The sequence below is a fragment of the Microvirga medicaginis genome (assembly GCF_052658925.1).
The window spans coordinates 55,997-111,293 of record NZ_JBQWEL010000004.1; the positions used below are offsets into that span (position 1 = coordinate 55,997).

57 protein-coding genes, 2 tRNA genes and 1 pseudogene (2 of these 60 cut by a window edge) are annotated in these 55,297 nt (G+C 61.7%); 25 read left to right on the plus strand and 35 right to left on the minus strand.

What is annotated here, in order from left to right:
- Both ACUXUR_RS07485 and ACUXUR_RS07490 read right to left on the minus strand, forming a co-directional pair.
- On the minus strand, positions 1-65 hold the start of the coding sequence (locus ACUXUR_RS07485) for a hypothetical protein (protein ID WP_445501722.1). 196 nt of this gene lie to the left of the window's left edge; only the first 65 of its 261 coding nucleotides appear in the window; its start codon is at positions 63-65; its stop codon lies beyond the left edge, outside the window.
- Positions 66-105: 40 nt separating this feature from the next.
- On the minus strand, positions 106-1,344 hold the full coding sequence (locus ACUXUR_RS07490) for a MalY/PatB family protein (protein WP_445501723.1): 1,239 nt from the start codon (positions 1,342-1,344) through the stop codon (positions 106-108).
- A gap of 125 nt (positions 1,345-1,469) precedes the next feature.
- Here ACUXUR_RS07490 and ACUXUR_RS07495 point away from each other — a divergent pair, with 125 nt between their 5' ends.
- From ACUXUR_RS07495 to acuR, 4 genes are all read left to right on the plus strand, one after another.
- The gene (locus ACUXUR_RS07495) at positions 1,470-2,384 is read left to right on the plus strand and encodes a LysR family transcriptional regulator (protein ID WP_445501724.1); all 915 of its coding nucleotides are present in this window, start codon (positions 1,470-1,472) and stop codon (positions 2,382-2,384) included.
- 466 nt (positions 2,385-2,850) lie between these two features.
- On the plus strand, positions 2,851-3,840 hold the full coding sequence (acuI, locus tag ACUXUR_RS07500; protein WP_445501725.1) for an acrylyl-CoA reductase (NADPH): 990 nt from the start codon (positions 2,851-2,853) through the stop codon (positions 3,838-3,840).
- Between the two features lie 82 nt (positions 3,841-3,922).
- Positions 3,923-4,501, plus strand: coding sequence for a peroxidase-related enzyme (locus tag ACUXUR_RS07505; RefSeq protein ID WP_445501726.1), 579 nt, complete (start codon positions 3,923-3,925; stop codon positions 4,499-4,501).
- Positions 4,502-4,540: 39 nt separating this feature from the next.
- A complete protein-coding gene (acuR, locus tag ACUXUR_RS07510) occupies positions 4,541-5,197 on the plus strand; it encodes an acrylate utilization transcriptional regulator AcuR (RefSeq protein WP_445501727.1) in 657 nt (218 codons plus the stop codon).
- 570 nt (positions 5,198-5,767) lie between these two features.
- Here the strand turns inward: acuR and ACUXUR_RS07515 are convergent.
- A tRNA-Ser gene (locus ACUXUR_RS07515) sits at positions 5,768-5,858 on the minus strand.
- Between the two features lie 177 nt (positions 5,859-6,035).
- On the opposite strand from ACUXUR_RS07515, the gene ACUXUR_RS07520 reads away from it, so the two are divergent.
- A complete protein-coding gene (locus ACUXUR_RS07520) occupies positions 6,036-6,389 on the plus strand; it encodes a RidA family protein (RefSeq protein WP_445501728.1) in 354 nt (117 codons plus the stop codon).
- A 16-nt stretch (positions 6,390-6,405) separates the two neighbouring features.
- Here the strand turns inward: ACUXUR_RS07520 and ACUXUR_RS07525 are convergent, their stop codons facing one another.
- The 3 genes from ACUXUR_RS07525 to ACUXUR_RS07535 form a co-directional block, all read right to left on the minus strand.
- On the minus strand, positions 6,406-7,206 hold the full coding sequence (locus ACUXUR_RS07525) for a glycosyltransferase family 2 protein (protein ID WP_445501925.1): 801 nt from the start codon (positions 7,204-7,206) through the stop codon (positions 6,406-6,408).
- 208 nt (positions 7,207-7,414) lie between these two features.
- Positions 7,415-8,032: a glutathione transferase GstA gene (gene gstA, locus ACUXUR_RS07530; protein ID WP_445501729.1), complete on the minus strand. Its 618-nt coding sequence runs from the start codon at positions 8,030-8,032 to the stop codon at positions 7,415-7,417.
- 118 nt (positions 8,033-8,150) lie between these two features.
- Positions 8,151-8,993, minus strand: coding sequence for an endonuclease/exonuclease/phosphatase family protein (locus tag ACUXUR_RS07535; RefSeq protein ID WP_445501730.1), 843 nt, complete (start codon positions 8,991-8,993; stop codon positions 8,151-8,153).
- Between the two features lie 221 nt (positions 8,994-9,214).
- Between ACUXUR_RS07535 and ACUXUR_RS07540 the strand changes: the two genes are divergently transcribed.
- Positions 9,215-11,746 carry a heavy metal translocating P-type ATPase gene (locus ACUXUR_RS07540; protein ID WP_445501731.1) on the plus strand — a complete coding sequence of 844 codons (2,532 nt, stop codon included), beginning with the start codon at positions 9,215-9,217 and terminating at the stop codon, positions 11,744-11,746.
- A complete protein-coding gene (cueR, locus tag ACUXUR_RS07545) occupies positions 11,743-12,189 on the plus strand; it encodes a Cu(I)-responsive transcriptional regulator (protein ID WP_445501732.1) in 447 nt (148 codons plus the stop codon). Before ACUXUR_RS07540 ends, cueR begins: the two co-directional genes overlap by 4 nt.
- Before the next feature lie 54 nt (positions 12,190-12,243).
- Here cueR and ACUXUR_RS07550 read toward each other — a convergent pair whose 3' ends face one another.
- Both ACUXUR_RS07550 and ACUXUR_RS07555 read right to left on the minus strand, forming a co-directional pair.
- Positions 12,244-12,666 (minus strand): VOC family protein, encoded by a 423-nt coding sequence (locus tag ACUXUR_RS07550; RefSeq protein WP_445501733.1) that lies wholly within the window; start codon positions 12,664-12,666, stop codon positions 12,244-12,246.
- A 183-nt stretch (positions 12,667-12,849) separates the two neighbouring features.
- Entirely contained in the window at positions 12,850-13,458 is a 609-nt protein-coding gene (locus ACUXUR_RS07555; protein ID WP_445501734.1) for a tyrosine phosphatase family protein, read from the minus strand.
- 225 nt (positions 13,459-13,683) lie between these two features.
- Between ACUXUR_RS07555 and ACUXUR_RS07560 the strand changes: the two genes are divergently transcribed.
- The 5 genes from ACUXUR_RS07560 to ACUXUR_RS07580 all read left to right on the plus strand — a co-directional run bounded on the left by ACUXUR_RS07560 (position 13,684) and on the right by ACUXUR_RS07580 (position 17,581).
- A complete protein-coding gene (locus ACUXUR_RS07560; RefSeq protein WP_445501735.1) occupies positions 13,684-14,418 on the plus strand; it encodes a L,D-transpeptidase in 735 nt (244 codons plus the stop codon).
- A gap of 109 nt (positions 14,419-14,527) precedes the next feature.
- On the plus strand, positions 14,528-14,731 hold the full coding sequence (locus tag ACUXUR_RS07565; protein ID WP_445501736.1) for a YgaP family membrane protein: 204 nt from the start codon (positions 14,528-14,530) through the stop codon (positions 14,729-14,731).
- Between the two features lie 74 nt (positions 14,732-14,805).
- Positions 14,806-15,201 carry a DUF1622 domain-containing protein gene (locus ACUXUR_RS07570; RefSeq protein ID WP_445501737.1) on the plus strand — a complete coding sequence of 132 codons (396 nt, stop codon included), beginning with the start codon at positions 14,806-14,808 and terminating at the stop codon, positions 15,199-15,201.
- An 89-nt stretch (positions 15,202-15,290) separates the two neighbouring features.
- Complete coding sequence (locus tag ACUXUR_RS07575; RefSeq protein ID WP_445501738.1) at positions 15,291-16,418, plus strand: hypothetical protein; 1,128 nt, start codon at positions 15,291-15,293, stop codon at positions 16,416-16,418.
- Positions 16,419-16,768: 350 nt separating this feature from the next.
- Positions 16,769-17,581, plus strand: a complete 813-nt coding sequence (locus ACUXUR_RS07580) for an alpha/beta fold hydrolase (RefSeq protein WP_445501739.1) — start codon at positions 16,769-16,771, stop codon at positions 17,579-17,581.
- Positions 17,582-17,630: 49 nt separating this feature from the next.
- Here the strand turns inward: ACUXUR_RS07580 and ACUXUR_RS07585 are convergent, their stop codons facing one another.
- The 4 genes from ACUXUR_RS07585 to galE form a co-directional block, all read right to left on the minus strand.
- Positions 17,631-18,611: a phosphoribosylaminoimidazolesuccinocarboxamide synthase gene (locus ACUXUR_RS07585; RefSeq protein ID WP_445501740.1), complete on the minus strand. Its 981-nt coding sequence runs from the start codon at positions 18,609-18,611 to the stop codon at positions 17,631-17,633.
- 216 nt (positions 18,612-18,827) lie between these two features.
- Complete coding sequence (locus ACUXUR_RS07590; RefSeq protein ID WP_445501741.1) at positions 18,828-19,907, minus strand: LolA family protein; 1,080 nt, start codon at positions 19,905-19,907, stop codon at positions 18,828-18,830.
- Positions 19,908-20,077: 170 nt separating this feature from the next.
- The gene (locus tag ACUXUR_RS07595; protein ID WP_445501742.1) at positions 20,078-20,608 is read right to left on the minus strand and encodes a DoxX family protein; all 531 of its coding nucleotides are present in this window, start codon (positions 20,606-20,608) and stop codon (positions 20,078-20,080) included.
- A 123-nt stretch (positions 20,609-20,731) separates the two neighbouring features.
- Positions 20,732-21,724 (minus strand): UDP-glucose 4-epimerase GalE, encoded by a 993-nt coding sequence (gene galE / locus ACUXUR_RS07600; protein ID WP_445501743.1) that lies wholly within the window; start codon positions 21,722-21,724, stop codon positions 20,732-20,734.
- 113 nt (positions 21,725-21,837) lie between these two features.
- Here galE and ACUXUR_RS07605 point away from each other — a divergent pair, with 113 nt between their 5' ends.
- From ACUXUR_RS07605 to ACUXUR_RS07635, 7 genes and pseudogenes are all read left to right on the plus strand, one after another.
- On the plus strand, positions 21,838-22,149 hold the full coding sequence (locus tag ACUXUR_RS07605; protein WP_445501744.1) for a hypothetical protein: 312 nt from the start codon (positions 21,838-21,840) through the stop codon (positions 22,147-22,149).
- Positions 22,150-22,274: 125 nt separating this feature from the next.
- Positions 22,275-22,985 (plus strand): fumarylacetoacetate hydrolase family protein, encoded by a 711-nt coding sequence (locus ACUXUR_RS07610; RefSeq protein WP_445501745.1) that lies wholly within the window; start codon positions 22,275-22,277, stop codon positions 22,983-22,985.
- A 191-nt stretch (positions 22,986-23,176) separates the two neighbouring features.
- Positions 23,177-23,299: a hypothetical protein gene (locus tag ACUXUR_RS07615; protein WP_445501746.1), complete on the plus strand. Its 123-nt coding sequence runs from the start codon at positions 23,177-23,179 to the stop codon at positions 23,297-23,299.
- A gap of 285 nt (positions 23,300-23,584) precedes the next feature.
- Entirely contained in the window at positions 23,585-23,839 is a 255-nt protein-coding gene (locus ACUXUR_RS07620) for a helix-turn-helix domain-containing protein (protein ID WP_445501747.1), read from the plus strand.
- A gap of 87 nt (positions 23,840-23,926) precedes the next feature.
- Positions 23,927-25,660, plus strand: a complete 1,734-nt coding sequence (locus tag ACUXUR_RS07625; protein ID WP_445501748.1) for a SulP family inorganic anion transporter — start codon at positions 23,927-23,929, stop codon at positions 25,658-25,660.
- Between the two features lie 466 nt (positions 25,661-26,126).
- Entirely contained in the window at positions 26,127-26,342 is a 216-nt protein-coding gene (locus ACUXUR_RS07630; protein ID WP_445501749.1) for a hypothetical protein, read from the plus strand.
- A 196-nt stretch (positions 26,343-26,538) separates the two neighbouring features.
- Positions 26,539-26,748, plus strand: a pseudogene (locus tag ACUXUR_RS07635) (multicopper oxidase domain-containing protein); the annotation flags it as partial.
- A 51-nt stretch (positions 26,749-26,799) separates the two neighbouring features.
- Here the strand turns inward: ACUXUR_RS07635 and rfbA are convergent.
- From rfbA to ACUXUR_RS07690, 11 genes are all read right to left on the minus strand, one after another.
- Positions 26,800-27,681 carry a glucose-1-phosphate thymidylyltransferase RfbA gene (gene rfbA, locus ACUXUR_RS07640; RefSeq protein WP_445501750.1) on the minus strand — a complete coding sequence of 294 codons (882 nt, stop codon included), beginning with the start codon at positions 27,679-27,681 and terminating at the stop codon, positions 26,800-26,802.
- A gap of 28 nt (positions 27,682-27,709) precedes the next feature.
- Positions 27,710-28,597, minus strand: coding sequence for a dTDP-4-dehydrorhamnose reductase (gene rfbD, locus ACUXUR_RS07645; protein ID WP_445501751.1), 888 nt, complete (start codon positions 28,595-28,597; stop codon positions 27,710-27,712).
- Positions 28,594-29,670 (minus strand): dTDP-glucose 4,6-dehydratase, encoded by a 1,077-nt coding sequence (rfbB, locus tag ACUXUR_RS07650; RefSeq protein WP_445501752.1) that lies wholly within the window; start codon positions 29,668-29,670, stop codon positions 28,594-28,596. The genes rfbD and rfbB overlap by 4 nt, the downstream gene beginning before the upstream one ends.
- Before the next feature lie 30 nt (positions 29,671-29,700).
- A complete protein-coding gene (rfbC, locus tag ACUXUR_RS07655) occupies positions 29,701-30,282 on the minus strand; it encodes a dTDP-4-dehydrorhamnose 3,5-epimerase (RefSeq protein ID WP_445501753.1) in 582 nt (193 codons plus the stop codon).
- Between the two features lie 510 nt (positions 30,283-30,792).
- A tRNA-Phe gene (locus ACUXUR_RS07660) sits at positions 30,793-30,868 on the minus strand.
- 105 nt (positions 30,869-30,973) lie between these two features.
- The gene (yacG, locus tag ACUXUR_RS07665; RefSeq protein ID WP_445501754.1) at positions 30,974-31,174 is read right to left on the minus strand and encodes a DNA gyrase inhibitor YacG; all 201 of its coding nucleotides are present in this window, start codon (positions 31,172-31,174) and stop codon (positions 30,974-30,976) included.
- Between the two features lie 20 nt (positions 31,175-31,194).
- On the minus strand, positions 31,195-31,845 hold the full coding sequence (locus tag ACUXUR_RS07670) for a Maf-like protein (protein WP_445501755.1): 651 nt from the start codon (positions 31,843-31,845) through the stop codon (positions 31,195-31,197).
- A gap of 105 nt (positions 31,846-31,950) precedes the next feature.
- Positions 31,951-32,805: a CDP-alcohol phosphatidyltransferase family protein gene (locus ACUXUR_RS07675; protein ID WP_445501756.1), complete on the minus strand. Its 855-nt coding sequence runs from the start codon at positions 32,803-32,805 to the stop codon at positions 31,951-31,953.
- A 137-nt stretch (positions 32,806-32,942) separates the two neighbouring features.
- On the minus strand, positions 32,943-33,644 hold the full coding sequence (locus tag ACUXUR_RS07680; RefSeq protein WP_445501757.1) for a phosphatidylserine decarboxylase: 702 nt from the start codon (positions 33,642-33,644) through the stop codon (positions 32,943-32,945).
- Positions 33,645-33,696: 52 nt separating this feature from the next.
- Positions 33,697-35,610: an ABCB family ABC transporter ATP-binding protein/permease gene (locus ACUXUR_RS07685; protein ID WP_445501758.1), complete on the minus strand. Its 1,914-nt coding sequence runs from the start codon at positions 35,608-35,610 to the stop codon at positions 33,697-33,699.
- 72 nt (positions 35,611-35,682) lie between these two features.
- Positions 35,683-36,996: a LysM peptidoglycan-binding domain-containing protein gene (locus ACUXUR_RS07690; RefSeq protein ID WP_445501759.1), complete on the minus strand. Its 1,314-nt coding sequence runs from the start codon at positions 36,994-36,996 to the stop codon at positions 35,683-35,685.
- A gap of 128 nt (positions 36,997-37,124) precedes the next feature.
- Between ACUXUR_RS07690 and ACUXUR_RS07695 the strand changes: the two genes are divergently transcribed.
- Positions 37,125-37,733, plus strand: coding sequence for an LOG family protein (locus tag ACUXUR_RS07695; RefSeq protein ID WP_445501760.1), 609 nt, complete (start codon positions 37,125-37,127; stop codon positions 37,731-37,733).
- An 11-nt stretch (positions 37,734-37,744) separates the two neighbouring features.
- On the opposite strand, the gene ACUXUR_RS07700 is transcribed toward ACUXUR_RS07695, so the two are convergent.
- From ACUXUR_RS07700 to cysS, 4 genes are read right to left on the minus strand one after another with little or no spacing between them, the layout of a single operon-like run.
- Complete coding sequence (locus ACUXUR_RS07700; protein WP_445501761.1) at positions 37,745-38,194, minus strand: DMT family transporter; 450 nt, start codon at positions 38,192-38,194, stop codon at positions 37,745-37,747.
- A gap of 20 nt (positions 38,195-38,214) precedes the next feature.
- Positions 38,215-39,810 carry a citramalate synthase gene (cimA, locus tag ACUXUR_RS07705; protein ID WP_445501762.1) on the minus strand — a complete coding sequence of 532 codons (1,596 nt, stop codon included), beginning with the start codon at positions 39,808-39,810 and terminating at the stop codon, positions 38,215-38,217.
- Positions 39,807-40,316, minus strand: coding sequence for a GNAT family N-acetyltransferase (locus ACUXUR_RS07710; protein WP_445501763.1), 510 nt, complete (start codon positions 40,314-40,316; stop codon positions 39,807-39,809). Before ACUXUR_RS07710 ends, cimA begins: the two co-directional genes overlap by 4 nt.
- On the minus strand, positions 40,316-41,785 hold the full coding sequence (gene cysS, locus ACUXUR_RS07715) for a cysteine--tRNA ligase (RefSeq protein ID WP_445501764.1): 1,470 nt from the start codon (positions 41,783-41,785) through the stop codon (positions 40,316-40,318). Before cysS ends, ACUXUR_RS07710 begins: the two co-directional genes overlap by 1 nt.
- Positions 41,786-42,079: 294 nt before the next feature.
- On the opposite strand from cysS, the gene ACUXUR_RS07720 reads away from it, so the two are divergent.
- The gene (locus ACUXUR_RS07720; RefSeq protein WP_445501765.1) at positions 42,080-42,406 is read left to right on the plus strand and encodes a hypothetical protein; all 327 of its coding nucleotides are present in this window, start codon (positions 42,080-42,082) and stop codon (positions 42,404-42,406) included.
- Positions 42,407-42,440: 34 nt separating this feature from the next.
- Here ACUXUR_RS07720 and ACUXUR_RS07725 read toward each other — a convergent pair whose 3' ends face one another.
- On the minus strand, positions 42,441-43,343 hold the full coding sequence (locus ACUXUR_RS07725) for a LysR family transcriptional regulator ArgP (RefSeq protein WP_445501766.1): 903 nt from the start codon (positions 43,341-43,343) through the stop codon (positions 42,441-42,443).
- 93 nt (positions 43,344-43,436) lie between these two features.
- Here ACUXUR_RS07725 and ACUXUR_RS07730 point away from each other — a divergent pair, with 93 nt between their 5' ends.
- On the plus strand, positions 43,437-44,048 hold the full coding sequence (locus ACUXUR_RS07730) for a LysE/ArgO family amino acid transporter (protein ID WP_445501767.1): 612 nt from the start codon (positions 43,437-43,439) through the stop codon (positions 44,046-44,048).
- A gap of 12 nt (positions 44,049-44,060) precedes the next feature.
- Here the strand turns inward: ACUXUR_RS07730 and ACUXUR_RS07735 are convergent, their stop codons facing one another.
- Together ACUXUR_RS07735 and ACUXUR_RS07740 are read right to left on the minus strand one after the other, a co-directional pair.
- On the minus strand, positions 44,061-44,567 hold the full coding sequence (locus tag ACUXUR_RS07735; RefSeq protein ID WP_445501768.1) for a CreA family protein: 507 nt from the start codon (positions 44,565-44,567) through the stop codon (positions 44,061-44,063).
- Positions 44,568-44,626: 59 nt separating this feature from the next.
- Positions 44,627-45,010, minus strand: coding sequence for a VOC family protein (locus ACUXUR_RS07740; protein WP_445501769.1), 384 nt, complete (start codon positions 45,008-45,010; stop codon positions 44,627-44,629).
- Positions 45,011-45,164: 154 nt separating this feature from the next.
- Between ACUXUR_RS07740 and ACUXUR_RS07745 the strand changes: the two genes are divergently transcribed.
- The 3 genes from ACUXUR_RS07745 (at position 45,165) to ACUXUR_RS07755 (ending at position 48,121) form a co-directional block, all read left to right on the plus strand.
- Positions 45,165-46,289, plus strand: a complete 1,125-nt coding sequence (locus ACUXUR_RS07745; RefSeq protein ID WP_445501770.1) for a DUF2865 domain-containing protein — start codon at positions 45,165-45,167, stop codon at positions 46,287-46,289.
- Positions 46,290-46,391: 102 nt separating this feature from the next.
- Positions 46,392-47,363 (plus strand): ABC transporter ATP-binding protein, encoded by a 972-nt coding sequence (locus tag ACUXUR_RS07750; RefSeq protein WP_445501771.1) that lies wholly within the window; start codon positions 46,392-46,394, stop codon positions 47,361-47,363.
- A complete protein-coding gene (locus ACUXUR_RS07755) occupies positions 47,360-48,121 on the plus strand; it encodes an ABC transporter permease (protein WP_445501772.1) in 762 nt (253 codons plus the stop codon). The genes ACUXUR_RS07750 and ACUXUR_RS07755 overlap by 4 nt, the downstream gene beginning before the upstream one ends.
- Before the next feature lie 154 nt (positions 48,122-48,275).
- On the opposite strand, the gene gltX is transcribed toward ACUXUR_RS07755, so the two are convergent.
- The 5 genes from gltX to ACUXUR_RS07780 form a co-directional block, all read right to left on the minus strand.
- A complete protein-coding gene (gene gltX / locus ACUXUR_RS07760; protein ID WP_445501773.1) occupies positions 48,276-49,616 on the minus strand; it encodes a glutamate--tRNA ligase in 1,341 nt (446 codons plus the stop codon).
- A 57-nt stretch (positions 49,617-49,673) separates the two neighbouring features.
- Entirely contained in the window at positions 49,674-51,407 is a 1,734-nt protein-coding gene (locus tag ACUXUR_RS07765) for an NAD+ synthase (protein ID WP_445501774.1), read from the minus strand.
- Positions 51,408-51,751: 344 nt separating this feature from the next.
- Entirely contained in the window at positions 51,752-53,137 is a 1,386-nt protein-coding gene (locus tag ACUXUR_RS07770; RefSeq protein WP_445501775.1) for a class II 3-deoxy-7-phosphoheptulonate synthase, read from the minus strand.
- Positions 53,138-53,259: 122 nt separating this feature from the next.
- Positions 53,260-54,645 carry a glutathione-disulfide reductase gene (gene gor / locus ACUXUR_RS07775; RefSeq protein WP_445501776.1) on the minus strand — a complete coding sequence of 462 codons (1,386 nt, stop codon included), beginning with the start codon at positions 54,643-54,645 and terminating at the stop codon, positions 53,260-53,262.
- Positions 54,642-55,297: the 3' portion of an O-antigen ligase family protein gene (locus ACUXUR_RS07780; protein WP_445501777.1), read on the minus strand. Its footprint extends 349 nt past the window's final position; 656 of the gene's 1,005 nt are visible here — the last part of the coding sequence; the start codon falls outside the window, past its right edge; it ends in the stop codon at positions 54,642-54,644. The genes gor and ACUXUR_RS07780 overlap by 4 nt, the downstream gene beginning before the upstream one ends.

The following is a 55,297-nucleotide window of genomic DNA, read 5'->3' on the forward strand; positions in this document are numbered from 1 at the left end:
ATCATTGCGATGCCGGACAGCAGAGCGACGCTGCCAATGGTGGCTAACCTCTTCGTATCAGTCACGATTTGTCCCTTTCTAATCGGACGTTGGCCCGTCTCCGGTTCAAAGCGAGGATACCGCAGCCGTGAGACGGCGGATGGCCTCATCGACCGTGGCACGCGGACAGCCGAGGTTCACGCGCATGTAGCCGTGCCCCTCGACGCCGAACTTCTGTCCCTTGTCGAGCCAGAGCCTGGCCTCGGTCAGCATGAATTTGTTCAAGGCGTCGGCGTCCAGGCCGAGGCCTCGGCAGTCCATCCAAGCGAGATAGAGGGAGTCCGTCGGAAGAACCTTGATACGCGCGTCCGCGCTGTTGATGGCGCTGGCGAAATGCGTGTGGTTGCCGCGCAGGTAGTCGAGCAGATCCTCCAGCCATGGCTCCCCATGCGTGTAGGCCGCTTCCGCGGCGACCATTCCTAAGATGTTGACCAACGCAAACATGTTCCGGTCGTATTGGCGATGGAATTCCTCGCGGACGCGCCGGTTGGGAATGAACACGTTCGCGCTCTGCAGCCCGGGAAGATTGAACGTTTTGCTGGGAGCCGTGCAGGTGATGCTGTTCTGAGCGAACGCCTCGCCCAGTGAAGCGAAGGGGATGTGCCTCTTGGCCGGGTTGATGATGAGGTCCTGGTGGATCTCGTCCGAAATCACCAGCACGCCATGACGGAGGCAGATCTCTCCCATGACCCGCAGTTCTTCCTCCGACCAGACATTGCCGGTCGGATTGTGCGGATGGCTGAGGATGAAGAGCTTCGTATTGTCGCGGATCGCGGCCTCGAAGATCTTTTCATTGAAGCGGTAGCCCGTCTCCGTCCGCTCCAGCGGCGCGAAGGTCAGATGCCGGCCGTTCAGCAGGACGTCGTTGTGGAAATGCGCATAGACCGGAGGCTGGATCAGGACCGTGTCGCCTGGTGCCGTGAACGCTTGGATTGCCGTCTTCAGAGCGGTGATGATGCCCGATGTCTGAAGGATCCAGTCCTTAGAGACGTCCCAACCGAACCGCCTGGCCTGCCACCCGATCACCGCATCGACATAGCTCGGCGTCGCACCACCAGGGTAGCCGAAGACGCCGTGATCGACAGCTTGACGAAGAGCATTGATCACCACTTGTGGCGCCTTGAAGTCCATATCGGCCACCCACATCGGGAGCGGATCGGCCACGGCTTCGTCGGGTCCAAGCAGCTGCCGCCCATAGGCCCACTTCATCGAGTTCGAATTCCTCCGGTCGATCAGCTCATCGAAAACCGATGCAGTCTCGCCATCAGGGCAGGCGATCGGCTTCAGAACGGCGGCGGACTTCATGCTGGCTTCCTCTTGGCACTTGGAGGTGGTTGGCACCGGAACACATTTGATCGTCCCTGCCGTAGCAACTTCGTCCCATGAGGAAAAATGGTAAGATCTCATATATCGATGAACAGGAGTCATAGATGCTGGACCACCAACACCTTACGATCCTCCGGGAGGTGGACCGTTCAGGAAGCGTAACTGCGGCCGCTGAGCGTCTGAACGTCAGCCAGTCAGCGCTGTCCCACATGATCCGCAAGGTCGAGGAACGCTATGGGGTCAATCTCTGGGTAAAGAAAGGGCGCGGTCTGCGCTTCACTCAGGCAGGCGAATACCTTCTCGCCCTTTCCCAGCGCGTCCTGCCGCAGCTCGAGCATGCCGAGCGGGTTCTCGCCGACTTTGCCGAAGGCCGGCGCGGTTCGTTGCGCACCGGGATGGAATGTCACCCGTGCCAGCGCTGGTTGATGCGGCTGACTCCGCATTATCTGGCCGCGTGGCCGGATGTGGATTTCGACATCCGCACGGCCTTCCGCTTCGATGGGGTCGCCGCGCTGCTGGGCCACGAGATTGATCTGCTGATCACCCCCGACCCGGTCGATCTGCCTGAGCTTCTGTTCACTCCTGTCATCGATTACGAGCTTGTGCTGGTCGTGCCCGAGGCACACCCACTGGCCCGGCGCGATTGGGCCACTCCACCGGATCTCCTCGACGAGGTGCTGATCACCGTTCCGGTCAGCGTCGAGCGACTCGACGTCTACACGCGTTTTCTTGTGCCCGGTCAATGTCGCCCGCGACAGCACCGAACGGCGGAAACAACCGAGCTGATGCTGCAGCTCGTCGCCGCAGGCCGCGGTGTTTCGGTCCTGCCGGATTGGCTTGTCCGCGAAGAGGGGGCGCACCTTCCCGTCCGGGCCGTGAGACTAGGGAAGGATGGGATCAACAAGAGCATCAATCTCGGCGTCCGCCGCGGTGAGGAAGGGATTGCCTACATCGCCGGCTTCCTTTCCCTCGCACAGGAGGTGGGAATTGAAGCCGATCCAACGGTCGACCGTAGCTAGAGAGACCCTGCCATGACCGGCCCGAGAGACTGCAACGCTCTGGGACGACGGAAACATGACGTCAGTCTTGAGTGTGGAAGCACCGGAACCTGCTGCTTGGGTGCAAAGCCCAACTGCGTCTGGGAAGGGCCAGGAAGCCACAATCCCCTGCTCTTCAGAAACGTCTGGTGTTCCCCACTTGAGCGGACGTTTGGTCGACCTTCGGGATGTGTGATTCCACCCCTTCACGACTGGCAGACGGTTCGAAAGCTTGCCATCGCAGCCGCCGAGCGAGGCTCTCAATCGGGTGGCGCGCCGGCGGACGAAATCCATGGGTGCGGCGGCATTTTGTGCGCACGCTACGATCCTCCGCTTGGGTGTGGGCATGCAGCCAGTTGCAATTAATAGACCGAACAGTCTATTATTTGTCGGACGCGAGCGGCCCCGCGCTTCCCGGCGCCGACGATTTGGCAGAGGCAAACTCCGAATGTTCGAAGCGATCCTGATCGAGAAGAATGAGACCGAGCAGACCGTCCACCTGACCAAGGTCGGCGAGGATGCGTTGCCCGAGGGGGACGTGACGGTCCGGGTTGCCTGGTCTACCTTGAACTACAAGGATGCGCTGGCGATTACCGGCAAAAGCCCCGTGGTTCGCCGCTTTCCCATGATCCCAGGCATCGACCTCGCGGGCGTGGTTGAGGCCTCGGACAACCCCGACTGGAAGCCGGGCGACAAGGTGGTGCTGAACGGTTGGGGGGTCGGCGAGACGCATTGGGGCGGCCTCGCGCACAAGGCTCGGCTGAAGGCCGAATGGCTGGTCCCACTGGAACCCGCTTTCTCCATGTCCCAAGCAATGGCGATCGGCACTGCCGGCTATACGGCCATGCTCTGCATCCTGGCGCTCGAGAGGCACGGCGTGACCCCGGACAATGGTCCGGTGCTGGTCACGGGCGCCGCCGGTGGCGTCGGAAGCATCGCGGTGGCGCTCCTGTCGAAGCTGGGCCATGAGGTCGTTGCGGTCACGGGCCGCCCCGAGGAAAGCGGCTACCTCAAAGGCCTCGGCGCCGCCGACATCCTGCCGCGTTCCGAATTCTCGGAACCCGGCCGCCCGCTCGGCAAGGAGCGCTGGGCCGGGGCGGTGGATGTGGCAGGCGGTCAGGTTCTGGCGAACGTGTGCGCATCGATGCGGTACCGCGGCACGGTCGCGGCCTGCGGGCTGGCGGCAGGGATGTCGCTTCCTGCCACCGTCGCGCCCTTCATTTTGCGCGGAGTAACGCTCGCGGGCATCGACAGCGTCATGTGCCCTCAGCCTGAGCGCCGCGAGGCCTGGCGGCGTTTGGGCCAAGACCTCGACCCAACCATCTTAGACGGACTTTGCGAGACCGTGACGCTCGCCGAGTGCATTCCCACCGCTGCCCGCTTGTTGGCGGGCCAAGTCCGGGGTCGCGTGATTGTCCCTCTGGACGGCGCCGCATAAGAGGCGTCGCCTGCATCGCTGTGCCACTGTCATCCACATCGTGTCGCCGGGCACTATCAGCCGCGGATTAAGGAGAACGCCGATGTCAGCCAAAGACCTTCCCGTCAGCCGCTTCCCTGTTCCCAGCCTCACCGACATGCCGACCGACATCCGCGAGCGCATTGAGGCAGTGCAGGAAAAGTCGGGCTTCATCCCCAACGTGTTCCTGGTCCTGGCTCACCGCCCGGAGGAATTCCGGGCCTTTTTCGCCTATCATGACGCGCTGATGGACAAACCCGGTAACCTGACGAAGGCCGAGCGCGAAATGATCATCGTGGCAACCTCGAACGTGAACCAGTGCCAGTATTGCGTCGTCGCCCATGGCGCAATCCTGCGCATTCGCGCCAAGGACCCGCTGATCGCCGACCAGGTTGCGGTCAACTATCGTAAGGCCGACATTACCGACCGCCAGAAGGCGATGCTCGATTTCGCGATGAAGGTCAGCCAGTCTGCACACTTGGTCGGAGATGCCGATCTCGAGACGCTCAAGACCTATGGCTTCGACGAGGAGGACGCCTGGGACATCGCGGCAATCGCGGCCCTCTTCGGCCTATCGAACCGGCTGGCAAACGTCACCAACATGCGTCCGAACCGCGAGTTCTACACCATGGGGCGTGACTGAGGGCACCGGAGGGTCCGGGGAAACGTGAGCAGAGAAAACGTGAGCATTCGCACCGTCGCCTCCGAGCCGACAGCCCCCCGCCGCCGCGGCCGCCCGCCGCGGGGAGAGGCGCGGCTGGACGAGGCGCGCAGGCGGTTGTTGCGCGAGGGCGTGGCAATGTTGACGGAGCGGGGCTTCAGCGCCGTGGGCTTGGAGGAGTTTCTGGGCACCGCGGGCGTTCCCAAGGGTTCATTCTACCACTACTTCGGCAGCAAGGCGGAGTTCGGCTTGGCTCTCGTCGATGCCTATGCCGCCTATTTCGCGAACAAGCTCGACCGCTGGTTCCTGGATGAGAGCCTCTCGCCTCTCGCCCGCCTGCGCGCCTTTGTCGACGACGCCCGCGCCGGCATGGCACGCTTTGACTACCGCCGGGGTTGTTTGGTGGGGAATCTCGGGCAGGAGATCAGTGCTCTCCCGGACCCATTCCGCGACCGTCTGGCCTCCGTCTTTGCTGATTGGGAGGCGCGCACCGCACGCTGCCTTGAGGCGGCGAGGAGCGCCGGGGAGATCGATCCCCATGCCGACTGCGCGAGCCTCGCCACCTTTTTCTGGATTGGCTGGGAGGGCGCAGTCCTGCGCGCCAAGCTGGAGCGCAATCCTGAGCCCTTGGAGCAGTTTGCCAAGGGCTTCTTTGCTCTGATCGAACACCGTCTTTGAGCCGTTCCTCTCGGGTCGTACCACAGAATGACTAGATCCACTTTCGGGCGCGAGGCCGATGTCGCCTTCGGCCGAGGGAGGCCTTAGGTCGGTCTCCAGTTCTTTCGTTCTTTTTGCATCCGGCACAACCGGATGCTTTCGAGGCAGTACCGCTGACCACTCCTTACATAGGATCGTCTTCGTGGATCGACGTTCAGCGACCTCCCGTTTGACGAACTGCTGCACGGTTGAGTGCAAACCGGAGGGAATATGCCCCCTTCCCCCAACCATCTTCGAGCGAAGATGGCCGCAATGCCGAAGCTCTGCCGCATCCTGGTGGCAGCTATACGGTTGCTAGGCTACTGAAGGGTTTTCTCAACGTGCCGGCAAGTCATTGAGAAGGCTGGTGAGCGAGCTGGGACTCGAACCCAGGACCCTTTAAAAGATCGGAAATCTATCGGTCTTTGAGACTTGCAGCTGGTATCCTGATGAAGGAGATAATGCTCCATCTCGACCCGGATCCGTTGTCGAGGCCGGACCATCCGTCGGCTACAAATTCTTTTTATCTTACAATGCCTTACGGGAGGGTAATGGCGGAGACGGAGGGATTCGAACCCTCGATACCCTTTTGGGGTATGCTCATTTAGCAAACGAGTGCCTTCAGCCTCTCGGCCACGTCTCCGTTCGCGATCCGCAGGGTGGTAACCCTGCTTCGCACAGGTGGCGCAATAGACGCGAACAGCCGCTCTTCGTCAAGGCCAAAAGCGTCCGAAGGCCGTGCAAAACCGATCTTGAAAACTGGGCCCTCAACCGTTCCCTGTGATACGAGACGGCACAGACAAAGAGACAGGAGCCCCAAGTGGCAGATATCAAGCGGATTGGCGTTGCCGCCCGTTACAGCGATCTCGTGATTCACGGCAACACGGCCTATTTCTCCGGCTATGTGCCCGAGGAGAGCCTGGGCCAGTCGGTGACCGAGCAGACCCGGGATGTTCTGGCGCAGATCGAGCAGTCGCTGGCCGAGATAGGCAGCGACAAGACCAAGCTCCTGCAGGCCACGATCTGGCTGACCGATATGGCCTCTTACGACGAGATGAACACGGTCTGGGATGCCTGGGTGGCGCCTGGACACACACCGGCGCGGGCCTGTGTCCAGGCCCGCCTTGCCGATCCGGATTATGCCCTGGAGGTCCAGGTCATCGCGGCGCTTTAAGCCACCGCAGAGGCGCTCAGGCCGGTTCGACCTTGTTCGGTCTGGCCTGGGCGTTCAGACGCTTTCTCTCATAGTGCTTCGCCAGACGAAGGTGGCGCCAGATGGCGTAGTTCATGGCGATGAGAAAGCCATAGGTGCCCCGCAGGAAGTGAAGGCGCCCGAAATAGGCCTTGATGAAGGCTGCGGGGAATTCGACATAGACTCGCCAGGTCGGAATGGAGACCCCCCTCACCTCAAGATCGACGGCAAGCTGATCCGTATAGACGTTCAGCTTCGCGATTTGGTCGCCGAGCGATCGGACTGACCGGTGGTGAATCAGCCCCTTGAGCTTTCCAACCTTCGTCCCAGGCTTCAAATCCACCCGATCATGCACCAGGGAGGACGAATAACGACCGGCATCCCTGTGATAGAGCCGTACGGGTCTGATGCGATAGGCAAAAGGGTGCGGTTCCGTCTCGCCGGGATAGATCTCCGCGATCTTGATGCCATAGGCCTGGCATGGCGGCTCCCCGTGGGCAAAAAGCGCTTTGATTTCCTCATGCAGGGCGGGCGAAAGCTCCTCGTCCGCGTCGAGATTGAGAAGCCATTCGTGACGGCACTGGTCCTCGCCGAAGCGCTTCTGCGGGCCGTAACCAGGCCACGGATTGAAGACCACCCGAGCGCCGAGTTCCTCCGCAACGGCCTGCGTCCCGTCTGTCGAGCCTGAATCGATGACGATCAGGTCATCCGTCAGGTCTCGGACGGCCTGGATCGTCCCTCCGATCCGGTCAGCCTCGTCCCTGGCAATGATGAAGACGGAGATTGGAACCATGACGATGGCAACTAGCGCATCACGCGGAAAAGTGGACCCGGTTTTTCGCTAACGCGGACCTTCGGTTCGCCCTGGGCGATGCATTGCTTGAAGGAGAAGGCATCGGGCGCCCCCAAGAAAGGCCTCTACTTTTGGGTCCGATCCTTCAGCCTCCTCATGGGGGGAGGACAAGAGGTGTCAAGCCGCGAACTCCGGCCTTATCTTTCCGTTGATTTCAGGCCGCGTGCTTTAGTCCTTCCGCCTTCATGGCCTTGCGGACCATGGGACGGTTCGAAACATCCTGCATGAAGGCCTGAACGGCGACATATTTCGACAAGTCGATTCTGTGGAATCGGGTCCAGTTCAGGATGGTGAAACAATACGCATCGGCTACCGTGAACTCATTGCCCACGAGACAGGAGCGCCCCTCCAGGCAGCTGTCGAGATAGGAGAGCCGGCGCTGAAGATATTGGACGGCAAGACGCCGGGCTGCATCGGGCATGAGGCTATCCCACAAGGGAGCGAACCCTTTGTGGAGCTCGGTGCCGATGAAGCCTACCCATTCCTGAACCCGGTAGCGCTCCATCGAGCCTGTTTCCGGCAGAAGGCGACGGTCCGGCACGCGGTCGGCGAGATATTCCAGAATCGCGGAAACTTCCGTCAGCACCCCTCCATCCTGCAGGGCGAGTGCAGGTACGCTGCCTTTAGGATTGATTTTGCCGAAGCGGCCTCCTGAGGCGGTTGTCTGCGTGTTCAGATCAACCCGATCGAACTCAATCTCAAGACCCGCTTCATAGGCCACGATATGAGGCGCAAGCGAACATGCGCCGGGGCTGTAATAGAGCTTCATCATCAAAATCCTTCATTCCCGGCCCCCGCAGGAAATCGAACATCGAGCTCAATGCAATGTCATAATAGTGCATAGGCGGCACCTTTTTCAAGCCGAGGCCGCTCATCTTTTCAGCATCAGTTCAATCCGACACCGGATTTTGGCTTGAAGAGAGGAGTTCCCCCTCTGGCGCATGCCGATGACCCGAGCCCCCAGTTTTTGCAGGGCTGCGCACGCGCAGCTCGGCGAGCAGCGGGAAGTGATCGGATGCCACGCGCGTCAGCGTGTTCCGCACCGGCGCGGCATTCATCACCTCGACCGACTTGGTGACGAATACGTGGTCAAGGCGCAGCATAGGCGCGCGGGTATGAAAGGTCGGCTGGGGCACGCCATGAGAGTTGGAGAGCTGTGCATCCCTTAAGCGATTGGCGATCATACGATAGGAGCGCGAATAAGGAGGAGCGTTGAAATCACCGAGCAGAATCGCGGGGTCGGCGCATTCCGGGTGGCCCATCCAATCAGGCCCCACGAGTGCGGAGGCCTGCGCCCGTCGCTCGCCGGAGCGCAGCGACAAATGGGCATTGATGACGTTCACCTTGTGCCCGTCAATTTCCGTGCACACCCAAAGAGCGCTGCGTTTCTCGAAGGACGGCTTCGTTGATTGCGTCGGCAGGCGGCCCGATTTGACGAGATAGGCAGGGTGTCTGGTGAGAACGGCAATGCCATATTGCTCACCTAAAATACGAATTGTCGGTTGGAAATGGAGGTCCATGCCGAGCTTGTCCGCGACAATTGCGGCCTGATCGATCTCCCCTGCCTTGGTGCGCCCGACACGCACCTCCTGGAGCGCAACGATATCGGCCTCGCAAGCGGCGATGACCTCGGCAATCCGTGTCGGCGAGATCTTCCGGTCGGTGCCCAGCCAGCGGTGAACGTTGTAAGTGAGGATCCGGAAAGGGCGTCCGTGTTGATCGCTGTGCGTCAAAGGTCAGTACCGGCTTGGACAATAGTGAACATGAACATGCATGGCCTTCGAATGGAACATGCGGTGGCGTGCTGTTTCGCGACCTATGATGCAAACGTGTCGGATCAATGACCCATCATCGGTCAGAGTTCCGGGCAAACGCAACCATAAAAGGCGGCTTGACCCTCCCATGATTGGAAGGTTTACACCCTGACCCCATATGATGAATCAGGAGATTCAAGATGGCTGTCACCAACCGTTCCGTCGCATTGGAGAGCTTCGACCTTCCGGTCCAGGGGATGAGCTGCGCCTCCTGCGTCGGGCGCGTGGAAAAGGCGATCAAGTCGGTCGAAGGCGTCACCGCTGCCAACGTGAACCTGGCGACGGAGCGGGCGCATGTGTCCTTCGCCCCTGAGAAGGCCAATCCTAAAGGAGTCGCCGAGGCGATCCGGGCGGCGGGCTATGAGCCTTCCGAGAGCCATGCGGATTTGAAGATCGAGGGCATGACCTGCGCCTCCTGCGTTGCGCGGGTGGAAAAGGCGCTCAAGCGCGTCCCGGGCGTTGTCGAAGCCCATGTGAACCTCGCCACCGAGCGCGCCTCGGTGCAGTATCTTGGCGGCGTGGACGTCATCGGTCGGATGATCGAGGCTGTCGATGCCACCGGCTATGAGGCGAAGCAAATCCGCCAGGATGCCGACCAGGCGGATCGGGAGCGCGCTGCCCGCGAGGCCGAGATTGCAGCCTTGAGGCGCTCGCTGACGGTTGCCGCTATCCTCACCCTGCCCGTCTTCGTGGTCGAGATGGGCTCTCACTTCATCCCCGCGATCCATGATTGGGTGATGAACACCCTTGGCCATCAGATCAGCTGGTATCTGCAGTTCGCGCTGACGACGCCCGTGCTGTTCGGGCCCGGCCTGCGCTTCTTCAAGAAGGGGGTTCCAGCCCTCTTGCGCTGGGCTCCCGACATGAACTCCCTCGTGGTGCTCGGCACGAGCGCAGCCTATGCCTATTCCGTCGTGGCGACCTTCCTGCCGGAGGTGTTGCCTGCCGGGATGGCCAATGTTTATTACGAGGCGGCTGCCGTGATCGTGACACTGATCCTGCTCGGCCGCTTCCTCGAAGCGAAAGCCAAGGGCCGCACATCGGAAGCGATCAAGCGTCTCATGGGCCTCGCGCCGAAAACCGCGCGGGTGATCCGCAACGGCGAGGCACAGGAGGTCCCGCTCGATCAGGTGCTGATCGGCGACATCGTGCAGGTCCGTCCCGGCGAGAAGGTGCCGGTCGACGGCGAGGTGGTCGAGGGTTCGTCCTTTGTCGATGAATCCATGATCACGGGCGAGCCTGTGCCCGTGCAGAAGGCTCAAGGCTCGGAGGTTGTCGGCGGCACGATCAACAAGACAGGCGGCTTCGCTTTCCGCGCAACCCGGATCGGCGCGGACACGGTTCTGGCGCAGATCATCCGCATGGTCGAGCAGGCGCAGGGTTCAAAGCTTCCGATCCAGGCCATGGTCGACAAGATCACCGCATGGTTCGTGCCAGCCGTGATGGCAGCAGCGGCGCTGACCTTCGTGATCTGGCTGATCTTCGGCCCTGATCCGGCGATGATCTTCGCGCTTGTGAATGCGGTCGCTGTGCTCATCATCGCTTGCCCCTGCGCCATGGGCCTGGCGACGCCGACCTCGATCATGGTCGGCACCGGACGCGCAGCAGAACTCGGCGTCCTCTTCCGCCAGGGCGAAGCGCTGCAAAGCCTGAAGGAGATCGGCGTCGTCGCACTCGACAAGACCGGCACGCTGACCAAGGGCCTCCCGGATCTCACCGACTTCGTCACTACGAACGGTTTCATCGAGACCGACGCCCTGAGGCTTGTCGCAGCGGTGGAATCCCGCTCGGAACACCCGATTGCGCAGGCGATCGTCGCGGCAGCGGAGCGCCAGGGCATCACCCTGCCCGCAACCGACAGCTTCGAGGCCGTGCCGGGCTTCGGCGTCTCCGCCACGGTCGAAGGACGCAAGGTCGATGTGGGTGCGGACCGCTTCATGCGGAAGCTCGGACTCGACGTGGCCGTGTTCGCCGATACGGCGGGCCGCCTCGGTGCTGAGGGCAAGAGCCCGCTTTACACGGCGATTGACGGCAAGCTCGCCGCCATCGCCGCCGTTGCCGACCCGATCAAGGATTCGACGCCGGAAGCGATTGCTGCCCTGCACGCTCTGGGCCTGAAAGTGGCCATGATCACGGGCGACAACCGCAAGACGGCGGAAGCCATCGCGCGACGCATCGGCATCGACGAGGTGGTTGCGGAAGTGCTGCCCGAAGGCAAGGTCGAGATAGTCAAGCGCCTGCGTCAAACGCACGGCAAGATCGCCTTTGTCGGCGACGGCATCAACGATGCGCCTGCTCTCGCTGAAGCCGATATCGGCATCGCCATCGGCACGGGCACGGACATTGCCATCGAAAGCGCCGACGTGGTGCTCATGTCCGGCGACGTGCGCGGTGTGGTGAATGCGATTGCACTGTCGAAGGCAACGATCCGCAATATCGGTGAGAACCTGTTCTGGGCCTTCGCTTATAACGTGGTGCTGATCCCGGTCGCGGCAGGTGCGCTCTACCCTGTCAACGGCACACTGCTCTCGCCGATCGTGGCGGCGGCGGCAATGGCGCTCTCCAGCGTGTTCGTCGTCGGCAACGCACTCCGGCTTCGCCGCTTCAAGGCTCCCATCGAGGCAAGGCAGGAGATTTCTCCTGCCGCCCAAACTGCAGAAGGTGTGGCATGAATATCGGACAGGCCGCTTCCGCCTCCGGCGTCTCCGCCAAGATGATCCGCTACTACGAGTCCATCGGGCTCATCCCGAAAACAGTGCGCACGGAATCCGGATATCGGGTCTATTCCCATCACGATGTGCACACGTTGCGTTTCATCCGACGTGCACGAGATCTCGGTTTCTCGGTCGAGCAGATCGCCGAGCTGGTCTCACTCTGGCGCGACCGCGAGCGCGCGAGCAAGGACGTGAAGGCGATTGCACTCGACCATGTGCATGTGCTCGAGCGCAAGATCCGCGAATTGCAGGAAATGGCCTCGACCCTCAAGCATTTGGCTGAGCATTGCCATGGAGATTTGCGGCCCCACTGCCCGATCATTGAGGAACTCGCGAGCGAAGATTCACTGCCCGTTCACGTCAAGGCGGATGCGAAGTTCGGTGCCATAGGCAAGGCTTAGAGGCTTGAAAGCGGTCGAGCGTCCGCTGCTCGGCAACAGCGGACGCGACGTGCCTTACAAGCCGAATGTCACGTGTCCCTCTGCGTCAATCGACCAGGCAGGGTTCCACGCGATCTCCCACGCATGCTCATCAGGATCAGCCACATACCCGCGCATGCCTCCATGCGGCGGTTCGTCGGCAGGCCGCAAGATCCGACCGCCGAAGCCTGAGAGGTGATCGATCGTCGCCTGCACGTCCTCGCGCGAGGCAACGTTATGGGCGAGAGAATAAGCCCCAGGCCCGGCAACGCAGTTACTCTGCATGTCCTCGGCAAGAGCATTTCGCAACCAAGTGCCGAGCACGAAACCATTCATCTGGTAGAAAATGATCTCTTCGTTCTCGAAGACAGGATGCCAGCCGAAGCCTTCAGCATAGAAGCGCCGCGAACGTGCAAGATCGCGCACGCCGAGTGTCACAACGGAAATCTGATGTTGCATTGAGTCACGTCCCTACATTGCCCTGGAGCACTATGCGCCAGAGCCTCCGTCATGGGACTTGATGCATCTGCACCAGCCAGAGCTTCCCGCAGGAAGCGACCGGGCTAACCAAACCGGTCCGCCTTTTCCGACACGCCGAGCATACCCGGCCAAGTGATCTGGTCAAGAAAGCATCCAGCGCCTTCAAGCCGCCATCTCGACCTCGCGAGTACGGCCGAGATCGTGCATCCACTGCGCGAATTGGGGCTGCCGCTGAATCTGGCGTCCGTAGTGGCCGCGCAAGCCATCGACGAGGCGTCCGTTGCGGGACAACAGATCGTCCGCATAGGTGATCATGCGCGAGTTCGGCCAAGCCTGCGGCCTGATCAGCGTCAGGCGTTCGAACAGCCTGTCCTCCTTCTCGTCAGGATATGCCTGCGCCAGAAGAGTCACCATCGCGGCCGTCGAGCGGGAAATGCCCATGTGACAATGCACGAGAAGATGCCCTTGTGCGCGCTCAGTGCTGCCGGCCGCAACCTCCTCGCCGAAGCGCAGCACGGCTTGCACATGCTCCGGCTGCGGCAGGATCATCCCCTCGATCGGATTGATGATGTCGTGAAAGCGAAGGATCGTGCGGTGATGCGGATCGTATACCTGGAACGCCTCCGGATCGGGATGATCCGGGTCCAGAATCGAGAGCACATGCGTGACGGCCCTCTCCTTCTGCTCCGGCAATTCAGAAATGCCACAGATGGTGAACATCGAGATCGAGAGCGGCTGCATTGAAAACCCATCGGAAAGCGGAGGCTGCATGATCCCTCCTTATTATGTTCGTAGGTTGTACCTATGCAGAAAGATGGATCCAAGCACATCAAATGATTGTGTCCTTTTGATCACAGCTCGGCCTGGCCACATTTCTGCCATCTCGTTAACACCTTGTGGACATCACCGGGTTTATGAACTCCCATTCAAGGTACCGCCGCTCCCAGGCGTTGGCGGCATAAGCGAAAAACCAGAAACTGCGAGCCTCCCCCACTGATGTCTGCTTTCACGGCCTTCCGCTTGTCCTCGTTGCAGAATGCGATCCGCTTCTGCGTGCTGGTCCTCCCACTGGCGCTCGCCGCCTGTGTTTCCACCTCGTCGCCTTCGCAGCAGGCAATCCGCCATATCGATCCAGCTTACATGGCCATGTATGGTGCCCGTCCCGACGAAGCGCATCCGCTACCCGCCACCGACATTTCCGAAGTCGATCCGCGCTTCCTGCGCCGGGAGGTGGCCTATTACGGCCGTGAAGAGCCCGGCACGGTGGTGGTCGATACGTCGGCCCGTTACCTCTACCTCGTCCGCGAGGGCGGACGCGCCATCCGCTACGGCATCGGCGTCGGCAAGGAAGGCTTGGCCTGGTCCGGTCGCGCCCAAGTGGGCCGCAAGGCTATGTGGCCGCGCTGGACACCGACCGCCTCGATGATCAAGCGCGAGCCCGAGCGCAACGGCCCGTGGGCCGGCGGCATGCCGGGCGGGATCGAGAACCCGCTCGGTGCCCGTGCGCTCTACCTCTACAACAATGGCGTCGATACCATGTATCGCATCCATGGCACGACGGAACCCTGGTCCATTGGCCAGTCGGTGTCGAGCGGCTGTATCCGCATGTTCAACCAGGACGTGATCGACCTCTACAACCGCGTGCCCGTGGGCTCGCCGGTGGTGGTGCTGAGAGGGCGCAGCCCCTTCAACGACGTCGATCCGGATGAACAGCGCGTGTCGTTCTACTGATCGGGTACACGGTCAACGAATTTGAAAGGGTCGGCCAGTGGCCGGCCCTTTTCTTTGTCGTCCTGCCTGGCTTGAGGTATGATCCGTGCGTCCTGATGGAGGCACGGCCATGACCGTAGAACGCGCCATCCTTCTGACCGTCGGCGGGTTGATCATCATCAGCGTCCTGCTCGCGGTCTATATCAATCTCAATTGGCTCTGGCTGACCGGAATCCTGGGAGCCCATCTTGTGCAGGCATCGTTCACGGGCCTCTGCCCTGTCGTGAAGATGTTCAAGCGGCTCGGTCTCCCCAGCAAGCCCGGTTTCACCTGAGGCTCCCTTCCCCCTGGAGGCTTTTGCTTTCTGTCCTATGAATCAAAGTCCATGCCTTTCGCGAAGGATTGTTCATGGACGAATGGTTCCCTCGGGCCCTGAAGCTCACGACGCGCATCATCGAAGTGGGCGGCATCGCCATCATCGTTCTCGGCACCTTGGGAGCCACCATCGCCGTTCTCTGGCAGGTTCTAAAGGGCCGTTCGGGCGAAGACGCCTTCAGCCTCTACCGCTCCAATCTCGGGCGGGCGATCCTGCTGGGGCTCGAATTTCTTGTGGCCGCCGATATCATCAACACTGTTGCCATCGAGCCCTCCCTTCAAAGCCTCCTCATCCTCGGCGGCATCGTGCTCATCCGCACCTTCTTGAGCTTCTCGCTGGAAGTTGAGATCGAAGGGCACTGGCCGTGGGAGCGGCACAAAGCTGCCACTCAGGGGAACAATGATCTTCCCGCAAACCGACAGGAATGAAACGAAGTTGCGCAGGCGGCCGATTTCGTCAACACTATAAGCTCATTCTGTCTGGCCAAGGCCTTTCTTGGCTCACTCGGAGATCCGTCATGAAGCCTTTGATGCGCCTGTCTGCCGTAGCGTCCGCCTTTACCTTGGGCCTTGGCCTGGGACTCCAGCCTTTCTCCATCGATTTCTCCGCCTTCGACGCCGGCGTTGCAACCGTTCAGGCCAAAGGCGGTGAAGGCGGTGGCCATGGAGGCGGCAATGGCGGAGGCGGTGGGAACGGCGGCGGTGGAGGCAACGCCGGTGGGAATGGTGGTGGCCGTGGTGGCGACCATGGAGGCGGCAAAGGCCAGGGCGGCTCCAAGGGCTCTTCCGGCGGCGGATCGAAGAGCACAGGCACCCAAACCAAGGATCTCGGCCTTTTCGAAGGCTTCATGAGAGACCTCAAGGGCGAGAAGAGAGCCGAGCGCACGAAGACGAAATCGACGGCAACCGAGAAGAAAGCCGCCAAGACCGAGCAGGCTGCCACGACTACGAAGGAGAAGGCATCAGCCGCTTCGCTCGGTCGCCTGAATGCCGCGCATGCTTCGGCGCAAGCCATGGCGAACGCCTCCGCGAACTCCACAGTGGGCAAGATCGGCTCCTACAAGGAGGCCCTGGCGGCAGAGGACCTTGACGCAGCCGCTGCGGCCCTTGCGGACGTCAGCAATAAGGCTGTGACAGAAGCCTCCATCAAGAGCCTGAACGAGATTCTCGGTGTTGAAATGGATGAGGCAAAGGTCACCGAGCTCACCGACAAGGTCGAGGCTCTGCAGAGCAAGACGACCACTGAAACGGTCACCACGACAACGACCACAGGAATGAGCACAACGTCTGGAACGACGACTACGACAGCAACTGAGGCCACAAAGAAGGCCGAGTCCCTGGGCCGTCTCAATGCGGCTCATGCCTCGCCCCAGGCGATGGCGCGTGCATCGCTCAACTCGCCCGTCGGCCAGCTCGGAGCCTACAAGAGCGCCGTTGCGGCCAACGATCTCGACGCAGCCGCAGAGGCCCTGTCCAAGGCGAGCAACAAGACGGTAACCGCAGAGACCGTCAGGAACCTCAACGGCGTTCTCGGCGCCACGCTCACCGAAGAACAGGTGTCGGAAGTGGTCCAGAAGACGGAGGCACTCAAAGCGGAGACGAATACGAAGTCTTCATCCAAAAAGACCTCCGGTCTCACACCCTGAAACATCTCATCGATTCACCAGCCAACCCTCCGGGACGGTTAGGTCCGGAGGGTTTGTTGCATCTGTGCCACCGGCATGAGCAAAAAGTCCTCATGCCTGCGTCAGCTCGTTGACTGCATCGGCAACACGCCTTAGCTGAAACGACCGGCCCGCCAGCCGCCGCCGCCCTTCCAGCGTCCGTCGGCTCCACAATCTGCCTGATTTCTCCGCTTCATCCCGATGGATGGCGTGTGATCGCGCACATCAGGTCGCGATCCTCTTCGGCAGGTTTCTCTTCCAGTTCTAAGCAGCCCCCTTCAGGCCACCATGCGCATGCCGCGATGGGCTGCTTGCAGCGATGATTGTCGACTATGATGACTTTCGAAACAGGCCACTTCCTGAGCAAGATTCCCTTCGTGAGAATCGGCTCAGGCCCCAATCCCATCGTCGTCTTCAATGGAGGGCAAGCCTTCGTCAGACGGCCAACGCCAGCACGCATCGAAAGAGACGCCAGGCGCATTGCGCGCCTCCTGCCCTCGGGCCGCACGATCTACGTGATGGGCTACGATCCAGCGCCGCCGGCCGGCTACAGCATCGACATGATCGTTCAGGACATGGCGACGATCCTGCGCAATGAGACCGGCCCTGCGACTGTCATGGGCATCTCGTTCGGCGGCTTCGTGGCGACCCGACTGGCCGCCGACCATCCCGACCTCGTTAAAAGTCTGATCGTGATGGTGAGCGCCCACCGCTTCTCTCCGGAAGGCCAACGCAGCATCGACCGCCAGATCGAATGCGCCTGGCAAGGCGACTTCGAAGGCTTCCTCGATGAATTCGGCCTCGTCTTCCGCCGCCCCTGGCTCAACTGGCTGCTTCGCCTGCGCCTGCGGCAGGAACGAAACAGATTGCACAAGACCATGAACGAACCCGCCGCTATCGTGCGCGGCCTCCATGCCGTCGCAGGTGAGGATTTCGGCAAGGATCCGGCATGGCTGCAGCGCATCCAGGCCCGCACGCTGATCATCGGCGGAACGCACGATCCCTTCTTCGACGTGAACGCGATGAAGGAAGCGGCTCACCTGATCCCTTGGACGCAACTCAAGCTGTTCGACGGCGAAACGCACATGCTGCCCATCGAGCGGGCGCGCGACGTCGCGAAGGTGGTGAAGGCATTTCTGTGGTGACCGACAGCGCTACGGCAGGAGCACAGAGCAATCCTGCCGTAGCCCGATCTCATTTGCTGAAATACCGCGCCAGGTTCTTCCGGATGCGCTCCAGTACGGGCACGTTGACATCCGGCAGAGCGAATGTTTGGCCGGTGATGCGCTCGTAGGCGTCGATATAGACCCGCGAGGTTTCGAGGATCACGTCGGCGGGGATTTCAGGGATCGGATCCTTGTAAGGATCGCAGCGCGCGACGACCCAGCTGCGGACGAAATCCTTGTCGAAGCTCTCGGGGCGCTCGCCGGCCTCGAAACGCTGAGGGTAGCTCCCGGCGAACCAGTAGCGGCTGCTGTCCGGCGTATGGATCTCGTCGGCAATCATGATCTGGCCTGCCTCGTCGATGCCGAATTCATATTTCGTGTCGACGAGGATGAGACCGCGCGCGGCTGCCGCCTCGCGCCCCTTCGCGAAGAGTGCGAGGGCATAGTCGGAAACGGTTTTCCACTGCTCGGCGCTCAGGAGATTTCGCTCCACGATCTCACTCGCGGTCAGCGGCTCGTCATGGCCGCCGTGGAAAGCCTTCGTGGTGGGCGTGATGATGGTCTGCGGGAGCTTCTGGTTATCGCGCATGCCGTCCGGGAGCCGGATGCCGTACATCTCCCGCTGCCCCTGCTTATAGAGCGAGAGGATCGAGGTGCCCGTGGTGCCGGCCAAATAATCGCGCACCACGATCTCGACAGGCAGGATGGTGAGCTTCTTGCACAAAGCTACATTGGGATCGGGATATTCGATGATGTGGTTGGGACAGATATCCGCCGTCTTCTCGAACCAGAAGCGGGCGGTCTGTGTCAGCACCTGGCCTTTCAGCGGAATGGAAGCGAGATTGATGTCGAAGGCGCTGATGCGGTCGGAGGCAATGATGATGCGCCGCCCGTCCGGCAGGTCGTAATTGTCGCGCACCTTGCCCCGATAATGGTTCGGCAATTCCGGGATCGTCGCGTCATCGAGGACGTAACCGGCATAGGCCCGAAGGGCTGCTTGATCGACCATATTCACCTGCCACGGCTGTTCGGGTTCTCGTCCGCCGAGTTCTAGCGCATCATGCGGAAAAGCGGACCCAGTTTTCCGCTCTCAACAATGCGCTGCTCTATGAAGAGAGCAGCGGATGAATCCCAAAAGTGGAGTCCACTCTTGTGTCCGATGCTATAGACTGAATTGACCGGCAGGCTAGGCCCGAAGCTCAGAAAGTTAAGCCTTTCCACGGGATCAGTCGGCAGCGCTGGCGTTCCGGCGCTGCACCACGTTGAGGCCGGAGAGAACCACGGTGGTCTCATAACCCTGGCTGTCCACGACCGTCCATTGCTTCAGGGCATTGGCGCGGCTGTCGAAACGAAGCGTGATCTTGGACGTGCCGCCCAAGGTAGCGCTGTCGTCGAAGATGACGGTGATCACGCCGTCTCGGGCGATCTGCACGTCGCGGACCTTGGTGTCTCGCGCCAAGTCCACATTGTCCTGCAACAGAAACTTCAGGGGCGTCTGGCTGACGGGATAGACGTCGTTGGTACCGAGCTTCTTGTCCCGGATCGCCACGTTGCGCCCGTCGGAGACGATCTCGAGCGTGCTCGGCGGCGCATAGGCGAAATGCAGTTGCCCCGGACGCCGGACGGTGAGCGTGCCCTCCACCTGCTGGCCATTTGGGTTCTTCTGCACGAAATAGGCCGACATCGTATCCATGCTGTTGAAATAGGCATTCACCCGCTCCAGCGCGGCCGCAGGCGAGGTCGGGTTCGGCGGCGACACGGGCGTTGCGGGCGTGGCCGCTGCGGCCACCGGGGTCGGCGTCGGAGCGGCCTGAGCGGGCGTTGAGCGCGCAGGCTTCGGCGGCTCGGCGACCTTGACCGGGGCAGGCTCGGGAGCCTTCGGCTTCTCCGCGGCCTGGGCGGGAGGCTCGGCTGTGGCAGGCGCTGCCTGCTTCACATCGGGCTCGGCGGGAGCTGGCTTGGGAGCGGTCGCAGGCGCTGCGGCGACCGGCTGCGCCTGAGGCTGGGCTTGAGGCTTGGGCCGCGCGACCTGCTGCTTAGCGGGGGCCTTTGGCTTAGGCGCAGCAGTCTTAGCCTGCGGTTTCGTCTGGGTTTGGGCTGGGGCTGCCGGCGCAGGCTCCGCCGCCTGCGGGGCAGGTGCAGTCTGAGGCTCGGCTGTCGGTGTCCCCTGCCCCTGATTGGGCTTAAAGATGCCGTCCAGAAAACGGGTCAGCGGATCGGGCGTGCGTTGCTGAGCAGCGGCAGGGGACGCACACGTGGCCAAAACGGCGAGACCAATAAAGCAACGCAAGGACTTCTTGAGCATGACTCGACTGCAAACCCGAAAAAACAAGAAATGGCCGCACGGCGGGAATCCGCCTACCGTGACGGTCAGGCCTTATCGCTTCGATTAGAGGCTGAATGAAGGCAGGAGTTTGCAGGCGAAAGCGAGTCGCGTCCAGGATAAGGCTCAGCTTTACACGGCCAATCGCGCTGTTAGGCCGCGTCGGCGTACTCGTCCTCGTCATCCATGGGTATAGGCCGGACGGGAGCGGGCTTCGGCTTTGAAACGCGCGGGCGGGACTGACGCTTCTTCTTGACGGCTTTCTTGGCGCCAAGACCACCCCACCAGCGCTGCCAGCTCCAAGCGCCGGGGCCCACGAGCATGTAGAACAGGAGCCCGGACAACACGCCGAGATTGGCGAGGAATATCGCCTGCTCTCCCTGGCGGGTCAGGCCGCCATAATCCCAGAACCGGTGCAGGGCTCCGGTGGTGATCACGAGCGCGGCCATCAGCGCCGAGGCGCTCACGCGCGGCGCGATGCCGAGGACCAGGGCGAGCGGAGCCACGATCTCGGCCACCACGATGATGGTGGCCACGAGATCCCCGTAAGGGATGCCCTTCATGGTCAGCGCGGCCGCAAACCCCGAGATGTTGGTGAGCCGGGCCAGAGCAGGCGGCAGGAAGCAGCCGGCGAGCAACAGGCGGTTCAGGAACAGGATTCCGTTCGTCGTGCCCGCATTCATGATCTAGCCCCTCTCCTTTTCAGCTGCGGCCAGAATCGGGGCCGCCGCTGCGTATTAGAGGCAGAGGTTCTTAACCTGTTCTTAGCGCCACTGACTTGTCCACGGTGTCTTGAGAGCGCCTTTTCAGAGCTTCAGGTTTCTCTCGCGCAGCATGCTTTCCCAGCGCAGCGTATGATCCACGATGGTGGCAAGATCGTCATAGCGGGGCTGCCAGTTGAGCCGCGCGCGGATGCGGGCTGAATCCGCCACGATGGTGGCCGGATCTCCGGCGCGGCGCGGCGCGATCCGGGTCTCGACCGGCCTCCCTGAGACCTTGCGCACGGTATCGATTACCTCCGACACGGAATAGCCGTGTCCGTAACCGCAATTCACGATGACGCTCTCGCCGCCCTTCCGCAGATAATCCAGCGCCTGCATATGGGCCGCGATCAGGTCCGTCACATGAATGTAGTCACGGATGCAGGTCCCATCCGGCGTTGGATAATCCGTGCCGTAGATGTCCATGGAGGGGCGCATGCCGAGCGCCGTCTGGACAGCCACCTTGATGAGGTGGGTCGCATTCGCGGTCGATTGGCCATGGCGCATGGCAGGATCGGCTCCCGCCACGTTGAAATAGCGGATGGCGACAAAGCGCATGCCGTGGGCCGCCGCCACATCGCGCAGCATCACCTCCGTCAGCTGCTTGGAGCTGCCATAGGGCGACAATGGCGCAAGCGGCGCGTCCTCTGCGAGCGGCCTGTCAGAGGCATTGCCATAGACTGCGGCAGTCGAGGAAAAGACGAAGGTCTTGATCCCGGCCGCCACCGCCGCCGCCAGCAGCGAGCGGCTCTTGACGGTGTTGTTCAGGTAATAGCCAAGCGGATCGCGCACCGATTCCGGCACAACGAGCTTGGCGGCAAAATGCACGATGGCATCGATGGAATGGACCCGCAACGTCTGCAGGACCAGCTCGTAATCGCCCACATCGCCGACAACGAGCGGCACATCCTCCGGCACCGACCAACGGAACCCGGTCGAGAGATTGTCGAAAACCACGGGTTTCAACCCGGCATCGCGCAGGGCCAGCACCATGTGGCCGCCGATATAGCCGGCACCCCCAGTCACCAGAACGTTCACGGGATCTCCTCGAACTGCCATTTTCGTCATCGTTGCCCGAATGAGTCTGGATTTCCAGCGCAACCTGCTGGCAAAACAGGTTGAGTACCCCACCATTTGTGAGAGGCTGCCGCATGGACGAACGCACGGAATATTGGTGGGTCCGCCACGAATCCGAGATCCAGCCGGCGGAAGTCGGCTTCGTCGGCGGCATCCCCGTGCATTTCCGCTTCATCGGCACGGCAGGCCGCGTTCAAGCGGAAGCAGCCGAACTCATCGAGCGTCTCCCCGCACCGCCCGTATCCGTTTTCAAGCCGCAAGCATCTTCCGCCGTTGCGGCTCCATCGAAGCCGCAGAAATCCGGCTCCTGGCTGTGGTTCATCGGCATCCTGCTCCTGATCTTCGTTGTCCAGTGCTCAGGGCCGATCTTCGATGCCATCAAGTGAATCGAAGGCTTTATCTGAGAAAGGCGGAACTCACCACGCACCTAATCAGTAACGCCAGGAGGCGGCCTGGTTAGGCTTGTCATAGATGTGCTCGATCACATCTACGGCTACGGGATGGTCTCGACATGACGCGGCGCGATCTTCAAATGGATCTCGGCAGGAGCGGCCTCCCCTGGGAAGCAGGCAAAGCCTTCGAGCACTCCTGCCCTTGCGGCCCCATTCCCCCGGTCGAGAAAGCCGGGCACGTTTTGGAAGGTAACTTTCGCCTGACGGTGGACGGCGAAACGAGGCAGGGCTCCAATCTCACGCTGATGATCTGGATAGTGCCGGAGATCATCTCCAACCTGTCGAAGTACTTCATGCCGCAACTGGGCGACATCATCCTGGCCGGCACCCCAGCCGGTGCCGGCCCGGTAGTGCCGGGGAATGAGCTTGTGGGTTCAACCGACAAGTTGGGGACCTTGACACAAACCAGTTCCCATTTTCGCATTCGAGGCTCTCGAGCCTTGGCCCGGATAGCCGTGTCCACTTTTGGATCCGAAGCTCTAACTACAGACTGTCACGGGAGCATTTCCGAGGAGGAGCATTCCATGAAGGCACTAGCGACAGCATTCGTGATAATGATGTGCGCAGGCAACGCCATGGCGGCTGAAGCATCTTGCACCGCTCAGGCTACCGAGAAGAAACTCGCCGGCGCTGCAAAGACAAGCTTCATGACCAAGTGCGAAAGGGACATGAAGGCAGCTTGTGATACCCAGGCGTCGGAGAAGAAGTTGAGCGGAGCAGCAAAGACCAGCTTCACCACCAAATGCATCAAGGACTCTGTTGGCACGTAACGTAAACAGAGCCGGCTGTTTTGAGCGACCCATTGAAGCATCGGACGGGAATATGAAATCACGTCCGATGCTTTAGCTGCATCGTCGAACGGGAGACCGGGGCGGTCTACGTGACGATCGGATGACCCGGAGCCGCCGTGCCCGACGGGAATTGCGGGCTGACCTGCGCCTAGGCTTCCTGCGGATCGACCGTGTTTACCGCGATCGCAGGCTGGGCTGCGCCCATGGATCGAGAGGCGGAGCGGTGGCTGGCCGCGGTCATCCTTCCGGACGGCATCGCTCCCGCAACGACGACACCTCCTCCCCGGGCCTGAGCAGACGCTCGCAATCCGGCCGCGCTCCGCGCCGGCCGCCCGTCTTCTCACGTTCGAATGTTCTCGGGAGAACCAGCATGAAGTCGCCCATTCTCGCCCTCGTCCTCGCTGCCGGTCTCTCGCCCCGGCCTTCCCAAGCTGCAACACTCAGGCCCGCTACAGCGCTTAAGGCGGTACGGCCCCGAAGCTGCAGTTCCCTCCACATCACCCATCTGGGTTGATTGCCATGACATCATTCTTCAGCGACCATAGCTGACAGATGATGCGTGAAAGGAGTGCTGCTCATTGATCACCGCTGCACAGATCCGTGCTGCCCGTGCCCTTCTCGGCATCGATCAACGCCAGCTCGCGGAGATGGCAGGGGTCTCACTGCCGACAATCCAACGCATGGAAGCGAGCGCAGGCAATGTGCGGGGGGTGGTCGAGACGCTTACGAAAGTCGTTGAGGCGTTCGATCGTGCTGGGGTCGAGCTCATCGGCGAGAATGCCGTGAGCCGAGAAGGCGGACGCGGCGTGCGATTCAAGCGCGCCAAGCCGTGAGCGGCTCCTAACGCGTGTGACTGCGACGGTGACCGTTGCTTCGGATCGACGATCCTCGCCGCACCAGTAGCTGGAGAAAGCACCAGGATGGCTGCACGGTCTATCGAACCGACCTTTGCTGAACTGTTCACTCCGAAGCTGATCACGGTCCTGCGGGAGCGATATGATCTGGCCGACCTCCGAGCGGATGCCGCCGCGGGGCTGACTGTTGCTATCGTGGCTTTGCCGCTTTCCATGGCAATCGCCATCGCCTCTGGCGTAACGCCCGACCGAGGGCTCTACGCCGCCATTGTTGGAGGTTTCATCGTCTCGGCCCTGGGAGGAAGCCGGTTCCAGATCGGCGGGCCGGCGGGGGCGTTCATCGTGCTGGTAGCCGCAACTGTCGAACAGCATGGGGTCGATGGTCTCCTTCTCGCGACCATGCTCAGCGGCGTGATCCTGCTGGCGATCGGGCTCCTGCGGCTCGGGACCTTCATCAAGTTCATTCCCTTCCCGGTGACTGTCGGCTTCACGGCCGGCATTGCGGTCATCATCTTCGCGAGCCAGCTTAGGGAATTGCTGGGCCTCAGCCTCGACAAGGAACCGGGGCCTTTCGTTCCGAAGCTTCTGGCGCTCGGGAGAGCCCTACCGACCTTGAATGTTTCGGCCGTGGCTGTAGCCCTTCTCACCATCGGCATTATCGTGGCCATCCGGCGCTTCCGCCCGCACTGGCCCGCCTTCATCATCGCCGTAGCCACAGCCGCCGTCATGACCTGGCTCCTGGGCCTGCCCGTCGAGACCATCGGCACTCGCTTCGGCGGTCTGCCCCAATCCCTGCCAGCCCCACATCTGCCATCTCTCTCGACCGCAAGAATAACCGAACTTCTTCCCGCCGCCCTATCGTTTGCTCTCCTGGGTGGCATCGAGAGTCTCCTGTCGGCCGTTGTAGCAGACAGCATGACCGGCCGTCGCCATCGCTCCAACTGCGAGCTGGTGGCGCAAGGCGTGGCGAACATCGCCTCAGGCGTTTTCGGCGGTATCTGTGTCACGGGCACGATCGCCCGCACCGCCACAAACGTCCGCTCCGGCGCACGTGGTCCGGTCGCGGGCATGCTGCATTCGATGTTCCTGCTTCTGTTCATGCTGGTTGCAGCGCCGCTTGCTTCCTTCATCCCGCTCGCGGCCTTGGCTGCCGTTCTGACCACGGTTGCCTGGAACATGGCGGAGAAGCACGAGTTCGCGACCCTGCTGCGGGCTTCAAAGGGCGATGCCGTCGTGCTGCTCGCCACGTTTTTGCTGGTGGTCTTCCGCGATCTTACGGAAGGCATCCTGGTTGGGTTCGGCATTGGCGTCCTTGTATTCCTGCAGCGAATGGCGGAGGCGGTTGAAGTTGAACAACCTCGCCTCCTCCCGGAAGAGGATCGTCCCGATACCGTAAGCGGCAATGACCGCGAGCCCTATGATCCGGTGCTCGCGACCGACCCTGACGTGGTTGTGTATCGGATCTCAGGTGCTTTCTTCTTTGGTGCGGCCGCAACGGTTGCAGCAGCCCTCGACCGCATTGCTGAACACCCGAAGGCCTATGTCATCGACTTTTCGGCCGTTCCAGTGCTCGACAGCACAGCCGCCACGACGATCGAGGGGTTCGTGCGCAAATCTCAGCGCCATAAGGCCGCCGTCTATATTGCCGGTGCCCGACCATCCGTCCGGCGGGTGTTACTGACCCATGGCGTACGTCCACCACGGGTCCGCTTCAAACCGACGGTAGCGGAGGCGCTCGTCTCGGCCCACAACAAGGCGGAGGAGGCTTCGACAAAGCACACGGTTGCAATCCACGACTAGCGCATCGTGCGGAACCGAAGGGCTGCGTCAGAGAAAAGTGGTCGCCATAGGCGTTCAGGGCCTGGGTGCGCTCCGATCTCAGCGGCGCGGTCGTCGGCATGCCCATTGAGCGTAAGCGCGATCGCTGGGTCGGAGCGGTGCTGCGCTCCCGCTCACTCTGGGATGCGACACTGGACTTGCCGGCCGTACACTCATCGCTGCGGATGTCGACCAGCACACGATCCCGGTCCCGGCGGAGCATCGTTGCTGGTTATAGAGCGCCGGATTGCTCTGCCCCTGGGCCTCGGGCGCGGACCGGAATCCGGGCGCGGAGTGGGCCTCTTCAGCCGATGCGTCCCGTGATCGAGCAGGTGGTCGATGTGCTTCTCTCTGGTAGTGAGAAATGATCTGTCCTTACCGGGGAGGTCGGAGTACGATCAACGTCCAGCCTCTCCTCAGCGGCAAAATTGATGAACAGAGTTTGAAAATGAACTGGAATATCGATTGGCTGGCCCTCGATGGTGCCCTCGGCGGCATCGCAGTAGGCAGCGTCTATGAGCTAGGCGAAGCCTATTTCCAGCTTCCGAACAAGATCGAGCCCCCTACCCATTACATGGCGGAAATCGCGGTGGCCGGCATCGCGGGGGCATTCCTGTGCGCGATCATCTCCCTCATTACCAATCGACTGAAGGCAAAGTCCTAGAGCCTGGCGAATTCCGTCGCCAGAGTTACCGGCGACGAGGCGAACTGCACCGCGAGACCGTCTGCCCTCATAGCGCAGATGGCTTGGAACAGCTGGTTATCCTTCAGATGCAGCGCGCTTACTAAGCCGGCACTGACAGGTACAAAGAGCGCTCTTGCGCCAATTGCGAGCCGAATGAAGCCGCAGAGGCAAGCAGATTGCCATCGTTCACGCGCAACACGAGCATGATGGCCCACCTATGCATCCGCATGGCCTTCGCTTTCAGGTCCTTGTTCAACGGCCCGGATTGCGGGAGCGCTCGGTGACACAGTCCCGTCCCGCCTGGAAGATGCTGACGATCGGGTTCGACGCCGACAATGCAGGCACCGTCGCCTTTCACTGCCACCATCTCCATCCCCTGGCAGCGGGCATGATAGGCTTCATACCTATAATGATGTGCCCGGCCCTTCTCCCGTACCTAAAGGTCGCGCGACTGAAGCTGGCTGAGCAGGGAGCGGCCATAGTTCGTCTTCGAGAGCTTGGTGGCCACTTCCTCAAAGGCTGTGCTGTCGATCCAGCGCTGGCGATAGGCAATCTCCTCCGGCGAAGCGATGAGTTGCCCCTGCCGCGACTGCAGAACGCGGACGAACTCGCTAGCCTCCAGCAGCGACTCGTGCGTACCAGCATCGAGCCAAGCGTACCCACGCCCAAGGCGCTCCACATAGAGGCTTCCCTGATCGAGATAGGCATTATTGATGTCGGTGATCTCCAGTTCACCGCGGGCCGACGGCTTGATGCTCTTGGCAATCTCGACCACCTGCTCGTCGTAGAAATAGAGCCCGATTACCGCCCAGTGAGACTTTGGTACAGACGGCTTCTCCTCAATCGAGGTCGCCCGCCCCTGCTCATCGAAAGCGACGACGCCATACCGCTCAGGATCCTCGACCCGATATCCAAAGACAGTGGCTCCCTCACGCCGTTCTTGGGCCTGCTGCAGCGCCTCCGAGAGGCCGTGGCCATAGATAAGGTTATCGCCCAAGACGAGGCAGGACGGTTGGCCCCGCACGAAATCCTCCCCGATAATGAAGGCCTGCGCCAGGCCTTCGGGGCTGGGCTGCACCGCATACTCGAGGCGGAGTCCCCATTGTTTGCCGGTGCCCAGGAGCCTTTTGAAGGAAGCTTGGTCCTCAGGCGTTGTGATGATGAGGATATCCTTGATTCCTGCCAGCATGAGGGAGGTCAACGGATAGTAGATCATCGGCTTGTCGTAGATCGGAAGCAACTGCTTCGAGGTCGCCAGCGTCAGCGGATGCAAGCGCGTGCCTGAGCCGCCTGCGAGGATGATCCCTTTGCGATTCATGGTGAGCCCCCGTGATTTCTGCTTTGGATTAGGGTGTCGTGTGGCGCTGCGACAGCAGCCTTGTCACAGTCGCATCGACCGCGCTTTGCCAGGGCCGCGCCGTATAGCCGAAAGTGCGGTCGAACAGGCCTGAGTCGAGCTCTGAGTTGGCCGGCCGCCGAGCCGGCGTCGGATAATCCTCCGTGCGAATCGGTACAACTGACGGGGATCGGCCGGTAAACGGCCTTTGGGCCTTCACGATGCACGCGGCGAAGCCGTGCCACGTGGTCACACCCGTCCCGGCAAAGTGATAAGTGCCGGACACCGCCCTGCCCTCGTCCCAAGCCTGGGCCACGGTCAACAGCGCTTGAGCGAGATCGGCCGTGGACGTGGGGCAGCCGCTTTGATCCGCAACGATGCGCAGCTCATCGCGCTCACCGGCCAGGCGCAGGATAGTTTTCAGGAAGTTCGCGCCATGGATCCCGTATACCCACGATGTCCGCACGATCACATGCTGCGGCAGATGACGGCGGATCGCCTCCTCGCCCGCCAGCTTGCTGCGGCCGTAGACCCCGAGCGGCGCGACAGGATCGCTCTCGCGGTAGGCGCCGCTCTTGGAGCCGTCGAAGACATAATCCGTCGAGACATGGATCAGGGGAAGGCCGGCGACCGCACAGGCCCTGGCCAGGATTTCAGGTCCGGTCGCATTGGCCTGAAAGGCCGCCTCTTCTTCCGTCTCGGCGAGGTCTACCTTCGTGTAGGCACTGGCGTTGAGAACGATGCTGGGACGGATCTTGGCCATGGCCTGCTCCACCTGCGCCGGATCGGCCACATCGGCTTGGGCCCGCGTCAGACCTTTCAAGGGCACATCTGCCATATGCGCAAGCTCGATCAGCTCCTGTCCGAGCTGACCGCCGCTGCCAAAGACCAGGATCATGCCATTTGTCCCAATCGTTCGCCACGGTACACACCCGACCGGATGCGCTCCCACCAAGGCCGGTTCTCCAGGTACCAGCGCACCGTCTTAGCGAGACCCGTCTCAAAAGTCTCCTGCGGCACCCAACCCAGCTCCTGGTGGATCTTGGTTGGATCAATGGCGTAGCGCTTGTCATGCCCAGGACGGTCGCGCACGAAGGTGATCAGGTTCCGGCGCAGTCCGATCCGCTCATCCGGTGCGATCTCGTCGAGGATCGTGCAGATCGCCTGGACCACCTCTAAATTTGTCTTCTCGCTGCGACCGCCCACATTGTAGCTCTCGCCCACCTTGCCTTCGAGGGCGATAAGAGCCAGCGCACGGGCATGATCCTCCACGTAAAGCCAATCCCGCACATTCGAGCCATCGCCATAGACCGGCAGGGGCTTGCCTTCCAGCGCGTTGAGGATGATCAGCGGGATCAGCTTTTCCGGGAAATGGTAGGGTCCGTAGTTGTTTGAGCAGTTGCTCACAACCGTTGGCAAGCCGAAGGTGTGGTGCCACGCGCGCACCAGATGATCTGAGGCCGCCTTGGAGGCGGAGTACGGCGAGCGCGGATCGTACGCGGTCTCTTCGGTGAAGTGGCTTTCGGGGCCCAGGGAGCCGAACACCTCATCGGTGGAAACATGGTGAAAACGGAAATCGTCCTTTTCCGCCCCCGATAGTGCTTGCCAGTAGGCGAGAGCTGCCTGCAGCAGGGTATAAGTGCCGACCACATTGGTTTGGATGAATTCGCCTGGTCCATCGATGGACCGATCCACATGGCTCTCGGCAGCCAGATGCATGATGATATTGGGGCAGTAGGAGGTGATCACCTCCCGCATCTTTGACGCTTCCAGAATATCAGCTTGGATGAACTCATAGCGCGGGCTGCCTGCGATCGACTGAAGGGAGTCCAGATTGCCGGCATAGGTTAGCTTGTCGAGGACGAGCACCTGGTGTTCCGTCTCGCCGATCAGGTGGCGGGCGACGGCGGAGCCAATGAAGCCGGCTCCGCCTGTGACGAGGATCCGCTTAGATGTCGATCGGAAAGGCATGATGGAAGCTCAAGAAGCCCTATAGAGGTGTTACGCAGGTGCCTTGACAGGCTCATAGTGGAAGGGCGACACAAAGCCCGCAAAGGCGGGCAGAACCCTGTCCTTCTCAGAGAGAACGACCGGGGTGAGAGGCCATTCGATGCCAAGAGCCGGATCGTTCCAGGCCAAGCCCGCGTCGCAAGCGGGAGCGTAGAAACCATCGACCTTGTATGCCACTTCTGTATGAGATTCCAGGGTGCAGTAGCCATGGGCGAAACCGCGCGGCACGAAGAGCTGCTCACCGCCTTCGGCCGTCAAGGTCTTGCCGACCCAGCGCCCATATGTCGGCGATCCCACGCGCAAATCCACAGCGACGTCGAAGATGCTTCCACGCAGAACGCGGATAAGCTTGGCCTGCGGCTCGGGGGGACTTTGAAAATGAAGCCCTCTTAGAGTGCCTTTCACCGCCGAAAACGCCTGATTATCCTGAACAAAGGTGATATTGCCGAGCGCCTCTGAGAAGGCTCGTGTGCTGTAGGTCTCCGAGAACCAGCCCCGCTCATCGCCAAAGCGCCGCGGCGTAATCAGCACCACCTCGGGGATCTCGGTTCGCTGAATCGTGAGGTGCGACACTTGAACTGCCCCATCTTTCAATGAACGCTCCGTCTCTCAGAGCAGATCAGATCATAAAGTTGTAGTCTTATATAAGATCAGTTTCTGTAGCTAAGAACCCGCCATCGTCATTCTCTTGCTGCGAACTAAAATCCGCTGCTCGCTCAAAGACATTGAAACGGGCTATGCCTCTGGAGGCGGTGCGCGGAGCACTAGCCTGCAAGCTGGCTGCGCTCCTCCAGCCTCGAATCTTGTATAAAGAGCTTTGTGACGGTCATGGTTTTCCGCGTTGAGCTTCGGCACACGGTCGGCGACATGTTGGCGGATGCAGACACCGCCCTCGACGATATCCGATGGGCTCTCGGTCAGAAGCGCCTCGCCATGGCGCAGCACTCTTCAGAGCGGGCGAAGAAGAGGTCATCGGTTCGAGGGGCTGTGGAGAAAATCGACCTGCTGGGCACGCGAAAGTGTCTAACCTCGACGGCAGGGCCGATCTGCGACAGGTTAAGTCATTGATTTTGTAGGAAGATATGGTGCCCAGGGGCGGAATCGAACCACCGACACTGCGATTTTCAGTCGCATGCTCTACCAACTGAGCTACCTGGGCATTTGATGCGCGGCTTGTGCCGTGCGCGTCGTGGGCGGTTGTATAGTCAGACCTTTGCCGCCTGTCCAGCCGCCTGAACGAGAAATTTTCATGAAAAAATTTTTGTCAGTCCTCGCGGTCGTCCTCGTCCTTGTCCTCGGGATCGTCCACGGCCGGAATGGCATAGCCGCCGGAGAGCCAGCGATTCAGGTCCACGTCGGCACAGCGCTTGGAGCAGAAGGGCTTGAATTCCAGGCTCGATGGCTTGCCGCAAATTGGGCACTTGCCGGACGAGACCAGGGGCTTGTTCTCGTTGGCGGGATCCATGCCTTTCCTCCTTTTAGGAATCAGGCGGCGTTGCGCCATGTGAAGCGCACGGGGAAGCCCTCTCCGTCGAGCAGCGCCACGGTCTCGTAGAGCGGCAGGCCCACGACGTTGGTGTAGGAACCCACGAGCTTCACCACGAAGGTGCCGGCCAAGCCCTGGATGGCATAGCCGCCCGCTTTGCCGCGCCATTCGCCCGAGGCGAGATAGCGCTCGAACTCCTCCCGCGAGAGACGCTTGAAACGCACGCGGGTTTCCACGAGTCGCTCACGGACCGAATCCTTCGGGGTGATGAGGCAGATGGAGGTATAGACCCGATGCGCCCGGCCGGAGAGAAGGCGCAGACATGCTGCCGCCTCGTCCAACACCTCGGCCTTGGGCAGGATGCGCCCGCCCGCGACCACCACCGTATCTGCGGAGAGAATATAGGCGTCCTTCAGGTCCTCCCGGTTGCGGGCGGTCTTGCGGGCGACCTCAGCTTTCGCACGGGAGAGGCGCTTGGCGAGGTCCTTGGGACCCTCGTTCTTCAAGGGCGCCTCGTCCACATCGGCGGGCAGAAGGGCATCGGGCTCGATGCCGCCCTGCTGCAGCAGGGCGAGCCTGCGGGGCGAGGCGGAAGCCAGAACGAGCTTCGGACGCCAGCTGCTATTCGACACCTCGGAAGAAGACGCCACTTTGATCTCCACGCTCCAGGGCGGCCCTCCACCCTTCACGATTATTGCTTGTTCTCAGGGCCTAAGGCTACGCCCGGTCACAACATGGCACCTGGCCTGAGTGAATCAAGCACCAGGGGGCGGCTCGACGCCTGAGGAGGCCGGCTGGACGTCCGCGCCACGCATGGCATCGTCCCGCTCGAGCTTCCGGTAGCGCATGACCCCGACGGGGATCGTCAGCAGGAAGAGAACCGTCATCAGGGCCAGCATCTCGAAGGGGAAGCTGATCAGCAGGCCGAAGGCTGCCACCGACAGCACGAAGATCGGGAGAACCCACTGGCGCGGCACGTATTTGCCCATCGTCTTTCCCGAATAGGTCGGGATGGTGGAGACCATGAGGAAGGCGATGCCGATCGTGTAGATCAGGACGACGGGAGCCACCGAGGAATTCTGGATCGGCGTACCGAGGAACGAGAGGTACAGCGGCAGCAGGGCGCATAGGGCGCCCATGGGGGCGGCCATGCCGACGAAGAAGTTCTTCTTCCACTCGGGCCGGTTGGGATCGTCGATCATGACGTTGAACCGGGCCAAGCGCAGGGCCGCTGCAATGGCGAGCACAATGGAGCCGATCCATCCGAGCGAGCGCAGTTCGTGCAGGACGAAGCTGTAGAGGATGAGCGCCGGGGTCACGCCGAAATTCAGGAAATCCGCCAGTGAATCGAGCTCCGCACCGAAGCGGGAGGTGCCCTTCAGAAGCCGCGCGATGCGTCCGTCCACTCCATCGAGGAAAGCCGCCACGATCACCGCCAGCACCGCCTGCTCATAGCGCCCCTCAAAGGCGAGCCGGATCGCCCAGAGGCCCAGGCACAAGGCGATAAGGGTGATGATGTTGGGGGCGATCATCCGGAACGGAACAGGCTTGAAGAGCCGCTTGCGCGGTTCGTTCGGGTCCGGGGCGAAGGGAGGAAAAAGGTCACTCATGGCGAAAACCTAGGAGGAGCCAGCCTGACCGGCAAGGAGAGCTGAGCAGTGTGCAGGTATGGGAGAAGCGCAAACTGCTGTGGACAGTTCCGTCCGAAGGCCTGCGGGAGCGGAAATCCGACCCCGCAGGCGAAATATCAGCCGACCCGATACTGGCGGGCAGGCTCGTTGGCGGTCAGGTCCGCCAGGACCGTCTCGCCGGCCACCGCCGTCTGGCCGAGGCCTACAAGGATTTGGGCGGAGAGCGGCACATAGATGTCAAGGCGCGAGCCGAAGCGGATGAGACCGAAGCGCTCGCCGGTGCTCAACGTATCGCCCACCTTCACGAAAGAGACGATGCGGCGCGCCACGAGGCCCGCAATCTGCACCACGCCTATGCGGGTGCCTGCCGTCTCGATAACGAGGGCGTTGCGCTCGTTGTCCTCGCTCGCCTTGTCGAGCTCGGCATTGAGGAAGAGGCCCGGCGTATAGAGAATCTGCTCGATCCGGCCCGTAACGGGCGAGCGGTTCACGTGGCAGTCGAACACGTTCATGAAGACCGAGATGCGGGTCATGGGCTCAGGCGGCAGGCTGAGTTCGGCCGGGGGAACGGCCGTGGTGATGAGGTTCACGCGCCCATCTGCCGGAGAGATGACGAGGCCCTCGCGCAGGGGAGTCACGCGAGGCGGATCGCGGAAGAAGTAGCAGACCCATACGGTGAGGATGGCGCCGATCCAGCCGAGCGGCGACCAGAGCCAGGCCAGGACGATGGTCGCGAACAGGGCGATCAGGATGAAGGGATAGCCCTCCTTGTGGATCGGGACGAAGATGCGGCGCATCGATTCCAGAATATCGGTCATTCTTTGAAGCCTTTATCGAGTTTGCGTGGGATGGCAGGCGCGGGCGCTTCCGTCAACCTGCCACGCTTTCCTCCCCACGCTCCTCTTCCTCGGCGCGCTTCAGAGTCTCGCGAGCCTGATCGGCCTCGCGCTGGCGGTTCCACATGGAGGCGTAGACGCCGCCCAGGGCCAGGAGGCTGGCGTGATTGCCCCGCTCCACCACCCGGCCATGGTCGAGAACGATGATCTCGTCGGCCCCGATCACGGTGGACAGGCGGTGGGCAATGACCAAGGTCGTGCGGCCACGGCTGACCCGGTCGAGGGCGTCCTGGATTTCCTTTTCCGTAAAGGTGTCGAGGGCCGAGGTGGCCTCGTCGAGAACAAGGATCGGCGGGCTTTTGAGGATTGTGCGGGCAATCGCCACGCGCTGCTTCTCGCCGCCCGAGAGCTTCAGGCCGCGCTCGCCCACCGGCGTGTCGTAGCCCTCCGGCAGGAAGCCAATGAAGCGGTCGATCTGGGCAAGGCGCGCCGCCTCCCTCACCTCCTCCGGGCTTGCATCCCAGCGGCCGTATTGGATGTTGTAGCCGATGGTGTCGTTGAAGAGCACCGTGTCCTGCGGGACCATCCCGATCACCCTGCGGAGCGAGGCCTGCTGCACGTCGGCGATGTTCTGGCCGTCGATGAGGATGCGCCCGCTCGTCGGCTCGTAGAAGCGGAACAGCAGGCGCGAGATGGTGGACTTGCCGGCACCCGAGGGACCGACGATGGCGACCGTATGGCCCGCCGGCACCTCGAAGCTCACGCCTTTGAGGATCGGACGCTCCGGAATGTAGGAAAAATGCACGTCCTCGAAGCGCACCACCGCCTGCTTGATTTCGAGCGGCTTCGCGCCCGGCTTGTCCTGGATCTCGGGGTTCTGCTCGATGATCCGGAACATGTCGTCGATATCGATGAGCGCCTGCTTGATCTCGCGATAGAGCATGCCCATGAAGTTCAGCGGAATATAGAGCTGAACCAGCATGGCGTTGACGAGCACGAAGCTGCCGACGGAGACGCGGCCCGCCATGATGTCCTGCGCCGCGAGCACCATGATGATTACCATGCCGATCGAGAAGATCACGGCTTGGCCTGCGTTGAGCACGGCGAGCGACGTATAGGTCTGCGTCGAGGCCCTTTCGTAGCGCTCCATGGAGCGGTCGTAGCGCGCGGTTTCCCGCTGCTCAGCGCCGAAATACTTCACCGTCTCGTAGTTCAGCAGAGAGTCGACAGCCTTCGTGTTGGCATCCGTATCGGAGTCGTTCATCTGCTTGCGGATCGAAATCCGCCACTGCGTCGCCTTGTAGGTATAGGCGAGATAGATCACCACCATCACGAAGACGACGAGCGAGTAGACCCAGTCGAATTCCCAGGCGAGCAGGCCCAGCACCAGCGCGAATTCGAAGATGGTGGGGATGAGCGTCAGCACAACGAGGCGAGACAGCTCCTCGATGCCTTCACGGCCACGCTCCAGCACGCGGGTGAGACCGCCGGTCTTGCGCTCGAGATGAAAGCGCAAGGACAAGCGGTGCATGTGCTCGAAAGCCTGAAGCGCGAGATTGCGCACCGCATGCATGGCGACTTTGGCGAAGAGGCCGTCGCGCACCTGGGTCAGCACCGCCATGAGAATGCGGGTGATGCCGTAGATGATTGTGAGCAGGATCGGCGATTTCCACAGCCAGGACCCTGCGGTGGCAGCGGCTTCGGTGGCCTGACTGCCGTTGCTGGTGACGGCCACGAGCGCGTCCGTCGCCCATTTGAAGGCGAACGGTGTGACCATGGTCACACCCTTGGCGACGAGCAGCAGGCCGAAGGCGATGAAGACGCGCCGCTGCAGATCGGGCCGCCCCTGCGGCCAGAGATAAGGCCAGAGCTTCGTCCAGGTCGCGGCCAAGCCGTTGGGCTTACGCACAGCGGCGCTCGTCAAAGGAACGGAAGTGGTGGGGGGCATGGCCAGAGAATCCGAATGAACTGTCGGACCCCGATATAAGGGATCGCAAACAGGAATTCACCCTGTCCCGACCTAGTTGGTCTTTTGCTCCTGATCGTGCTCCTGATCGGTCGGCAGCACGAAAACCTGGCCTGGATAGATGAGGTTGGGATTACGGATCTGATCCTTATTCGCCCCGTAGATCACAGTATAGCGATAGCCGGAGCCGTAGATCCGCTGGCTGATCCGCCAGAGATTGTCGCCCTTGGAGATGATGGCCGTGTTGATGTTGGGGATCACGACCGTGCCGGCCGCAGCGACCTGGGCATCGGTGGCAGGCTTTCCGCCGGGCTGTGCCTGAGCCGAAGCGTTGGAGGTAGCCGGAGGAATCGGAGCCTCAGATGCCGAGGCGACCTGAACCGGCACGGTGAAGCCCACTTCGGCCCGGGATTTCACCTGGCCTGAGACCGGGTCCACATCGTCGAGGCGGATCCGATATTCGCCGGGCTTTACGCCGGAGCCGATGGAGAAGGAGACCTTGCCGTCGCCTCCTGCCCCGCCGGGAGCAATGAGAGTTTCGTTGAGGTAAAGACGAACCGTCGCGCCCGGAGCCGACAGGCCAGAGACGAAAAGCTTTCCATTCTCGGTCTCGACGCTGACGATCTTGATCTCGGGTCGGGGCGTTGGCTGGGCCGGAACCGGGGTCTCGGGCGCAGCATTCGCCTGCTGCTGCGGCTGAGCAATGGGCTGGGCAGGCTCTACAATCTGCGCAGTCTGCGCCGGGTTCTCGGGTTCCTTCGGCGTGGTCTGCGCGACCTGCGGCTCGGGCGGCTCGGGATTCGAAAGGACAACCGTCGGCTGATCCGGCGTGGTCAGGGTGACGAGAGGCCGCTTCTGGGCCGCATCGATCACTACCGTCACGCTCTGGTGCGAACGCTGGCGAACCCCATCCGGCGCAATGGATTGCAGCACGATTTGATGGGAGCCCGGCGGCAAGGCCGGCGGCACAATGGCAAAGAGGCCCGAGGCATCCGCCACGGCGCGGGCATGGACCTGATCGCCCCTCAAGAGTTCGATGGTCGCCCCCGGAGCGGCCCGCCCGGCGATCACGCTTTCGCCGTTGGGTTCCACGCGCACGAGATCGAATGACGGAACGATGGGAGTCTCGGCAGGCTTCGTCTCAGCGGCTTTCGGCTCGGGAGCTTTCGCAGGCGCAGCAATCTCTGCCGCTGGCTTCTGCTGCTGCGCGGGCTGCTGGAGAGAGGCCTGAGGCGTTGTGGCGCTGCGAGACTGCTCAGGAGCACCGGGCCACGCCCAATAAAGCGCACCAACGAGAACCGCGACGACGCCGGCGGCTGCCGCCCCGATGATCGCGATGGTTCCTTTAAGCTCTGTCGCCTGCGCCATAACGCTTTTTCTCAACTCCGGCACTTTCATGCATTTAAGCCGTTTATCTTTCAAAAGGCTACGGCCATAAAGGGAATATAATGTTTTATGATTCAACGCGGGAGGCTCCCCGCCTCCCCGAAATGCCCATGTCAGATCAAAAACCTGTCAAATCCATCTGTGTGTATTGCGGCTCCGGTTTCGGAGACGATCCTGTCTTTACTGCGAATGCGGCGGCTTTGGGCCGTGCCATGGCCGAGCAGGGCATCAGCCTCGTCTATGGCGGTGGCAATGTGGGGCTCATGGGCACGGTCGCTCAGGCCGTTCTCGACCATGGCGGCTATGTCACCGGCATCATCCCGGACTTCCTGAAATCCCGCGAAAAGCTTCTCGACGAGGTGCAGGAAACCATCGTCGTTCCGGACATGCACACCCGCAAGCGGCTGATGTTCGAGAAGGCCGATGCCTTCGTGGCGCTTCCGGGCGGCATCGGAACGCTGGAAGAACTCGTGGAGCAGATGACCTGGGCGCAGCTCGGCCGTCACACGAAGCCGATCCTGATGCTCAGCACGAAGGGGTTCTGGAAGCCCCTGCTCACGCTTTTCGCCCATATGCGCGAACAGGGCTTCATTCGCCCCGGACTCGAACTCAGCTACCTCGTGGCTGAACAGGTCGAGGATGTGATTCCGATGATCGAGGCCGCTGCACGGCGCGTCGGCATTGTCGAGAACGCCGATCTGATCGAGACGAAGTTCTAAAAAACCTCCCCTCATCCTGCGCGGGAGAGCACGAGCCCGCCCAGGATGAGACCCGCCGCGACAATGCGCTGCCAGGAAATGGCCTGCACAGGCAGGCCGAAGGCTCCAATCGCATCGAGGACAAGAGCCGCAACCACCTGGCCGAAGATCAGAGCCGCCACAGTGCTCACCGCACCGAGCTGCGGCACGCCCCAGATCACGATCGCCACATAGAACGCGCCCAAGAATCCGCCGAGCCATGCCCACCAGGGCGCGGAGGCCATGGCGCTGCCGGAAGGCCATGCGCCGCGAAAGGCGCTGATGATGGCAAGAACCAGGAAGCCGATGCCGAAGGAGATGCAGGCGGCTAGCAGCGGATCGCCCAGCGCGCGGGCGAGGGCGGCATTGATAGGAGCCTGCGACGACAGAAAGACGCCGCCGATGAGAATGCCGGCGAGCGGCAGCAGGAGCGAAAGGTTCATGACTTGCCGGGACATACGCTTTAAAGCGTCGCCCCGCCCTTGAGTAGCTTGTAGATCATGGAATCGGTCAGTGCCTGGAACGAGGCATCGATGATGTTGGCCGAAACGCCGATGGTGGTCCAGCGCTCGCCGGTCGCATCGGTGAACTCTATGAGCACGCGCGTCACGGCATCCGAACCGCCCTGATAGATGCGCACCTTATAGTCCACCAGCTCCAGATCCTGGATCAGGTTCTGGTACTTGCCGAGATCCTTGCGAAGCGCGACATCGAGCGCATTCACCGGGCCGTTTCCTTCCGCAGCAGAGATGAGAATCTCATCACCCACGCGCACCTTCACGATGGCTTCCGACGCCGTGACGAGTTCGCCCATCGCGTTGTAGCGGCGCTCCACATTGACCGAGAAGCGCTCCACGTCGAAGAAGGCTGGCACTTCACCCAGCATGCGCTTGACGAGCACATAGAAGGAAGCATCGGCCCCTTCGAAGGCAAAGCCTTGTGCCTCTTTCCGCTTCACTTCGTCGAGCACGCGGGCGATGCGCGGATTGCCCTTCTCCAGATCGAAGCCGCAACGCTTCAGTTCGGCGAGAATGTTGGACTGCCCACCCTGGTCCGACACCAGAACTTTGCGCACGTTGCCGACCACTTCCGGCTCCACATGCTCGTAGGTGCGCGGGTCTTTCAGCACGGCGGAGGCGTGAATGCCCGCCTTGGTGGCGAACGCACTCGCGCCGACGAAGGGCGCATGGCGGTTGGGTTGACGGTTGAGGATTTCGTCCACCTGCCGCGAGACATGGGTAAGCCCGCCCAACGCCTCATCCGTCACGCCGAGTTCGAAGCGGGAGGCATAGCCGTCCTTCAGCTTCAGCGCGCCGATGAGCGTGATGAGATTGGCATTGCCGCAGCGCTCGCCCAGACCATTGAGCGTGCCCTGGATATGGCGTGCGCCCGCCTCGATCGCCGCCAGCGAATTGGCGACGGCGCAGCCGCAATCGTCATGGGCGTGAATACCAACATGTGCTCCTGGCACAACCTTGGTGACGGCCCTGACGATCTCCATCACCTCATGAGGTAGCGTGCCGCCATTGGTGTCGCAGAGCACGACCCAGCGTGCACCAGCCTCGTAAGCGGTCCTCGCGCAAGAGAGCGCATAATCGGGATTGGCCTTGTAGCCGTCGAAGAAGTGTTCGCAATCGACGATCACCTCGCGGCCCTTGGCGCGCGCAGCCTCGACGCTGTCGTGAATGCCGGCGAGGTTTTCCTCCAGCGTCGTCTCGAGCGCCACGTGCACGTGGTAATCCCAGGACTTGGCGACGAAGCAGATCGCATCAGCCTCAGCTTCGAGAAGCGCCGAGACGCCGGGATCGTTCGAGACCGAGCGCCCTGCCCGCTTCGTCATGCCGAAGGCCGTGAACTTGGCATTCTTCGTGCGTTTCTCGGAGAAAAAGGCGGTATCCAACGGGTTCGCTCCCGGATACCCGCCTTCCACGTAATCGATGCCGAGCTTGTCGAGGAGCGCGGCAATCGCCCGCTTGTCTTCAAGCGAGAAATCCACGCCCGTGGTCTGCGCGCCGTCGCGCAAGGTGGTGTCGAAGAGATAGACGCGCTCAACGCTCATGACGACATCTTCCTGTCCTCGTCGGGTGCGAGGCGCTTTTCCATGGTGGTGGTGCCGAGCCACTCGTCGCCGAGCGACAGAGTGTTGCGGCGCTGCGGCTGAAAGCCCTGCTTCTGGAAGAAGGGCTGCGCGTTGTCGCTGACCTCCGCCACGAGGCGCGCCGCACCGCGCGCGGTCGCGAGCTTCTCGACCGCATCATAGAGCATCGTGCCGATCCCCTGCCCTGCCATGGCGGGATGCACATGAAACAGCTCGATCAGCTCGTTGTCCTTGAGCGCAATGAAGCCGACGGCAGAGCCCTCGACCGTCGCCACGAGGGTGAGATCCTTCGCCAGTTTCTCGGCGAAGTCCTCCTCCTCGGATTGCATCACCCAGGCCTCCTGCTGGGCCTCGCTGTAATCCTCGCCCGTGAGCTCCTCGATGCTCGCCTGAAAGATCTCGACAAGCACCGGCACGTCGGTGGGAAGGAAGGGACGAAGTCCCGGTTTCGGCAATGACTGTCCCATCAGCGCGCAACCTCCCAGGTGGTGGTGCCATCCTTGTTGTCCTTCACGACAACGTTGAGCGCCGCGAGTTCGTCGCGAATGCGGTCTGACTCGGCCCAGTTCTTGGCCGCGCGGGCTTCCTTGCGGGCGGCGATCAGGCGCTCGACCACGGCAGGATCGACGGAGAGCGAAGCCTGCCTTCGCGCCTTCCACGCCTCGGCTCCTTCGAGGAGGAAGCCGAGCGCGCGCAGGTTCGCGCCGAGCTCTTCGTGAGCCCCCTCCCCATCGAGGGCATGAAGCTCCGCGAGCATCTTCGGCGTATTGAGATCGTCCGCCAAGGCCTCGACGATCTGCTCCGACAGTTGAGCCGATTGCCCATGGCCCGCCAGCTCGTACCAGCGGTCGAGGGTCTTCCGGCTTTCCTCCAGGCCCTTCTCCGTCCAGTCGATTGGTTGACGGTAATGGGTGCGCAGCATGTTGAAGCGCAGCACCTCGCCCGGCCATTGCTGAAGCAGATCGTGAATCGTGAAGAAGTTGCCGAGGGATTTCGACATCTTCTCGCCTTCCACCTGCAGGAAGCCGTTGTGCATCCAGACATTGGCCATGCGAGGAGTCTCGAAGGCGCAGCAGCTCTGTGCGATCTCGTTCTCGTGGTGCGGGAAGACGAGGTCGATGCCGCCGCCATGGATATCGAAGATCTCGCGCTCCGTCGGATCGCTGCAGGTCACCCTCGTTTCAAAGGCCTGGATCAGGTGCTTCCATGACATGGCCGAGCACTCGATGTGCCAGCCAGGGCGGCCCGGCGTCTTGATGCCGGCGGGCGACGGCCAGGCCGGGTCCTGAGGGCCGGAGGGCTTCCAGAGCACGAAATCCATGGGGTCGCGCTTGTAGGGAGCGACGTCCACCCGAGCACCGGAGAGCAACTCATCGAGGGAGCGTTTCGAGAGGGAGCCGTATTTCGGCAGGCCGGGCAGCTTCTGCATGCTGGCGACCGAAAAGAGCACATGCTCCTCTGCCACGTAAGCGGTACCCCGTTCGATCAGCCGCTCGATGATCATGCGCATCTCGTCGATGTGCTCGGTGGCTCTAGGTTCCATGAAGCTGGGCCGTTTGCCGGAGGCATTCACATCCTCCGGCATGAGGACGCCAAGTGCACGGATATCGGCGTGGAACTGCTCCTCCGTCTTCCGGGTCACCTCGCGGATGGCGTCGTTGTGGGGCAGGTCCGGGTAATCGCGGGCGGCGCGGGCGTTAATCTTGTCGTCCACATCCGTGATGTTGCGCACATACGTGACTGCTTCCGTACCGTAAACATGCCTGAGCAGACGGAAGAGAAGGTCGAAGACGATGATGGGGCGGGCGTTACCGATATGAGCGTAGTCGTAAACCGTGGGGCCGCAGACATACATGCGCACGTTCTTGGGGTCGATCGGGACGAACGCGTCCTTCGACCGGGTGAGCGTGTTGTAGAGCTTCAGCTGGGGCGCCATGAAACCAAATCCCTGTCAGGCCACAAGGCCGGAGGTTGGTTTCGATCTTGGAATGAGAACGAGACGGCTCCAGCCAGCGTGGTGCGCTAGCCGCAAATAATCCCGGAAATGAGGATCGTTGCCGTGTTCATGAATCAATCAATGCCCCGTCCGGCAACAGGCGTCAAGGTTCCCGTGCTGGAGAGCACAGTTCCTTTGCAGATATGCAAGAAACGGGTCTTTACCAAACCCGTTAGAGCTTTATTCACGGGCTTCCGTGACAATAAAGCTCGAATTCAATCAATGAGGTTTTCTATGCGCCGCGCATTTGCCGTGCTCGGGTTGGGCACAGCCATGTTCATTGGAGCCGCGTCCGTGACGCTGCTTCCCAACGGCACTCGGGCCTCATCGACCGAAGCGACCTTCCTGGTCCCCGCTGCCGATGGCTACGGCGTTGCGGAATGCCTCATCTCAAACCAGGCTTGTGGCCAAGTTGTGGCAGATACCTGGTGCGAGGCTCAAGGCTATACCCGTGCGATTTCCTTCCGCCAGGTCGAGGTCGAGGAGATGACGGGATCGGTTCAGAAGGTGTCGCTCACGGTTCCCGAGCATCGTCCGGTCTCGATCACCTGCTCGAACTGAGAACATACCGACAAACCGCCATGAGGCGCCGGCCTCAAGCCTGAGGTGAGGACGGCACGGGCTTCAATATGGCCCGAGCCGTTCTCAGAACAGCGCGAGTCACATCGGACATGACTTGACCAACGATCCGGCTCTCCTGCCAGAACAAGGGCACCTCCAGGTGGACCTGAGGGTTCAGGGCGACCAACTGCCCCGTCCGGAGATGCTCCCGTACCAAGGTCTCCGGATTCATCCCCCACCCCAATCCGGCAAGTGCTGCATCCACGAAGGCCTGCGATGAGGGCAGCCAGTGCAGGGGCGGCTGTATTTCCGCCCCGAAAACCTGTCGCAGCCACATGCTCTGCAACCGATCCTTCTGATTGAAGATCAGGCTCGGCGCATGGATCGCGCTCTCCTTGCCGAAGCCATCGGGAAACCAGCGCTCGATGAAACCCGGGCTTGCCGTCGCGATGTAGCGCAAGGCCCCCAGGGGGCGGCAATTGCAGCCCTGTATCGGCATGCCATGGGAGGTGACGGCCGCCATGACATCCCCGCGCCGCAGCCAATCAGCACTGTAATCCTGATCATCCAGCACGAGATCGAACAGGAATCCCTTCGTCTGCGCCATCGCCTGAACGAACCATGTAGCGAGACTATCCGCATTCACCGCGATGCGCAGAGTCATCGGCCGAGTTTCAGCCTGAAGCCCCGGCAAGGTTTGGCGCATGGAGCTTTCGAGCAGAGCAACCTGCTCCACGTGCTGACACAGGCGCTGTCCGACTTCGGTCGCCAAGCAGGGCTGGCCTCGGACGACAAGGACCGTTCCAACCCTTTCCTCCAGGAGCTTGATCCTCTGAGAGATGGCTGACGGAGTGACGTTCAGTTGTTGTGACGCCCGTTCAAAACTGCCGGTCCGGATCACTGCGGCAAGAGCAGAGAGGAGAGCATAATCCAGCATGGATAAGAATTTCTAATGTCGAAGCAGTTTCTTTAACTGCCCTAACCCTAGGCGTTGGCGTAGGGAAGGTCGACTCCAGGTTGGACAATCCACATGACCGCCCCTTTTCTTGCCGGCTTTATGCTTGGCCTCAGCCTTATCCTTCCCATTGGAGCTCAGAATGCGTTCGTGCTGCGTGTGGGATTGCGCGGCGAGCATGTTTGGGCCGTCTGTCTGGCTTGTGCCCTTTCGGATGCCGTCCTCATCCTCGTGGGCGTATCGGGCTTTTCCCGGATCAACACGCTGATCCCCTGGGCCGAAACCGCCCTGCTCTATTTCGGCGTTACCTTTCTTCTGGCCTATGGGGCACGGAGCTTCAGGGATGCGTTCCGGTCTGCGGCCTTGAGGCCGTCGGAGACGGCACCGGCCAGTCTCCGACGCGTGGTGCTCACATGCCTCGCGCTGACCTGGCTCAACCCGCATGTCTATCTCGACACGGTGGTGCTCATCGGATCGATCTCGACGCAGTTTGCGGAACACCTGGGATCATTTGCGGCCGGGGCCATGCTGGCCTCAGTCTCGTTCTTCTTCTCGCTCGGTTACGGCGCCCGTCTCCTCAAGCCGCTCTTCGCCCGTCCCATCACATGGCAAATCCTCGATGTTGCCATCGGGCTCATCATGTGGGTGACGGCGGCGCGGTTGCTGCTGAGCAAGGGCTCCGTCTAAAAGCGGGAGTTCCTATTTGTTCAACCAGTCGCCGCATTTCGGCGGAGCCTCTGTGCCCCAAGGCATCAGCGGTACGGTTGAGGTCGAGTTCTTGGGCGAACCCTCGATGGGCCGGTCCGAATAGACCATATAGACCAAGGTATTGCGCTTCACGTCGCAGCCGCGCACGATCTGCATCCGTTTGAAGATGAGGGAGCGGCGCTCGCTGAACACCACGTCGCCTTGGCCGAACCGCTGTTTGAACTTCACCGGGCCGACCTGACGGCAGGCGAGCGAGATGTCGGACACCTCTTCCGCCATGCCGAGGGTCCCGGAAATGCCGCCCCGTTCCGGCGTCGTATAATGACAGGCTACACCCTCCACGACCGGATCGTCGATGCCGTAGACGGCGAGCTTGTCGTCGGGCGTCAATGCCCGCCAGACGGTGGACTTCTTGAAGATCAGATCCGGCTCCTGGGCCGCAGCGCCGGTGGCTGCCCCCGCCAAGAGGGTCAAGGCCAGAGCGATTCGAGCAAGCATTCCCGTTGTCTCCTACTGTTACGCTGTCATGTGGGAATGCCGCCCGCCTTTGACGAGGGCTATTCGGCGTGATGGCTGCAGATGCAGATCTTGTTGCCGTCAAGATCGCGAAAGTAAGCCCCGTAGTAGTTGCAGTGATAGTGAGGCCGTAAACCGGGTCTGCCCTCGTCCGTCCCGCCCTGCTTCATCGCAAGCTCGTAGCAGGCATCGACCAGCGCACGCTTGGAGGCCAGAAGTGCGATCATGGATCCGTTACCCACGGAGGGCTCGGCCCTGTCGAAAGGCCGCACGACCAGGAACTGGGGACGCCCGCCCGGCAGGCCATAGCCCACCATGTCCTCGTCCGTGAACCTCACCTCGATGCCCAAGGGAGCCAGCACGGCGTCGTAGAAGACGCGCGCTCGCATCAGGTCATTTGCTCCGATGGTCGTATGAGAGTACATGCAGGATCTCGTCAGGGTCGGTTTTCGACGGGAAGGCTAGAGGCCTTCCCCCGGAGCGGGCAAGACGGTAATCACAATAGGGCCCCATTCCGGCGTCAGATGACCAGGTTCCTGGCCATGGCGCCGTATCGGACCCGATTCTGCGATCAGCTTGATGACAAAGACATTCTTTCTCCGCTCCCTCTTCGCCGTAACGGCCTTCCTGGCCGCCGGACAGGCAGCCCTCGCCCAGTCGCCTGAGTGCCAGCGCTTCCGCGCGGAACTGGCGAATCTCGAGCGCAGCGGCGGCGGAGCGCCGACTGGGCAGATGCAGGCCCAGCGGGCAGAGATCAGCCGTCTCGTGCGTTACTACAATTCCATCGGCTGCGAACGTGGTCCATTGGGCTTCTTTGCGGGCCCTGCCCCGCGCGAGTGCGGCCCCATCGCCGCACAGATTCGCCAGCTCGAGGCCGGCTATGCCCGCTTGGCCCAGCAGGCCGTCGATCCCGCCGATGTGGAGGCCCGCCGCCGCCAGCTTCAGGCTGCCGTGCAGCAGACCTGCTCCACCGAGCAGCCCCGCGGCTTCTTCGAATCGCTTTTTGGCCCTCCGCGTGGTCAGCAGCAGCAGGAGATCGCACCTGAAGGACAGCCGATCATCGCGGATGAAGGACCGCGTGCCCTCGGCGGCGGCCGCCTGATCTGCGTGAAGACCTGCGACGGCTCGTTCTTCCCGCTCACCACCCCGCCCGGCGGCCAGCAGAGCGCCGACGAGATGTGCCAGGCCCTCTGCCCCGGCACGGAAACGACAGCTTATGCGTATCCAGGTGGCGACAATGGCCTGTCACGCGCCGTCTCGCTCTCGAGCAACAAGGCCTACACATCGCTCGCCAACGCCTTCAAGTTCCGCAAGACCTTCGACGAGAGCTGCGCCTGCAAGAAGCCCAACGAGAGCTGGGCGGTTGTTCTGCGCAAGGCCGAGAGCATGCTGGAGCAGCGCAAGGGCGACGTGATCGTGACAGCCGAGAAGGCGGAGGAGATGTCACGTCCGAAGGCCGTGCAGGCCCGCAAGGCCGCCGACAAAAAGGCGGATGAGGAAGAGAAGGCCGCAGCTGAGAGTGCTGCCGCCGCTCCGACGGCGAGCAAGGAATCTGCCGGTATCGGTCCGCAATCGATCGAGACCACCCGCGTGGTCGGCGAGAACGAGGGCAACCAGCAGGAGGTTGTCTCCGGCAACGGCCAGAAGAAGACAGTGCGCGTGATCGCGCCGAACCTCATACCCGTGCCGAACCCGCAGAACTGATCCGATCTCACGGCATCACTCGACAGCGGGCCCTCTTCGGGGCCCGTTCTCGTTTGGGAGGGGGAATTCCGGGTAAGTCTCCGGCGTGCTATCAGGCACTCCATGAAACCGCTCGATCATACGCGCATGCCGGATGCTTCCGGCGCATCGGCCCCGATCATTTCTGTTTCCGGGCTCTCCAAGACCTACGCCTCGGGCTTCCAAGCCCTGCGCAAGGTCGATCTTGATATCCGCCGGGGCGAGATCTTCGCCCTGCTCGGCCCCAACGGCGCCGGCAAGACGACGCTCATCAGCATCATCTGCGGCATCGTCAATCCGAGCACGGGCACGGTCACGGCGGATGGGCACGACATCATTCGCGATTACCGTCCCGCGCGAACCAAGATCGGCCTCGTCCCGCAGGAACTCACCACCGACGCTTTCGAGAGCGTGTGGGCGACGGTGAATTTCAGCCGTGGCCTCTTCGGCAAGCCGGCCAATCCCGCCTATATCGAGAAGATCCTGAAGGACCTCTCCCTCTGGGAGAAGAAGGACACGAAGATCATGGCGCTCTCGGGCGGCATGAAGCGGCGCGTGATGATCGCCAAGGCGCTTTCGCACGAACCCAAGATCCTCTTCCTCGACGAACCGACGGCGGGCGTCGATGTGGAGCTGCGCCGGGACATGTGGAACATGGTGCGCGGTCTTCGCGAGAGCGGCGTCACCATCATTCTCACGACTCACTATATCGAAGAGGCCGAGGAGATGGCCGACCGGATCGGCGTGATCAACAAGGGCGAGATCATCCTGGTCGAGGACAAGCATGTGCTCATGCAAAAACTCGGGAAGAAGCAGCTGACCCTGCACCTGCAGAGCCCGCTCGCTATCCTTCCCGCCGATCTGCAATCCGACAACCTGCAGCTTTCGGCCGATGGCGCAGATCTCATCTATACCTTCGACACGCAGAGCGAGGAAACGGGCATCGCCACGCTGTTGCGCCGCCTCAACGAGCACGGAATCGATTTCAAGGATCTGCGCACCTCCGAGTCCTCGCTGGAGGACATTTTCGTCAGCCTGGTAAGGGGGCGCTCGTGAACGTTTACGGCATCAAGGCGATCTATTTCTTCGAGATGGCCCGCACCTGGCGCACGCTGATGCAGAGCATCGCCTCGCCGGTTCTCTCGACCTCGCTCTATTTCATCGTCTTCGGCTCGGCCATCGGCTCGCGCATGGCTCAAATCGATGGCGTGAGCTATGGCGCCTTCATCGTGCCTGGTCTCATCATGCTCTCGCTCCTGACCGAGAGCATCTCCAACGCGTCATTCGGAATCTACATGCCGAAATTCACCGGCACGATCTACGAGATTCTCTCGGCCCCCATTTCGGCTATCGAGACGGTGATCGGTTATGTGGGCGCGGCGGCCACGAAGTCGGTGATCATCGGCACCATCATTCTCGTCACCGCTCGCTTCTTCGTGGATTTCTCCATCGAACATCCCGTCTGGATGATTGCCTTCCTGGTCCTGACCTCCGTCACCTTCAGTCTCTTCGGCTTCATCATCGGCGTGTGGGCCGACAGCTTCCAGAAGCTGCAGGTGATCCCGCTGATGATCGTGACGCCGCTGGCCTTTCTCGGCGGCAGCTTCTATTCCATCAACATGCTGCCGCCCTTCTGGCAGAAGGTCGCTCTGTTCAACCCGGTGGTCTATCTGGTCAGCGGCTTCCGCTGGAGCTTCTACGGAGTCGCCGATGTTGATGTGGGCATCAGCCTCGGCATGACGCTCCTGTTCATGCTGGCCTGCCTCGCCGCCATCTGGTGGATCTTCCGGACGGGCTACAAGATCAAGGCTTAAGACTAAATCACATACTCAACCTCATCCTGAGGAGGATTGCGTGAGCAATCCGTCTCGAAGGAGGATCCAGTGATCACTGGATCCTCCTTCGAGACGCAGCCTGACGGCTGCTCCTCAGGATGAGGACAGTGTTTGGGATTTCTGTTCGTGAGCTTTACGCCGTCTGTCCCAACAGACGTGCCTTCGCGCGCTCGGGACCGATGAGCGGCAGGAGACTTCCAAGTTCCGGACCGTGATCGAGACTCGTGAGCGCAAGACGCAGCGGCATGAACAGCGCCTTGCCCTTCACACCGGTCTTCGTCTTCACGGCCTCGGTCCAGGATTTCCAGGTCGTGGTATCCCACGGCCCATCCGGCAGGACTTCAGCGGCCGCGTCGATGAAGGCGCGATCCTCGATGACGGGCGCCACCGGCCCACGCACGACCTTGGCCCATTCCGCGACATCGCGAACCTTCGTGAGATTGCCGCGCACGGCATTCCAGAAGGCTTCGCCGAGATCCGCATCGAGTTCGCTAAGACGCTCGCGCACGGTCTCGTAGGGCATCTCGTGGATAAGGCGCGCGTTGAGATGCTCCAACTCGCTCTCATCGAACTTCGCAGGCGCACGGGAGATGTGCGAGAAGTCGATGAGACTAGCGAGTTCGTTGAGATCGGCAACGGGACGCACGGCCTCGGCGGAACCGACAAGCACGGCGAGCGATGCCACCGCCTGCGGCTCCAGTCCTGCATCGCGCAGGCCCTTCACCGAGAGGTGGCCGAGGCGCTTTGAAAGCCCCTCGCCGCTCGCGGTGATCAGCAGGCTGTGATGCGCGAAGGTGGGAATGGCAGCGCCCAGCGCCTCGAAGATCTGGATCTGCACCGCCGTGTTGGTGACATGGTCTTCGCCACGGATCACATGGGTGATCTTGAGGTCGATGTCATCGACCACCGACGGCAGCGTGTAGAGATAGGTGCCATCCTCGCGCACCAGCACGGGATCGGAGAGCGAGCCGCAATCCACATGGCACTCGCCGCGCACGAGGTCGTTCCACGCCACGTTCGTGTGGTCGAGGCGGAAGCGCCAATGAGCTTTCCGTCCTTCGCTTTCGAGCTTCGCGCGTTCCTCGTCCGTGAGCTTCAACGCGGCACGGTCATAGATCGGCGGCAGGCCGCGGGCAAGCTGACGCTTGCGGCGAAACTCCAACTCCTCCGGCGTCTCATAAGCCGGATAGAGACGGCCGACATCCTTCAGCTGCTCTGCCGCTGCGTCATAGAGATCGAAACGCTGCGACTGGTGCACCGTGACATCCGGCGGGATGCCGAGCCATTTGAGATCGGCCTCAATCGAATCCGCGTATTCCTGCTTCGAGCGCACGAGGTCCGTATCGTCGAAGCGCAGAATGAAGGTGCCCCCTTCCCGACGCGCGAAGAGCGCGTTGAGCAGGGCCACGCGGGTGTTGCCGATATGGATATGCCCGGTCGGAGACGGGGCGAAACGAACGATGGGCTTGGACATAGAAAACCCTATGGCGAAGGGAGCCGGGCGGCGCAAGGGGCTGCCGCCAATGAGAGATCAAACATCGAGCGAGCCCATGCGCGGTTTGCCGATGGCGCGCTCCAGGGCTTCGTCCTTCTGATGGGCGTCGAGGCCTTGATCGCGGAAGCGGTTCACGATGGGATAGCGGCGGTCGCGGCCGAAATTCTTGCGGGTGACCTTCACGCCTGGCGCCGATTGTCGGCGCTTGTATTCGGCGATGTAAAGCAGGCGTTCGATCTTCTTCACCACCTCGAGCTCATAGCCTTTGGCGACGATATCGGAGACGCGAAGCTCCTCCTCGACGAGGCCGCGCAGGATCGCATCGAGATCCTCATAGGGCGGCAGCGAATCCTGATCCTTCTGGTTTTCGCGCAGCTCCGCAGAAGGAGCCTTGGTGAGGATGTTTTCAGGAATCACGATCCCGTCCGGACCGAGAGCCCCCTTCGGCTTCCAGCGATTGCGGAGCGCGGACAGGCGGTAGACCTCCATCTTGTAAAGGTCCTTGATCGGATTGAAACCGCCGTTCATGTCGCCATAGATCGTGGCATAACCGACCGACATTTCGGACTTGTTGCCCGTGGTCACCACCATGGCGCCGAACTTGTTCGAGATCGCCATGAGAATGGTGCCGCGCGCGCGGCTCTGGAGGTTCTCTTCCGTGATGTCGCGCTCCCTGCCCCGGAACAGAGGCTGAAGCGCAGCCTCGAAGCCCTCCACGGGATCGGCAATGGGCAGGATGTCGTAGCGAACGCCCAAGGCTTCCGCGCAGGCCTGCGCATCGCGCAAGGATTCACCGGAGGTATAGCGATAGGGCAACATCACGCAATGAACACGGTCCGCACCCAGCGCATCGACGGCCATTGCGGCGCAGATCGCGGAATCGATTCCACCGGAAAGCCCGAGCACCACGCCGGGGAAGCGGTTCTTCTCCACGTAATCGCGAAGGCCGAGGACGCAGGCGGCATAGTCAGCCTCTTCGCCCTCCTCCACGGTCGTCATGGGAGCCTCGCGGCACACCCAGCCGTCCTCGCCCTTCTCCCAGGCAGTGAGCGCAATCACCTCCTCGTAAGCGGGCATCTGGCAGGCCAGCGAGCAATCGGCGTTCAGCACGAAGGAGGCGCCGTCGAACACGAGCTCGTCCTGACCGCCGACCTGATTGAGATAGATGAGCGGCAAGCCGCTTTCCGTCACACGCGCGGCAGCGATGTTGAAGCGTTCCTCCGTCTTGCCCCGCCAATAGGGCGAGCCGTTGGGAACGAGGAGCATTTCGGCTCCCGTCTCGGCAAGGCATTCGACCACATCGCCGGTCCAGATGTCCTCGCAGATCGGAATCCCCAAGCGAATGCCGCGGAAATTGACCGGACCCGGCAAGGGACCGGCATCGAAATTCCGCTTCTCGTCGAAAACGCCGTAATTGGGCAGATCGACCTTGAAGCGCACCGAGATCGCGCCGCGATCGAGAAGCGCATAGGCGTTGTAGAGTTCGCCCTTCTCGCGCCACGGCAGGCCGATGAGCATGCCGGGCCCGCCATCGGCCGTCTCGCGGGCGAGATGCTCCAGTGCGGCGCGGCAGGTATCCTGGAAGGCAGGCTTGAGCACGAGATCCTCGGCAGGATAGCCCACGAGGAACTGCTCGGCGAACATCACGAGATCGGCGCCCATCCGGGCCGCTTCGGCACGGGCGAGGCGTGCCTTTTGCTCGTTGCCGGCCACATCGCCGACAATGGGGTTGAGCTGCGCGAGAGCGATCTTGAGCGTGTTCTGAGCCATGGCACCTGCAGAATTAGCGCGCTGCCGGATGCGCAGCAATGCAAAGTCTAAGCTATCCCATGAACTTAACGCCAAGAGGCCCGCCTCGATCCGCCAGTGAGCCAATTGCGGGCCGTGACCGCCGCAGCATTCTTCGGAACCCAATACAGCTCAGGTCGTTGTTCCCACACGATTTTGACAATGGAGACAACAATGTTGAAAGGCGGCTTGCTTTGGCTGATCGGTATTCCTCTGCCGATCATCCTTATTCTCTACTTCATGGGCTGGCTGAGTTAAGTCCACGATTGTTCAAAGCCGATCCAAGAAAGTAAAAGGGGCGCCGAAAGCGCCCCTTTTCTTTTATTTCACTCAGCCGCCAGGGCGGCGGGCCTTTCCCTTGACTGGCGCTCGCGCTTGATCAGTTCCGAGGTCAGGAACGCGATTTCCAGCGCCTGCTCCGCGTTGAGGCGCGGGTCGCAATAGGTGTGATAGCGGTCTGAGAGGTCCGCATCGGTGAGCGCGCGGGCGCCGCCGGTGCATTCCGTCACGTTCTTGCCGGTCATCTCCAGATGGATGCCGCCCGCATGTGTCCCTTCCGCCTGATGGATGGCGAAGAAGTCCCTCACCTCGCCCATGACCCGCTCGAAGGGGCGCGTCTTGTAGCCCGAAGCAGCCTTGATCGTGTTGCCGTGCATCGGATCGCAGGACCACACCACCGTGCGGCCTTCCTTCTGCACCGCTCTGATCAGGCCCGGCAGATGATCGGCCACCTTGTCGGCTCCGAACCGGCAGATCAGGGTGAGACGGCCAGCCTCGTCATCAGGATTCAAGGCATCGATGAGCTTGAGGAGCCCATCCGCCGTGAGGGACGGGCCGCACTTGAGGCCGATCGGGTTCTTGATGCCGCGCATGTATTCCACATGGGCATGGTCGATCTGGCGCGTGCGGTCGCCGATCCAGACCATGTGGCCGGAGGTGGCATACCAGTCGCCGGTAGTGGAATCCACGCGGGTCAGGGCCTCCTCGTAGCCGAGCAGCAGGGCCTCGTGACTGGTGTAGAAATCCGTCGAGCGCATCTCGGGATGCGTTTCGGGATCGATGCCGATCGCCCGCATGAAGTTGAGGCTCTCGGTGATGCGCTCGGCCAGCTCGCTGTAACGCGAGGATTGCGGCGAATCCTTCACGAAGCCGAGCATCCAGCGATGCGCGTTCTCGAGATTCGCATAACCGCCCGTCGCGAAGGCGCGGATCAGGTTGAGCGTCGCGGCCGACTGGCGGTAAGCCATGAGCTGGCGGCGCGGATCGGGCGTGCGGGCCTCAGGCGTGAAGGCGATGTCGCTGATGATGTCGCCGCGGTAGCTCGGCAGCTCGATGCCGTCGATGGTCTCGGTCGCGGAGGAGCGCGGCTTGGCGAACTGGCCGGCCACGCGGCCGATCTTCACCACCGGCGAGCCGCCCGCATAGGTGAGCACCACGGCCATCTGCAGGAACAGGCGGAAGAAATCGCGAATGTTATCGGCGGAGTGTTCGGCGAAGCTCTCGGCGCAGTCGCCGCCCTGGAGGAGGAAAGCCTCGCCCTTGGCCACTTTCGCCAGCTCACGCTTCAGCTTTCTGGCCTCGCCCGCAAAAACGAGCGGAGGAAAGCCTGAAAGCTGCTGCTCCACGCCTTCAAGCGCCTCCGGGTCCGGATAGGCCGGAACCTGCTGGATCGGCTTGTGTCTCCAGCTATCGGGCGTCCACCGCTCAGTCATGACACTTACCCCCGTGTCTTTTGTATCCTCTCGTTCACCGCAACAAGCGGCACGAAAAGGCACCTATACACGACACAAATAAAAAGGCGAGTGCCGAAAAGACGCGTCTTTCGAGGCTCTGTTCATCCCACCGCCACCGGCTTCTTGACCATCACGGGCGTGCGCATTGTCACCAGCTCCTCCGCAGCGGTCGGATGGACGGCGACGGTGCGGTCGAAATCAGCCTTGGTGGCCCCCATGGTCACGGCGATACCAGCAAGCTGAATCATCTCGCCCGCGTCATGTCCCATGATATGGACGCCCACGACCCTGTCGGTGGCTTTGTCGACGATGAGCTTCATGAGCACCCGTTCGGAGCCGCCCGACAGGGTAGCCTTCATGGGTCGGAAAGCCGTCCTGTAGACGTCGATGTCCCCATAGATCTCCCGAGCCGCCGCCTCGCCACAGCCGATGACGCCGATCTCTGGAGTCGAGAAGACAGCCGTGGGGATCAGGCCGTGGTCGACGATCGTGGGTTTTCCGCCAAACACAGTGTCGGCAAAGGCGTGTCCCTCGCGGATGGCGATGGGCGTGAGATTGGCCCTGTTGGTCACGTCGCCGACCGCATAGATCGAAGGGATAAGCGTCTGGGAATAGGCGTCGACCGGGATCGCCCCCACTTCGTCGACTGTGATGCCCGCCTTCTCAAGGCCGAGCCCCTGCGTATTCGGCCGTCGGCCTGTCGCAACAAGCACCTGATCGACTGTCATCACGGAGCCGTTGGACAGGGTCACGGCAATACCGTCTGCAGTCTTGTCCAGACGCGTCAGGGTTTTCTTGAGAGCGAGATTGATCCCGCGCTGAGCATAGGCCTCACCCAGGGCATCGCGCACGTCCTCGTCGAAACCGCGCAGGAGCTTGTCTCCCCGGTGAACCAGGGTCACCTCGCTCCCGAGCCCTGCAAAGACGCCGGCGAATTCCACGGCGATATAGCCGCCGCCAACAACCATGATGCGCCTTGGCTGAGTCTCCAGGTGGAAGACCTCGTTCGAGGTGATGCCGAGTTCGCCGCCTGGAATGACGGGCTCCATGGTCGGATGAGCGCCGACCGCTACGAGGATGTAGCGAGCACGGACACGAACGCCGGTCTTGAGAATATGGACCGTATGCGCATCCTCGATCACAGCACGGCTGTTGACGATCTCGACTCCGGCCTTTTCGAGATTGGCCCGGTAGATCCCCTCTAGCCTGCCGATCTCCTTGTCCTTGTTGCGGATGAGGGTCGACCAGTCGAAGCTCGTCTCGCCGACAGTCCAGCCGAACCCGGCCGCATCGTGGAACTCGTCGGCGAAACGGCTGGCATAGACCATGAGCTTCTTGGGCACACAGCCACGAATGACGCAGGTTCCACCGACCCGGTACTCTTCTGCAATCATCACCTTCGCGCCGTAGTTCGCGGCGATGCGAGCGGCGCGGACACCGCCGGACCCCGCTCCGATGACGAAAAGGTCTACATCGAACTGGATCATGACTCGGTCTCCGTTTGGAATCGGCTGGCAGCTTGCATCCATATAATGGCCGCGCCAAGCGATGCTGCCCACCATCCCTGCCAAGCGCCATGACCAACGAGAGCCACGGGGCCTGCCCCGGCTATCAGCGCCATGGAAGCGCATCTGGTCAGATGGGGTAACTGCCAAACCATCCGCAGGGTGAGAAAGACAATCAATACAGCAATAGCGGCCCCGATCGCACCAAGCTCCACCCAGATCTGCAGCGCCGCATTGTGAGGGTGTCCGATATTCAGCATCCTCTGATGCTCAACCGGCACTTTCTTTGCAATAGTGGTTTGCGCCATGCGCGGGCTTGTGGCGAAGCCGGAGCCCAGAATGGGCTTCTCCCTCACCACGAAGCCGAAGCTCTGCCAGAGTTCAACTCTCTCCTTCGAATGGCCGCTGGCCATTTTCTCGTGCATGGCGGGGGTGATCAGCCGAGCTGCAATGGGACCGATGAGAGGAGAAGCGCAGAAGGCCACCAGGAAGGCGAAGGCCGCCAGGCCAAAAGTCACGCGTGGGACAAACCAAGCCATGGGAAAGGTGAGGCAGGCGATGGCCAGCCCCAGAACGGCGGCATCGCTCTCAGACTGTATCACAACGGCCGTGAGGAACAGCAGCAGAGCCAAGC

Coding starts and splice junctions, on each gene's coding strand:
- ACUXUR_RS07680 (WP_445501757.1), bottom strand. CDS start 33,644: ATGACCGATATTCTGGAATCGATGCGCCGCATCTTCGTCCCGATCCAC.
- ACUXUR_RS07570 (WP_445501737.1), top strand. CDS start 14,806: ATGGACGAATGGTTCCCTCGGGCCCTGAAGCTCACGACGCGCATCATC.
- cysS (WP_445501764.1), bottom strand. CDS start 41,785: ATGGCGCCCCAGCTGAAGCTCTACAACACGCTCACCCGGTCGAAGGAC.
- ACUXUR_RS07625 (WP_445501748.1), top strand. CDS start 23,927: ATGGCTGCACGGTCTATCGAACCGACCTTTGCTGAACTGTTCACTCCG.
- ACUXUR_RS07595 (WP_445501742.1), bottom strand. CDS start 20,608: ATGAATGCGGGCACGACGAACGGAATCCTGTTCCTGAACCGCCTGTTG.
- cimA (WP_445501762.1), bottom strand. CDS start 39,810: ATGAGCGTTGAGCGCGTCTATCTCTTCGACACCACCTTGCGCGACGGC.
- ACUXUR_RS07695 (WP_445501760.1), top strand. CDS start 37,125: ATGTCAGATCAAAAACCTGTCAAATCCATCTGTGTGTATTGCGGCTCC.
- gstA (WP_445501729.1), bottom strand. CDS start 8,032: ATGATGAAGCTCTATTACAGCCCCGGCGCATGTTCGCTTGCGCCTCAT.
- ACUXUR_RS07710 (WP_445501763.1), bottom strand. CDS start 40,316: ATGGGACAGTCATTGCCGAAACCGGGACTTCGTCCCTTCCTTCCCACC.
- ACUXUR_RS07580 (WP_445501739.1), top strand. CDS start 16,769: ATGATGACTTTCGAAACAGGCCACTTCCTGAGCAAGATTCCCTTCGTG.
- ACUXUR_RS07495 (WP_445501724.1), top strand. CDS start 1,470: ATGCTGGACCACCAACACCTTACGATCCTCCGGGAGGTGGACCGTTCA.
- ACUXUR_RS07560 (WP_445501735.1), top strand. CDS start 13,684: ATGTCTGCTTTCACGGCCTTCCGCTTGTCCTCGTTGCAGAATGCGATC.
- ACUXUR_RS07750 (WP_445501771.1), top strand. CDS start 46,392: ATGAAACCGCTCGATCATACGCGCATGCCGGATGCTTCCGGCGCATCG.
- ACUXUR_RS07765 (WP_445501774.1), bottom strand. CDS start 51,407: ATGGCTCAGAACACGCTCAAGATCGCTCTCGCGCAGCTCAACCCCATT.
- ACUXUR_RS07730 (WP_445501767.1), top strand. CDS start 43,437: ATGACCGCCCCTTTTCTTGCCGGCTTTATGCTTGGCCTCAGCCTTATC.
- ACUXUR_RS07770 (WP_445501775.1), bottom strand. CDS start 53,137: ATGACTGAGCGGTGGACGCCCGATAGCTGGAGACACAAGCCGATCCAG.
- ACUXUR_RS07605 (WP_445501744.1), top strand. CDS start 21,838: ATGGACGAACGCACGGAATATTGGTGGGTCCGCCACGAATCCGAGATC.
- ACUXUR_RS07590 (WP_445501741.1), bottom strand. CDS start 19,907: ATGCTCAAGAAGTCCTTGCGTTGCTTTATTGGTCTCGCCGTTTTGGCC.
- ACUXUR_RS07565 (WP_445501736.1), top strand. CDS start 14,528: ATGACCGTAGAACGCGCCATCCTTCTGACCGTCGGCGGGTTGATCATC.
- gltX (WP_445501773.1), bottom strand. CDS start 49,616: ATGTCCAAGCCCATCGTTCGTTTCGCCCCGTCTCCGACCGGGCATATC.
- cueR (WP_445501732.1), top strand. CDS start 11,743: ATGAATATCGGACAGGCCGCTTCCGCCTCCGGCGTCTCCGCCAAGATG.
- ACUXUR_RS07745 (WP_445501770.1), top strand. CDS start 45,165: ATGACAAAGACATTCTTTCTCCGCTCCCTCTTCGCCGTAACGGCCTTC.
- ACUXUR_RS07490 (WP_445501723.1), bottom strand. CDS start 1,344: ATGAAGTCCGCCGCCGTTCTGAAGCCGATCGCCTGCCCTGATGGCGAG.
- ACUXUR_RS07685 (WP_445501758.1), bottom strand. CDS start 35,610: ATGCCCCCCACCACTTCCGTTCCTTTGACGAGCGCCGCTGTGCGTAAG.
- ACUXUR_RS07690 (WP_445501759.1), bottom strand. CDS start 36,996: ATGGCGCAGGCGACAGAGCTTAAAGGAACCATCGCGATCATCGGGGCG.
- gor (WP_445501776.1), bottom strand. CDS start 54,645: ATGATCCAGTTCGATGTAGACCTTTTCGTCATCGGAGCGGGGTCCGGC.
- ACUXUR_RS07555 (WP_445501734.1), bottom strand. CDS start 13,458: ATGCAGCCTCCGCTTTCCGATGGGTTTTCAATGCAGCCGCTCTCGATC.
- ACUXUR_RS07675 (WP_445501756.1), bottom strand. CDS start 32,805: ATGAGTGACCTTTTTCCTCCCTTCGCCCCGGACCCGAACGAACCGCGC.
- ACUXUR_RS07720 (WP_445501765.1), top strand. CDS start 42,080: ATGCGCCGCGCATTTGCCGTGCTCGGGTTGGGCACAGCCATGTTCATT.
- rfbD (WP_445501751.1), bottom strand. CDS start 28,597: ATGATCCTGGTCTTTGGCAGCGGCGGTCAGCTCGGACAGGAGCTGATC.
- ACUXUR_RS07575 (WP_445501738.1), top strand. CDS start 15,291: ATGAAGCCTTTGATGCGCCTGTCTGCCGTAGCGTCCGCCTTTACCTTG.
- ACUXUR_RS07725 (WP_445501766.1), bottom strand. CDS start 43,343: ATGCTGGATTATGCTCTCCTCTCTGCTCTTGCCGCAGTGATCCGGACC.
- ACUXUR_RS07550 (WP_445501733.1), bottom strand. CDS start 12,666: ATGCAACATCAGATTTCCGTTGTGACACTCGGCGTGCGCGATCTTGCA.
- acuI (WP_445501725.1), top strand. CDS start 2,851: ATGTTCGAAGCGATCCTGATCGAGAAGAATGAGACCGAGCAGACCGTC.
- rfbA (WP_445501750.1), bottom strand. CDS start 27,681: ATGAATCGCAAAGGGATCATCCTCGCAGGCGGCTCAGGCACGCGCTTG.
- ACUXUR_RS07740 (WP_445501769.1), bottom strand. CDS start 45,010: ATGTACTCTCATACGACCATCGGAGCAAATGACCTGATGCGAGCGCGC.
- yacG (WP_445501754.1), bottom strand. CDS start 31,174: ATGGATCCCGCCAACGAGAACAAGCCCCTGGTCTCGTCCGGCAAGTGC.
- rfbB (WP_445501752.1), bottom strand. CDS start 29,670: ATGCCTTTCCGATCGACATCTAAGCGGATCCTCGTCACAGGCGGAGCC.
- ACUXUR_RS07610 (WP_445501745.1), top strand. CDS start 22,275: ATGACGCGGCGCGATCTTCAAATGGATCTCGGCAGGAGCGGCCTCCCC.
- ACUXUR_RS07585 (WP_445501740.1), bottom strand. CDS start 18,611: ATGGTCGATCAAGCAGCCCTTCGGGCCTATGCCGGTTACGTCCTCGAT.
- ACUXUR_RS07505 (WP_445501726.1), top strand. CDS start 3,923: ATGTCAGCCAAAGACCTTCCCGTCAGCCGCTTCCCTGTTCCCAGCCTC.
- ACUXUR_RS07735 (WP_445501768.1), bottom strand. CDS start 44,567: ATGCTTGCTCGAATCGCTCTGGCCTTGACCCTCTTGGCGGGGGCAGCC.
- ACUXUR_RS07700 (WP_445501761.1), bottom strand. CDS start 38,194: ATGAACCTTTCGCTCCTGCTGCCGCTCGCCGGCATTCTCATCGGCGGC.
- ACUXUR_RS07540 (WP_445501731.1), top strand. CDS start 9,215: ATGGCTGTCACCAACCGTTCCGTCGCATTGGAGAGCTTCGACCTTCCG.
- ACUXUR_RS07630 (WP_445501749.1), top strand. CDS start 26,127: ATGAACTGGAATATCGATTGGCTGGCCCTCGATGGTGCCCTCGGCGGC.